Origin of the sequence: Sphingopyxis sp. MG (genome assembly GCF_002953155.1) — a bacterium.
Taxonomy (GTDB): domain Bacteria; phylum Pseudomonadota; class Alphaproteobacteria; order Sphingomonadales; family Sphingomonadaceae; genus Sphingopyxis; species Sphingopyxis granuli.
This window is the reverse complement of the sequence record NZ_CP026381.1, coordinates 112,425-168,237: the sequence shown is the minus strand read 5'-3', so window position 1 is coordinate 168,237 and position 55,813 is coordinate 112,425. Positions and strand designations below refer to the sequence as shown.

Sequence of the window (55,813 nt, the reverse complement as noted above, 5' to 3'; positions counted from 1 at the left end):
CTCGATACCTTCATGGGAGAGGGCGGCGCGCGCCTGTCGGGCGGCCAGCGCCAGCGCGTCGCGATTGCGCGCGCGCTGCTTCGCCGCGCGCCGCTGCTGCTGCTCGACGAAGCCACCTCGGCGCTCGACGCCGAGTCCGAACGGCTCGTGCAGGACGCGCTCGAGGCGCTGATGCACGACCGGACGACAATCGTCATCGCGCACCGCCTCGCGACGGTGCGCGCTGCCGACCGGATCGTCGTAATGGACGAGGGGCGCATCGTCGAGGAAGGGCGCCATGACGATCTCGTCGCCGCCGACGGGCTCTATGCCCGCCTCGCGCGCCTGCAATTTCAGGACAATATGGCCGCGGTCTGACCCCGCGATCCCCTCCAGCGCTCGAAGGATGCCCGTCATGCTGTACGATCTCACCGTCCCCGCCTACGCCAACGGACTGCGCGCCCTCTCGGCCCAGCTCGAAAAGGCGCTCGCCTGGGGTGCCGCGAACAATGTCGGCGAGTTACAGTTCATCGCGGCACGGCTGGCGCCCGACATGTTCCCGCTCGCGGCGCAGGTCCGCTTCACCTGCCTTCAGGCGGTCCAGCCGCTTGCGCGCCTCGGCGCCGCGAGCGCGCCCGCGCTTGCGGAAGACGCCGCCGATTTCGCCGGGCTTCAGGAGCAGATCGCGGCGACCCTCGCCTGGCTCGACACCGTCGATGCCGCGACGGTTGACGCCGACCCTGCGCGGCCGGTCAGCTTCGACCTGCCCAACGGCATGGCCTTCGACATGGACGCGAAAAGCTACATCCGCGACTGGGCGCAGCCGCAATATTATTTCCACCTCGTCGCCGCCTATGCGGTGATGCGCCACATGGGCGTCCCGCTCGGCAAGGCCGACTATGTCGGCTACATGATGCAATATCTGCGTCCCGGCACCGCCCCGACCACCTGACCGCCCGGCGGAACCGGGCATTCAGCGTGCAGCAACACGATGCCTGAGGCCATGAAATTCGCGCAGAGGCGCAGAGATCGCAGAGACTTCCACTTCACGCGATGGTGTGGAGTCATGGGATCGTCAGAACCCTTCGATCTCGCAGACTTCACCCTCCCGGGAAGAAGGGTGGCCCATCCGCGGTGAATACTATTCCGCTTGCCGGGTAAACTCGGAACGGCGCCCGATAAATTCGAGCCACCGTCTCTTCCGCTCGCGCTGAGCTTGTCGAAGCGCCGCTTTTCCTTGAGCCGTGCAGAGGCGATTAATTCTCGCAAATGCCTCGCGGATCCTCGGGATGGATTCCGACACGCTCAAAGCAAGCAACAGCGATTCGAGCGCACCGCTCCCAGGTTTCCGTTCCGCGCCCCTGTGCAAAGCTCCCGGTCCGAGCATAAAGTGCCGCCACCAGCCCAAAAAGAAAGGGCGGCACCTTTCGATGCCGCCCTTCGCTTTTCGTCCGAGCCCTTTCGGGCTGGAAATCGATCTTACATGCCCGAACCCGGACCGTAGGTGATTTCCACGCGACGGTTCTGGTCGTTGCGGACCCCGTCGGCGGTCGCAACCGCCGGGCGGGTTTCGCCGAACGCCTGCGTCGTGATCGAGCCGTCCGAGACGCCACGCGCGGTCAGATACGCCTTGACCGCGTCGGCACGGCGCTGCGACAGGCCGACGTTGTACTTGGCCGAACCCGAACGGTCGGCGTGACCGGCGAGCATGACCTGCTGACCGCTGCAGCCCTGGTTGTAGGCGCTGATCGCGTTGTCCAGCGTCGAAGCCGCTTCGGGCGTGATCGCCGACTGATCCCAGTCGAAGTACACGATATACGGTCCCGGTGCGCACACGACCGGCGGAGGCGGCGGAGGCGGCGGCGGGGGAGGCGGCGGCGGGGGAGGCGGCGGCGGCGGGGGAGGCGGCGGCGGGGGCGCCTCGGCTCCACCGAAGTTGTAGGTCAGCGTCCCGAGCAGCGAGTGCGAACGGAAACGGCCCGACACGTCGCGGCCGAGCTGGTCGACCAGGTCGAGACCATCGGCGTTGAAGAAGCGATACTTCAGGCCGACATCCCAGTTGTTGCTGATCGGCGCGCGGACGCCCGCGATCGCCTGCCAGGCGAAACCGGTATCCGAATCGTCAAGCCAGGCACCCGCGAAGACGGGTTGGACCGAAACGCGAGCGACACCCGCGCCACCGCCGATGAAGCCCTGGATGCCGTCATCGTCACCGAAGTCGAACATACCGTTGACCATGAAGCTCAGCGCATTGCTGTCGCCGTTCATGGGGTAGTTGCCGGTCACGAGAGGACCACCGTTGGCCAAGGCGGGAACGCCCGGCGCATTGACGGATGCGTTGCGGATATCGGCTTCGCGATAGCCCACTTCCACTTCCGCGCGGAAGCCGCCGAAGTCGTAGCCGACGACGCCTTCAAAATCATATCCCTTGCGGTGATCCAGACTGACAGCATTGGCTGCGGTGCCGATATCGAGGTCGATGTCCTCGACGATCGTGACACCACCACCGACACCAACATACCAAGAGTTGTCGCGCGCCACGGCGGGCGACGCGAGGGCAGTGGAGGCCAACGCCACGGCGACGGCTAGCTTCCTCATAACAGATTCCCCTTTCAATTGAGATATACGTCTCGACAGACGTCCTACTCGCGGCTTTGGTTCCACGCAAGATAACAAATCGCTAATCTGTTGCCAAAAAGTCGCAGTTGAGCCCCGAATGCAACGAAAAAACCCCTCTAAATCAGCATGCCATGCGCTTTGAGCGCGGTCATCAGCGCCTCGATCGCCGCCCGCGCCTCGGAATCGACCGTCGCTCCACCCACCGGCTGGGCGACCGCGCCAGGTTCGACCCACGCGCCGTCCGCGAATCGCAGCCACGCCCCGTCCCGCGACCGCACGACCCGCATCCCGGGCCGAGGCTCGGCGAAGCGCCAGCCGCCGGCCGTCCATACCGCCAGCGCCGCCTCGCGCCCCGCCCACGCGCCGCTCGCCGGAGCACCGACGATCCAGCATTGTCCCGCATCCGGCGCCGCCGGCGGCGCGGCGAGCGGCCCATCCTCGACGCTCGCCTGCAGCAGCGCGTCGATCAGTACGAGCGCCTCGTTATGCGTGATCTCCTTCTGCGCCTGCGCCTGCACGAGCAGGGGCAGCGCGAACCGCGCGGTGACGGGCAGGTCGGTCATGCCGAATATCCTTTCTATTTAAGAGTTAGAAGAAGCGGTGCCGACGACAGAGCATCGCCGATCTGACGGATCGCGATCAGGCTGCCGGGTGCCAGCGCGGCCGCATCCGCCGCCGTCAGGCGCAGCGTCGGAACCTCCAGGTCCCACGGCCCGATCCCAGCCACCGCCGGCTCGATTGAAGCGCGATACAACTCGCGAGTCTCGCCGAGCGGCAGGTCGACATGGTCGCGCCAGCCGCCATCGGCCCGGCTCCGCCGCGCCCAGCCGATGACCAGTCCGCCTTCCCCATCGGGCCGGACCCGGCCATGCACTGGCGCAAGCGGGCGCAGTGCGCGCAGGCCCGCCGGGACGGGCAGGTCGGAAAGGCTCGTGTCGTTCCACGCCGCCCATTGCAGGCGCGCGCCGCCGCCCGCCACCCACTCGCCATGGTCGGCCGGGATCGGCAGCAGCGCGGGATCGTCGAGCAGCAGGAAGGGCGTTCCCGCCGCATGCGCCACCGCGCTTTCGGTGCCCGCGCGGCCGCGCAGCATCCGCGTCAGCCGCCATCGCCCCGGCGCCAGCAACTCGGCACCGCCGAACTGCACCAACTCGTCGCCGATCATCGCGCGATTCGCCCCGCCGAGCATCAGCGCGTCGCTCACCGCCTCCAGTTCCATCGCCGGATCGATCAGCGCGACGATCGCCGCGCCCGCATCGTCGAACAGCAGCGCGCCGCCCGGCGCCAGCGGCTCCGCCAGCACGCCCAGCGCTGCCGCCGGGCGCAGCGTGCCCAGCGGCATCGGCGCGGCATCGGGCATCGGCACGAACCAGGTGTCGGCACCGCGCCACCCCGCATTGCTTCCTGCGCCCGCGATCACGACCTGCGGCGCGGTCGCCGCCGCCGGGCCCAGATTCGGCAGGTCGAAGGCGCGGACCAGCGCCGTCGCTTCCGGCCAGTCGGGTGCGCGCACCGGCGCGCCGGAATCGGCGGGCAGCATGTCGAGGTCGAGCGGCTGGTGCCGCCGCAGTTCGACTTCGACCTGCGTATCGCGAACCGTCCGCGCGGCAATCCGCCATCGGCTGCCGTCGCCCGCGATCGCCACCGCCCCCACCGGCAGCGCGAGCGCCGCCAGGTCCATCCGCCAGACACAGCTTTCGCGCCCGTCCGCCGCCGCGGCAGCCAGCCGCTGCGCCAGCGCCCGTGCCGCCGCGGCGGACAGGACGGCGGGCAGATCGATCCGCTGCTCCGCCGCGCCGCCGCCCGCCACCGGACCGGTCTGCTGGCCGAGCTGATAGTCGCGCTCGCGATCATAATGGCGCAGGCGGATGCTTCCCGGCACATCGGCCAGCGGCGCGCGGCGGCGCTCGACCCGGTCGCGTGCCGCCTCTTCGCGGCGCGCTTCGCGGAAATCGGCCAGCGGCACCGGCGCGCGCGCGCCGTCCGCGGGCGCCAGCCGCCAGCCGCCGGGGTCGCTGGCCAGCCGCACCGCATCGGCATCGAACAAGGGCGCCAGCGCCTCGCGCAACCGGTCGCCGGACGCCGCATAGCCCACGAAGCGCGTCCCGCCCAGGCAGCGCCCCGCTTCGCCGAACAGCGTATCGCCGACCAGCCCGGCGTCGATGGCCCCGACATCGGCCTCGACCTCGAAGGTCAGCGACGGGATGCGATTGCCGAAGGCGCCGAGTTCCAGCTCCTCGAACACGGCATAGGCGATGCCGCGAAAGCCGCTGACCGAAGCCGGACCGAGCGCCGAGGCGATCAGCGGATCGGCGGGCTGGTCCTCGCCGCCGTCATACCAGCGAAAGGTGCAGCGCTGCTGAAAGCCGCCGCTCGCCCCGCGCAGCAGATTACCGTCGGCCCAGATGCGCCGGATGGCGCGGATCGGCCGCGACGACAGCGCCACCGCCAGCGACACGGCATAGCTATATTCGGTGACCGACGCCCGCCCCTTGCCGCCGCCGCGCTTGCTGCGCCGCTCGATCAGGTCGGTCGCCCAGATCACGCTGCCCGCGACGCGCATCGTCCCGAACAGCTGCGGTATCTGCTGGCCATAGGTCGATGCCTGCACCTTCAGGTCGGCGAGGCGTGGCCCCTCGCGGCCCTTGGGGCGAAAGATCGCCGCGTCGGCCTGCTGCCCGATCGCCGCGCCGATCGCGGCGCCGACCGGGCCGCCCACGATCCCGCCGACCACCGTCAGCACCAGCGTTGCCATGTCCGTCCCTCCTCAATCCAGCCGCCATCGCGACGCCGTCCGCGCCGCATCGTCCAGCGGCGTCTCGACCACACGCCGCAGCCCGGCATGCGCGTGAACCATCGTTTCGCCGCCCAGCAGCCCCAGATGAAATTGCTGCGCGGGCAGCGCGATCACCGCGACATCGCCCATCGCGACGCGGCCTTCATCGCGCGCGAACCCCGCCGCCCGCAGCGCCGCGACGATCCGCGCATCGCTCCACCCGCGCAGCGGATAGGCGCGCGGCCGCGGCAGCCGCCGCCCCGCCGCGGCATAGGCCGCCCATACCAGCCCGACGCAGTCGAGCCCGGTCGCGGGGTCGCACCCCTGCGGCCGGAACCGCGCGCCGATCATCCCCCGCGCCGCCGCAAGGGCGCGCGCGCCGATCTCATCCACCGGGGTATCGCGTCATCAGGTCGTTGCCCGGCAGATGCGCCTCGCCGCGAAAGTTGACTGCATTGGCAAAGCGGTCGCGGCAGGTCGAAAGCTGCTTGTCGCACCCTTCGGTCAGCCGCACCCGCACCGGCAGGTCCAGAGGCACGCCCGGCGTTTCCGCCAGCATCAGCACCGCGCCGTCGGCCGCGATCACCGGGCTCGCCAGCCCGCAGGCCGCCCCTTCCATCCAGACGAGTTCGCCAAAGGCCATCGCCCCGCCCCCCACCGCCGCATCGAGCGTCACCGACCGCCCGGCGACAGCGACGACGCGGCGCCGGTGCGTCCGCGGCGCCAAATCGACCCGGCACGCCCGGTCGCCGAGCGACGCGCGGCACGAAGGAGAGGTCGCGGGGCACGCCGGCCGGTCGAGCAGCCGGGTCACCCCCTGCAACTCGGCCGAAAAGGCGGCGCCGCGCCGCTCGATCGCACCCAGCATCCCGCGCGCCACCGTCACCGGCGCCACCTCGGGATGCTCCCAGTCGGTCACGAACAGCCCCAACGCCGCGCCGTCCCAGCGCCCGGTGTCGAGGTCGTCCGCCGCGATCGCGTCGCTCGCCACCGCGCCTTGCAGGTCGAGCGTCTCGGCATCGAGGCTGTCGCGCGTCTCGATCGCTGACGGTTTCATTCCCGGCGCGGCCCGATAGAGCAGCCCGCCGACGAACAGGTCGCGGTCGTGCGAGGTCAGCCCGATCGTCACCCCGTCGCGTCGCGACAGGCGCCAGCACCAGGCGAGCGTCGCGACTTCGGCGCGCAGCCACGCGGGCGCCCCCGTCATCGCGCCGAAATCATCGTCCGCGCTCACCATCGCACTCACCATGGCGCACGCACCTCGATCAGCGGCACGCTCGCCACTTCACCCGCAAGGAAAGTCGCGCGGCTGACCTCCAGCCGATCCTCGGCAAAGCGCACCGGCACGTCGAACAGAAAGCCCGCGCGCACCGCCGCGCCATCCGCCGGCGCGACATCGAACGCGACCTCGCCATCGCCCGTCAAGGTAAAGGCTGCCGTCTCGACCCCGCCCACCGACGCGCGGACGCTGCCCGCGACCGGCAGCCGGATCGCGCGCGCTTGCGCCGCCTCGCCACTGCCATAGCGCTTGACGAGCGCGAACTGCCGCCGCGCCCCGTCGCCGATGCCCAGCCATTGGTCGGCAAAGCCCGGCGGCCCGCCGTCCGCCGCCGAGCTGTGATCGAACGGATCGCGGAAACGAAAGCCGCGCGCCGCGCCGCGCCGGGCGCGGAAGAAATCGGCGAGCCGCCGCACATCCGCCTCCGACCGGATTCCCGGCCCCGCGTCGTAGCGCATCCGCGCATCGGCCCATTCGCTCGCGCGCTGCTCGTGCCCGGAGGGCGAAGCGACGATCTGGGTGGAGAATTCGGTCGCGACCATCGCCTCGCGCCCGATCGCGAGCGGAAAATCCACCGCGTCGAAAGCCTGCATCTCTTCCTCCCCGTCAAAGGCCACGAAACCGTCGCGCGCGGCCTGCGGCAGCGCCCAGACGAAGGCGCGCGTCACCCCGGCGCGGCGCGCCCGCGCCGCCGCCTCGGCGATCGCGCGCCATTGCCCGCGATCCTCGCCGCGCAGCACGAAGCCCGCGAAATAATGCTGATCCGCGACGGGATAGCCGAGCCGCGCGACCATCGCGGCGCGCGCCGCATCGGTCTCGGCCCCGCGCCCGCCCGTCACCCAGTCGTAATCCTCGAGTTGCAGCACGTCGAACGCCGGCGCCGCCCAGCCCATGGGTACATTGGCGCGCCGCAATTCGGGCGCCGCCGGGTCGAGTACCGTCGGCAGATAGACGAGCAGATGGCTCGTGAAGGGCGCCGCCCCCGCCTCGTCGCGCGCCGCCGCGACGAGCGCGGCGGTCGATCCCGCCAATATCGCGCCCAGCGCGTCGAGCATCGCGCGCTGCCCGCTGTCCAGCGCGCCGCGCACATCGGGAATCGCGACGCTCGCCGCGCCCAGCATCGCCGTCGTCGCGGCATCATAGGCGCAGAGCCGCCCGTCCGCCGCGACCCACCACCACGGCTCGCCGACCTGGAACTTCACCGGCAGGCCCGCGTCGCGCCCGATCGCCGCGAACGCCCGCGCGACGAGTTGCAGCCACCCCATCGCCTCGGTATGCGCGGGCGACAGCAGGGTCGACGGCGGCTCCCACCCGGTCAGCGCCGGCGCGCCGTCGGCGTCGCGCTGCTTCCAGCCCTCGGGGCAATAGGCGTCGAACAATTCGTAGGAGAGCGACCAGACCAGCCCCAGCCCCGCGCCCGCACAGGCGCTCGCCAGCGCCCGGTGCCACGCCGCGGCGGGCGCGTTCAGCACCCCGCCCGCCGCCTGCACGCGATAGCCGCCGCCCTCGGCCGCCAGCCGCATATAATGGCTCATCCCGACATAATGGACGACGTCGCCGCGATAGCCGAGCTGCTCCACCTGCCGCACCACCCGCGCCGGGGTCAGGTGATAGCAGTCGTCATAGCCGTTCGCGATCCCCAGCCGCTGTTCGGGCAGCACCGCGTCGCCGATCGCCAGCACCGACCCCGATCCCGAACAGGCGATGTCGCTCACCTCGACCCAGCCCTGCGCCGGCGCCGCAAGCGCGCCCGCGCCGCCGTCATAGCCCGGCGCGACCAGCGAGACGAACAATCGGTCGACGTCGCCCGCCCACACCGGGTCGCTTTCCCCCGGCAACAGAAAGCCGCCGGTCAGCGCGTCGAAATCGAGCGTCACCACCGCATCCTCGGCGCTGCCCTCGGCATAGTTCCACAGCCGCACATACCAGGCGCGCGGGTTGCCCGCCGCGTCACGCCCCTCGATCGTCAGCGTCGGCCCGTGCAGCGCGTCGAGCGGCTTCACCCCACCCGATCGCCAGCGGAACCGCAGCCGCACGTGCCGGAAATCGCGCCGCGTCTCATAGGCGAGCAGCGGGTGGTCCCAGCGGTCTTCCGCCTCCCAGATCAGCCCGGCCAGGTCCGCCTTGTCGTAAAAGACCGCCTCGACGCGCAGCGCCGTCGGCGCGGTCGTCACCACGCTCGCCATCATCGGCCGCGCGAAATCGACGGTCCAGAATCGCGGGTCGAAACGCTTGATCCAGCCCCTGCGGTGATGCGGCTCGGCCGCGACGAGCGCCCAGCCCATCAGCCTTCGCCTTCCGCCACCGCGCGCCGCACCGCGCGCGCCAGCTGCCGCCCGGTCTGCGCTAGCCGCCCCGGCTCGCTCCCCGCCGCTCCGCGCACGTTCACCGTGATCGCGATATTGCGCACCGCCGCGCCCGCCGCGGGCTCGATGCGCCCGCTCGCGCCCGGCACGAACAGCTCCGGCCCACGCTCGCCGACGCGATAGGCACGCCCCGCGCTCACCGGTCCGCCGGTCGCGCGGCCCGGCGCGCCGAGCAGCCCGAGCGCCAGGCTCTGCCCGACCGCGAGCAGCCCCCCGCCGCCGCGCGCCGCGCCCAGCACCGTGCCGACCCCGCCCGACACCGCCGCGCGCGCGATGTCGGCCATCACCGATAGCGCCAGCCGCTTCAGATCCTCGAACCCCAGCTTGCCCGACACCACCGCCCGGCCCAGCGCGCGCTCGATCCCGCGCGCGCCCGCATCGGCGGCATCGGCCAGCGGCGCGCCCAGTTCGGCGCGCAGCGCCGCCATGTCGCGGCGAAAGGCGCCGGTGTCGGCGCGCACCGCGACGACCATCTCATCGATCTCGTCATCCATCGGGATATTGCTCCATCATCGCCGCCAGCGCCGCGCGATCGACGCCGTCCGCGCCATCGTCTGTCGCCCAGCCCGCCAGCACCGCCGCCACATCGGCCGGCGTCGCCGCCCAGAACTCCCCCGGCCGCCACCCGCTCAGCCGCGCCATCACACCCGACAATCGCATCGCGCCCTCACCGAAACGCCCCTCCCGCTCGCGGGAGGGGCAGCGAGGCTTGGCGGCTTGCCGGCCAGCCGTAGCGGGGTGGGCAGCCTTCTCCGTCACCGATCACCGCCCCTGCAAGATCTGCCCCAGCAGCATCCGCAGCGCGGGCGTCACCGCCGCCAGCCCCTGCGCGACCACCGCTTCGCCGACCGTCTCGCGCGTCAGCTCCGCCGGCCGGTCGCGCACGCAATGCCAGAACAGCCCGGCCAGCTCGCCCAGCGCCAGCCGCCCGTCGGCGGCGCGCTCGACCAGCGCGAACAGCGGCCCCAGCTCGGCCTCCGCCGCAACCAGCGCGCCGAAGCTCGGGCGCAGCACATGCGCGGTGCCGCCGATCCGCAGCACCGCCTCGCCGCGCAGCGGGTTCGCGACCGCGCTCACAGGCTGACCACCGCGCCGCTCGACTCGAGCGCCAGCACATATTGGCGCTCGCCATTGTAATCGCCGGCATAATCGAGCCGCGTCACCAGGAAGCGCCCGCGCAGCCGCTCGCCGCTTTCGAAGCTCAGCTCATAATCGTCGATCGTGCCCGCCAGCGCATGGCCGCGCAGCCGCACCTCGGCCGCCGACCCGGTGAACAGGCCCGCCGCGCTCACCGAAACCGACCGTACCCCCGCGCCCGACAGCAACTCGCGCCAGCCGCCCGAATCCTTGGTCGTGACGTTCACCGCCTCGCCGTTCACCGACAATTGCGTCGTGCGCAGCCCGGCGACGGTGCCGAAGGCGGGCGGCGTCGCGCCATCGCCGACCTTCAGCAGAAAAGCGCTCCCATTTTCGATCCCCATGGTTTAATTCTCCTTCGCAAATCATCTGCAAACGGGGAGTCGCAGGATGTTGATCACAAGCTTGCTCCTGGCCTTGGCGGCACCATCGCCCACCGCCGCGGTCGACACGTCGCGCGCCGCCTTCACCAAATGCCTGCGCGACCACCTCAAGAAGTCGCTCGAGGGCAAGATGGGCGACGCCGAATATGAAATGGCGATCAAGGGTGCCTGCACCGCGGAGCGCACCGCCTTTCGTCAGGCGGTGATCGCGCTCGACCGCGCGAGCGGCGATTCGGAGGCCGACGCCACCGAGAATGCCGACATGCAGATCGACGATTATCACGTGAACTTCATCGAGAAGTTCAAGGATTATTCCTCGACCAACACCCTCCCCGGCGATTCCTGATCGCCCCTGTCCCGGTCGTCCCTGAGCGAAGCGTTCCCGTGTCCCCGCAAAGGCGGGGACCCAGAGCGGCATGACGCCGAAGCGGGTCACGCCTCCTCCCGCACCCCCGCCAGGCACCGGCACCGCACGACCAGATCGTGCCGCCAGCCGCCCTCGCGCCGGAACGCCAGCCGGCTGCGCAGCGCCCTGACCGCGACGACCGTCCAGCCGCCCGCCGGGCCGCGCAGCGCGCCCGCCGCCGCCTCCATCCGCGCCGCCGCCCCGCCCGCGTCGGCCGGCAACCCGGCACCGGTCAGGCTCAGCGTCAGCCGCACCTCGCACCCGGGCCGGTCCTTCGTCCCCCAGTCTCGGCCCTCGGCAGCGCCGACCGAGACATAGGGCGCGCTCGCGCGCGGCGGCACGCCGTCGAACACGCCGTGCACCAGCCCGGCCAGCGCGTCGTCCGCGCCCAGCACCGTCAGCGCCTTCGCGCGCACCGCCTGTTCCGCGCCCGTCATCATGCGCCTCCCAGCGTGCGCCGCCGCCACGGCTGCCACAGCGCCGCGATCATCGCCGGCGGCGTCTCGTCCGCACCGTCGCGCGCGGCGTGGAGGTGCTGGATCATGCGCAGCAGGCCCTGGCGGATCGCCTCGGGCACCGCATTGGGGCCCGCGGCCATGCCGGCGCGGAACGCAATGCGCGCATATCCGGCATCGCCGGCGGCGTGGATCGCCACCCGTGCCGACCCGTCGCGCGCGATCGTCACGCGGTAGCGGTCGGCGCCCAGCACCGTTTCCGCGCCATCGGGCCGCAGCAGCGTCACCGCATCGACAGCGACGACCGGCCGCGCGGCAAGCCGCAGGGCGCCGCCGCGCAGGACAAGGCTTTCCTCGCCCGCGCGCACGATCAGCCACTGGCCGACAAAGGCCTCGCAGATGCTCGCCGCGGCACGGACCAGCCCGGCGACGACCGCATCGTCGATCGTCGCCCCCATCCGCAGCCAGCCGCGCGCCTCGTCCAGGCTCACCGGGACCTCGCCCGGCAACAGGCTCTCCACCATCATCGTTCCTCCACCCGCACCGCCATCGACCGCTCCTCGACCTGGCCATCGGTCATCGTCACCCGGTTGGTGACGCGATAGACGCGCCCGGCGATCCCGCCCGCCAGCGTCACGGTCGCGCGCGCCAGGCCGTGCGTCATCGCCGCCACCGCGACCCCCTCGGACTCGTCGGGCCACACCGTCCAGTCGCTCGCCGCCACCGCCTGCCCGGCGGGACAGGCCGCCGCCCAGTCGAATTCGAAGTCGATCCGCGTCCCCGGATCCTTCACCATCATCGCCATCGTCGATCCTTTCCGGTCAGCGTCCGGCCACCGCGATCCGGCGCGCCGGATCGGGCGCCAGGCGAACGCGCGCGCGCGGCGGCGCCGCCCGGTCGGGACCGCGCCACTCGATCGCGAGGACGCGGCCGCTGGCGTCGCCGATCGCACGCGAACCCAGCGCCGCGCCGCCGGTCATGCCGCCGCCTCCAGCGCCGCGAGCCGCGCCTCCTGCGCCGCGATCAGGAACAGCGCGAGCTGGTCGGGGCGGATGCCGAACCGCTCGCCCGCCGCGCGGACGATCCGTCCCTCGGCGTCGCGCTCCTCCGCCCAGCGGTCCCAGCACAGAAAGGCATGGCGGCTGGTCGGATCGGCCCCGATGCCGACCGGATCGGCCAGCCCTTCGTCGGCCATGATCGCCCACACCGCCTGCGCCCGCACCCCGAAATGCAGCCGCGCGCCGTCCTCGCCCTTTTCGGCGACCGCGTCGTTCCATTGATAAAATCCGAGTTCGGCCGCGATGCGCTTCGCCGCCGCCATCTCGGCCGGGGACGGCGCGCCGCGCCAGGTCTTGTCCCGCGCATCCGACGTGTTGATGGCGCCGGTCCCGGCATAGACGACGGACCAGCGGTGGGCAGCAGCCCCCAGCGGTTGGCCATTGTCCGCGCCGGGGGACACGATGCCGCTCTGAAGGACGCGGAGATGCACATTGCCCCCGGTGACGATCCACGCGCCGCCATGGCCCGCCAGGATAGCGTGGGGGTTGCTCTCGCTGGCGGGTTTTGCCCATTTCAGGCCATAGACAGGGACTCTCACGCCGTCGATGGTCGCCGGATAGAACTCCGAATATCCCAGCAGGGCGCCCGCTGTATCGGTTGACATGGGGAGCAATATGTTGCCGTTTGCAATCGTCAATTTTTCGGCTGGCGCGTCCGTTCCGATACCGAGGCTACCTGCGGCGGTCAGCCGCATCCTTTCGCTCGTGTCCGTGATGAAGCGGATGCTCCCGCCCCACCCGGGCGAACGTCCGACCGAGATGTTCAGCTCGCCCGTCGATCCGCGAGCGGTGAACGACGCATCGTGCGCGCCGTTGGTGACGATCTCGATCCCGCCCATCTGCTCCGAAGCGGCGGGCGCGATCCGCATCCTCGGCGATCCGCCGGCCAGTTCCAGCAGTTGTGCCGGACTGGCGGCGCCGATGCCGACACGGCCGTCCGCGCCGCGCCGGACGAGCGCGGCGAGCGGCAGGTTCACCCACCCCGCGCCGCGCCGCACGGTCAGCAGGTCGTCATCCGCGCCGGTCGCCGCCGCGGGGTGCGCCGTCGACAGCGGCTGCTTCGCGGCGATCGCGGCGGCCAGGGCGTCGTCGGCCGCATCCAGCGCCGCGACCGCCGTGTCGTGCGCCGCGAACCAGCCGGCGCCGACGGTCAGCGCCAATGTCTTCAGTCCCGGCGCGAAATCGACGCGGCCGCCCCCGTCCGAAGAAGCGGCGACCGCCTCGCGCACCAGCCGGCCGGCGGTGTCGAGGCGGCCGGTGCCGACCTCCCACTCGCCGGACTGCGCGATGCCCGCGATGGCATAGTGGAACTCGGTATCGGCGGGCACCGCGTCCGCGAAGCGGCGGTGTCCGGGCACCGCGCCGGTCGGCGTCAGCGGGCCGGTGCCGCCCTCGTGGCACAGCTCGCGCACCAGGTCGGCGAAAAAGGGGGTCGGCATGGCAGCGCCATCCTTTCCATTCTGGGAAGATGTCAGGTTGCGCCCGGCCCCGCCCCGAAAGGGTTGGAGGGCAGGAACCGGGCGCCCCTCGCGCGCGCGCCGATCAGCTCGCGGCGAATTTCATCAGCTTGATGGCGTTCGAATCGATGATCGCGCCGCCGACCCGCTTGGTTGCATAGAAATGCACGAAGGGCTTGTTGCTGAAGGGATCGCGCAGGATATGCGTCTCGCCACGGTCGGCGATCAGATAGCCGGCGCGGAAATTGCCGAAGGCGATCGACAGGCTGTTCGCCGCGACGTCGGGCATGTCCTCGGCCTCGACGACCGGATAGCCGAGCAGGCTCGCCGCCTGGCCCTCGACCAGCCCCGGCTGCCACAGGAAGGCGCCGTCGGTGGTCTTGAACTTGCGGATGCGCGCCAGCGTGTCCGAATTCATCACCCAGCAGGCGCCGCCGCGATAGGGCGCGCGCAGGCTGTGGACCAGTTCGACCAGCTTGTCCTGCGGGTTCGACGCCGCAAAGCCGCCCGCCGCGCCGGAGGCGACGAACTGCAGCGTCCCGAACGCCCGCGCGCTGTCCGCCTCGTTCGTCGCCGCGTAGGACAGGAAGCCCTTGGGCCGGTTCGTCCCGTTGCCGGACACGAAGGCCGCACCCTCGGCGACCGCGAACTCACGCGCGATCTCGTCGGCCAGCCAGTCCTCGACATTGAACATCGCATCGTCGAGCATCGCCTGGCTCGCCGCCGGATTGGCGTAAAGCTCGCCCGACGGCGGCGCGATCTCGGCGAAGCTGCGCGTCCCGGTCCCGGGCCGCGCGTCGGTTTCGCCGACCCATCCCGCGCCGGTCGATCCGGTCGCGATCAGCTTGCGATAGCCGCTCGTCCCCGTCTGCACGACCGTCGCGATGCCGCGGATCGGCGACAGCGATTTCAGCGTCGCCGCGATCGCCCCGTCGATCTCGCGCGGCACGGCATAGCCGCCCTCGCCGCCCGACGCCCCCGACAGGCTCTTCATCCCGGTCCCCGCGTCGATCCCGCGCCGCAGATAGCGGTCGACGAAGGCGTCGCGCGCCGGATCGGCCGCCTTCGCCCCGTCGAGCGGCAGCCGCGCCGCCGCGACCGCCTGCGCGTCGACCTGCGCCTTGAGCGCCGCGACCGACGCCTTCAACTCGTCGACCGCTTCCGCCGCCAGCACCGCATCGAACGCTCCCTCGAGCGCGTCCGCCTTCATCTCCATCTCGTCCATGCGTTTCACTCCTTCCATGAATCCACCGCGATCACCCGCGCCAGCGGCTGCATCGGCTGCGCGACGAGGCTGATCTCGGCCAGGTCGAGCGCCAGCAGTTCGCGCGGGTTCGCGCCCCGCGCGCCGCGCACCCGATATCCGAACGACAGCCCGGTCAGCGCCCCGCGCGCGACCAGCGCCGCCGCGGTCGGGTGCGTCACCCTCGCGACGACGCGCAGCCCGCGCGCATCCTCCGCCAGCATCTCGATCGTGCCGACGAGCGCGCCCGGCCGGTGCTGCCACAGTAGCGGCACCGCGCGCCCCGCGCGCAGGCTCGCCGCGAAGGCCCCGGCGCGCACCACGTCACCGCCGCGGTCGACGCGGTCGAACACCGACGCATAGCCCGCGAACCGTATCCCCCCCTCCCGCAGGCGGGAGGCGGCCGGGGGGTGGGCCTGTCGAACGATCGCACCCCTCACCGCAGCAGCCCCGGCAGCCCCAGCTTCATCGCCAGCCCCACCAGCAGCAGCGCCAGCAGGCCGCGCGCCGCCCAGTCGACCGCCGCCTTCCACGCACTCGTCTTGGCGTCGCGCCACGCGCCGAGCAGCTGGCGCAGGTCGCCGATGTCGTCGCGCGCCGCCGCGTCGGCGAGCCCCAGCCGCGCCAGCGCCCGCCGCGCGCCCAGTTCGCTCGCCTCCTCGACCACCGCGCGCAGCAGCGCCGCGTCGGGCGCGCGCGTCCCAGCCAGCGCGATCAGCCGCGCCAGCGCCTCTTCCTCGTCCATGTCGTATCTCCGGCTAGTCGACGCCCAACAGCGCCTTCTTCTCGGCCGCGGTCAGCCAGTCGGCCCCCGACACCTCGCGCCACAGCGCCATGCGGTCGGCGGCCAGCGCCGGCACCCGGTCCATGTCGACGCGCAGCTCGGCGCCGCCGAACCAGCCCGCCAGCCCCTGCGACACCGCGCCCAATATCTTCGCGCACAGCGGCAGCACGGTCAGCCGCCACAGCGCGCGATTGGCCTCGCGATAATTGGCATAGGTCGCATCGCCGGGCAGCCCGAGCAGCATCGGCGGCACCCCGAACGCCATCGCGATCTCGCGCGCCGCGCTGTGCTTCAGCTCCAGGAAATCCATGTCGGCGGGCGACAGCGACAGCGCCTGCCACTTCAGCCCGCCCTCGAGCAACAGCGGCCGCCCGGCGTTCGTCCCGCCGGCAAAGCTTTCGGCCAGCTCCTCGCGCAGCCGGTCGACCTGCTCGGCCGACAGCGGCATCCCCTTGTCGCCCGGATCGTGGATCAGCGCCCCCGACGGCCGCGCCGCATTGCCCAGCAGCGCCGCATTCCATTTCGCCGCCGCATTATGCGCCGCGATCGCCCCCTGCGCCGCTGCCAGGCAGCCCGCGCCATAATGATCGTCGAGCGGGTGCAGCGCCTTGACATGCACCACCGCCGGCCGCCCCGCGCCGTCCTCGGCGGGCAGCACCGCGGCGCATCCGCCCGCCTTGTAGCGATAGGCGACCGGCCAGCCGCGCCCGTCGGCCTCGACCGTCACCCGGTCGGGGCGCAGCGCGAACAGCTCGGCGGGCGCGCCCGCGCCGTCGGTCAATATCTGCACATAGCCGTTGCCGTGGAGCAGTAGCTGCGACGCCAGCGTCTCGACCAGCCCCTGCCCGCCCGATGTCGCGGTGACCAGCGCCAGCAGCGCCGGGTCGCCCGCCGCGATCGGCGCCGCCCCCGCCGCCTCGGCGACCAGCCGCACCGACCGCTGGACGATCGCATTGCCCAGATAGCCTTCGCGCACCTGCGCCTCCCACGACAGCGGCGCCGGCGCGCTCCACGTCCCATACACACGCGACAAGGCGGGCCGCACCGTCGACGATGCGGCCTTGCGGCCAAACCAGTTCATGCTTGTCTCCTCGATGGGCCAGCCGCCACACCGCAAGCCCCACTCTCTCCCCTTCAGGGGAGAGATACGCAGGCTTGCGAGCTTGCTCGCTAGCCGAAGTTGAGAGGGGCCGGCGTGCGTGACTCCCCCTCTCCCAACCCTCTCCCCTGAAGAGGAGAGGGCTTTGATCAAACCCTGCGCACCCCCGGCGCGCGCCCTTTCCTCATCCGTTCCAGCAGTTCCGCCAGCGCCCACACGCACGCATCGGCCCGGTCCGGCGAACCGCCCGGCCCGGCGTAGCCGCCACCGGTCTGGAACCCGCAAAGCTGGTCCTCCAGCGCCGGGAACGCCCCCGCATGCACCACCTGCCCGCGCTCATAGGCGAGCGCGACCGGCTCCGCGCGGCGCGCCTTGCCGATGCTCGCGTGGACCGTGGCGACCGGCAGCGCGACATCGGCCTGCGCCAGCGTCGCCGCGACCATCTCGCCGCCCATATTGCTTTCCGCGACCACCCGGTCGGCGCCCCAGCGCGCCGCCACGGCGGCCACCGCCTGCGCCCAGACATGCGGCGGCGGGGTCTCGACGCTCGCATCCTCGACCACCGCCAGCCGCCCGTCGCGCAGCAGCGCCGCGACGACGATCCCGCACGCATCGCCGGTCGACGTCGCGGGCGGATCGACGCCGATCACGACGCGCCGCGGCTTGCCCAGTCCATCCGGATCGACGCGGCAGCGTTCGATCAGCGCGCGCGTCCACAGCGCGCCCTCGACATCCTCGACCAGCTCGCCGTCCAGTTCCTGCCGCCCCAGCCGCGTTCCGCCATAGACCGCCTGCATCGCCTCGACGAAATTCGACGGCAGATAGGCGTTCTGGTGCGTGCCGCCGACCGTTTCGGCGAACCCCGGCAGCGCACGGATCGTCCGCATCAGCGCGGTCGGGCGCGGCGTCGTGGTGATCAGGATGCGCGGCCGGTCGCCCAGCCGCATCCCCAGCACCAGATTGTCCCACGCGGTCGCGCCCCGGTGCCATTTCGCCAGCTCGTCGCACCACGCGACATGATGCTCGGGCCCGCGCAGATTCTCCGGCGCCGCCGCCGAATAGAGCGTCGCGACCGCGCCGTTGCCGAAATGCAGCTCGCGAACCCCGTCGCGCCAGTCGGGGCTTTCATGCCCGCGCGCGACCGCCAGCAGCCCGCTCGCCCCCTCGATCATCACGCGCCGTCCGTCGATCTCGTTCGCCGCGACCAGCGCGATGCGCGCGCCCGGCATCGTGCGCGCGCACTCGCTGATCCATTCCGCCCCGGCGCGCGTCTTGCCGAAGCCGCGCCCGGCGCGGATCATCCAGATGCGCCAGTCGCCCGGCGGCTCGCATTGCCCCTCCTGCGCCCAGCCGTGCCAGCGCTCGAGCAGTTCGCGGCGCTGGCCCCAGGTCAATCCCCGCATCACGAAGCGCAGGTCGCGCGGCGACAGCGCGGACAATTTCTCGAGCACGTCGCCGACGACGTCGCGATGCGCCTGCCCCATCCGCCGATCCTCCCTCACCGCTCCCCGACAGGGAAAGAAATGACCCGCCATGAAACGCGATCCCCTCCCGCCAACGAGAGGAGAAACCGGGCGGCAAGACGCCTGCCCGTTCCGTTCTGCCCCGACAGAAGGGAGATCATGGCGATTGCAAACAGGCGCCGGCCTTGGGTCGAAGCCCCCTGCTTCCGCACTTCGTCATGCTGGAACGCGTTGGCAATCATCCCTTTCCGGCAACGAACCGTTCCCCGGCGGAAGCCGGGGCCCACGCGGGGCAGCATCCAGCCATCCGGACCCCGGCGTCCGCCGGGGACCAGGCCCCTATCCCTCCGGCGCCAGCCCGCGCTGTCGGCGCAGGATGGCGAGCCGCTTCAGGATCGCGGCGTCGGTTTCCTCGGACGTCGGCATCCGCTTGTCGGGCCGCAGCGTCCGCGCCCGGCCGCCGCGGACCGACGCCTGGTGCCGGCCGAGCAGGCTGATCGCCTGGTCGACCGTCATCGGCGCGATCACGCGCCCTTCGTCCCCGCCTTTCGCGGTGTCCGGTTCCGTCGCGGCGCCCTCCTTCGCCGCGCGCGCCGCCCTTGCGCCTTTTTCGTCCGCGCTGCCCCGACCGGGCTCGCCGCCTTCGCGGCTCCCGGCAACGGCCGCGCCCGGCCTGCCCTCGACAAGCGCCAGCGCCGCCTGCACCAGCCCCATTTCCAGACGCTGATATCCGGCCGTCAACGCCTCCTGCCACGCCGCGGCGAACGCCTCGTCGCGCGCGCGCAGCCGATAGACCGTCGAACAGACCAGCCCCGCCTGCGCGGCCGACCATGTCACGTTGCAGCTTTCCGCCAGATGGGAAAGGAACGTCTCGCACTGGCGCGTCGAAAGGGCCGTGCGCGGCGCCTTCGCCCGCATCAGCCGGCGACGATTGCCGGCCCGCACCACCTGTTCCATTCGGTCGCTCCCCAAAAGGATCGGGCCGGATCGCCCGAAGGCGCCGGCCCGAATCGCAATTCTCGATGATGAGATGCTTGTGCCATATCAGCGTTACGATGTCAATAGAAAATAACCTATATGGTTTTATACTACTTCCCCTGCACGCGCGGCCCCGCCGCCGCCATCGGCGACGCAGCCCGGTTCCGGAAAGCGCTTTCCCCTCCCCGTCACCCCGGACTTGATCGGCAATCTTCCCTCTTCGACAAGTCACTGTTCCCCGGCGAAAGCCGGGGTCCATGCGAGGCAGCGCCGTGCCATCTGGACCCCGGCTTTCGCCGGGGAACAGCGCCTGACTTGCCTGAGGGGAATATATACCGACTCGATCCGGGGTCCCGCTTGTCCGGCGTGACAAGGCAGGCGAAACCGCACGCCGTTTTCAAACGATGCGCACCCGCTCCGCCACCCGCTTGACCGCCCCGGTCGAAAGGTTCAGACCGCTGCGATTCAAAGGGAAACAGGGGTCGAAAATCCATGCGCAAACTCGTCATCCTCGGCGTCAGCCTCTTCGCGTTCCAGGCTTCGCTCGCCGCCGCGCAGGATCAGCCGGCGGCGCCGGAGCCCGAACCCGCCGCGATGACGGCGTCCGCGAGCGGCAGCGCGCGCACCGCGCCCGAACGGCATTTCACCGGCGCCGACATCTTCGACCTCGCGATCGCCGCCGATCCGCAGATCAGTCCCGACGGGCGCCGCATCGCCTATGTCCGGCGACAGAATGACATCATGACCGACCGCGCGATCGGCAGCATCTGGCTGATCGACACCGCGACCGGGCAGGAAACCCCCGTCACCGGCGGCAACGGCGGCGGCAGCGCCTTCACGCCGCGCTGGTCGCCCGACGGCAAGCGCCTCGCCTATGCCTCGACCGAGGGCGGCGGCGCGCAGCTGTGGGTGCGCTGGATCGACGGCGGAGAGGCGGTGCGGCTGACCGGCCTGCCGACCAGCCCGTCGAGCATCGCCTGGTCGCCCGACGGGCGCTCGATCGCCTATACGATGCTGGTCAAGGACGCGGCACCGACCTTCGGCTCGGCCCCCGCCAACAAGCCCGAAGGCGCCAAATGGGCCGAACCGCTGGAGGTTCACGACCTCCTCACCTATCGCGCCGACGGCGCGGGCTATATCGAGCCGGGGTTCGAGAAGATCTTTCTCGTCCCCGCGACCGGCGGCGCGCCGCGCCAGCTCACCTTCGGCCCCTATCACGACGGCGGACCGCTCAGCTGGTCGCGCGACGGGCGCACCCTCTATTTCGGCGCCAACCGCAAGCCCGACTGGGAAAACGACGCGCGCGAGAGCGAGATTTTCGCGCTCGATGTCGCGAGCGGCCGCATCACCCAGCTCACCGACCGCGACGGCCCCGACGCCAATCCCGTCGTCTCGCCCGACGGCCGGCTGATCGCCTATGTCGGTTTCGACGACAAGCTGCGCGCCTATGAGAATAGCGAGCTTTACGTGATGAACCCCGACGGTTCGGGCCGCCGCAGCCTGACCGCCGGCTGGGATTACAGCGTCGACGACGTCGCCTGGGCCGCCGACGGGCGCAGCCTCTATGTCCAGTACGACGACCATGGCGAGACGAAGGTCGCGCGCATCGGGCTCGACGGCTCGGCGCGCACCGTCGTCACCGGCCTGTCGGGCGGCGGGCTCGACCGGCCCTACACCGGCGGCAGCTTCTCGGTCGCCGACACCGGCGCGATCGCCTTCACCGGCGGCACCCCGACGCGCCCGGCGGAGGTTCAGCTCGCCGCGGGCGGCAAGACGCGGATGCTGACCGACCTCAACCGCAGCCTGCGCGAGACCAAGGCGCTGGGCGAGGTGCGCAAAATCACCGTCGCCTCCAGCCTCGACGGGCTGGAGATCGAGGGCTGGCTGACCCTGCCCCCCGGCTATGTCGAGGGCCGGCGGGTACCGCTGATCCTCGAGATTCACGGCGGCCCCTTCTCGGCCTATGGCCCGCATTTCGCGACCGACAACCAGCTCTACGCCGCCGCGGGCTACGCGGTGCTGTCGTCGAACCCGCGCGGTTCGACGAGCTATGGCGAGGCGTTCGCGAACACGATCGACAAGGCCTATCCGGGCAATGATTATTTCGACCTGATCAGCATCGTCGACCGCGCGATCGAACTCGGCATCGCCGATCCCGACGCGCTGTTCGTCACCGGCGGCTCGGGCGGCGGCGTGCTGACCAGCTGGATCGTCGGCAACACCGACCGCTTCAAGGCGGCGGTGACGCAAAAGCCGGTGATCAACTGGACGTCGCAGGCGCTGACCGCCGACGGCCCCGCCTTCTTCGGCCGCTACTGGCTCGGCGCGATGCCGTGGGAGAATCCCGAGACCTTCTGGAAGCACTCGCCGCTTTCGCTCGTCGGCCAGGTGAAGACCCCGACGATGGTCGTCGTCGGCAGCGAGGATTACCGCACCCCGGTCAGCGAGTCGGAGCAATATTATACCGCGCTGCGGCTGCGCGGCGTCCCGACCGCGCTCGTCAAGGTGCCCGGCGCCAGCCACGGCGGCATCGCCGCGCGGCCGTCGCAGTCGGCGGCCAAGGCCTCGGCGATCCTCGCCTGGTTCGCCAAATACCGCCACGGCTGGGCCCCGCCGGCTGCGGCGGCACCCTGATCTAGGGCGCCAGCGGCGGCAGCCCGTCCATGATTGCGGTCAGCGCCAGCGCATTCTCGCGCTCCATCGCGCTGTGCCCGGCGTTGGTGACGACATAGGTCGCGGGCTCCGCCCCGGCGCCGCGCAGCGCCGCGACCAGCCGCGACGCCTGCGTCAGCGGGCACACCTCGTCGAACCGCCCATGGACGATATGCACCGGAATCGCCGCCAGCGTGTCGATATGCCGAAAGAAATGCCCCGGCTCCAGAAACAGGTCATGGGCAAAATAATGCGCCTCGATCTGGGCAAAGCACAAAGCAAACCCCGCCTCCCCGAACTTTCCGGTATCGCCCGCCTCGGGGATCAGGTTCGAAATCGTTCCTTCCCATAGGGACCATGTCACCGCCGCGGCGAGTTGGCGTTCCTTCTCCTCGGCGGTCGCGGGCACCATGTCGAAGATCGCCTTGTACGACCGCATCACGTCGCGCCGTTCCTCGACGCTCAGCACTTCCAGCAGCGCGCGCCATTCGTCGGGATAGTGGATATAGGCGCCCGGCGCGGTCAGCCCGAACGGGTCTTCGTGCCACGTCGCGGCATTGCCCTGATACAGGTAGAGCAGATCCTCCGCCGCGCCCAGGAAGATGCCGCGCAGGATCAGGTTCGCGCAATGATCGGGATGCGCGATCGCATAGGCCATCGATAGCGTGCTGCCCCAGCTTCCACCGAAGACATGCATCCGCCCCGCGATGCCCAGATGATCGCGCAGCTTCTCGATATCGCCGATCAGGTCGGCGGTGGTGTTGCGCGCGAGCGCCGTCGCTGGTCCCGCCGTGGCGACGTTGGGCTCGCTCTTGCCGCATCCGCGCTGGTCGAACAGGATGATGCGATAGCGGTCCGGGTCGAAATAGCGCGCCATCGCAGGCGAACAGGCGCCGCCGGGGCCGCCGTGCAGCACCATCACCGGTTCGCCCGCCGAATTGCCGTACTCCTCCCAATACAGGCGATGCTCGGGGTCGCTGTCGACCGTCAGCCACCCGCTGCGCCGCGCCTCCGCCTCGGGATAGACCCAGTCGTCGCCGATCTTGCTCGATGTCTGCAGCCGCGAGAAATCCATCCTGTCTTCCTTTCGTTGCGCGCGCCGCCGCTCGGGGGGTGGCCGCGCGCCACGCCCCCATGCTAGGGCGACTCCGATGCCATGTCTGAATCGTCCTTGCGGCGAAAGCCGCAGCGACGCAATTGCGGTGGCATCGCCAGTCCCAGAAGGCGACCGGCCCCGGCCCGGTCGCGCCGCATCGATCGGAAATGACCGCCCTATGACCTTGCGCCTTGCCGCTTCCACCGCCGCCCTGCTGCTTGCCGTTCCGGCGCTTGCCCAGACCGCGGCGCCCGCGATCGACCCCGCGAACATCACCGAAACCGTCCGCACCATGGCCTCCGACCAGTTTCAGGGCCGTGCGCCGGGAACCGTCGGCGAGGAACGCACCGTCGGCTATCTGATCGGTCGGCTGCAGGCGCTCGGGCTCGAACCCGCCGGATCGGACGGCGGCTGGACGCAGCGCGTGCCGCTGCTCCACACCCGGCTCGGCACCCCCGAAACGCTCGCCTTCGACCGCGGCGGCACGACCACCCCGCTCGCCTTCGGCACCGACATCTATCTATCGACGCTTCAGCCGAACGACCGCGCCGTGGTCGCCAGCGCGCCGATGGTGTTCGTCGGCTATGGCGTCGACGCACCCGAACGCGGCTGGGACGATTTCAAGGGCGTCGACCTCAAGGGCAAGGTCGCGGTCTTCCTGATCAACGACCCCGATTTCGCCGCAAAGAAGGGCGAGCCCGCCTTCGGCAAGTTCAAGGGCCGGACGATGACTTACTATGGCCGCTGGACCTACAAGTTCGAGGAAGCGGCGCGCCGGGGCGCGGTCGCGGCGCTGATCGTCCACGATACAGAGGGCGTGGGTTACGGCTGGAACGTCGTCAACAGCCCCGGCGGCGAGAATTACGGCCTCGTCGTCCCGCCCGAAAAGATGACCAGCCTCGCGCTGCAGGGCTGGATTTCGGGAGACACCGCGACGAAGCTGTTCGCCGCCGCCGGTCAGGACCTCGCGAAGCTGCGCGTCGCCGCGCGCCGCGCCGATTTCCGCCCCGTCGACCTCGGCACGAATTTCGACGCCGCCATTCCCTCGGCGCACGAAGAGGTGCAGAGCCAGAACGTCCTCGCGAAGATCACCGGCACGCAGCGCCCCGACGAGGTGGTGATTATCGGCGCGCACTGGGATGCCTATGGCGAGGGTGAACCCGATGCGCAGGGCCGCATCTATCGCGCCGGCGCCAACGACGACGCGCTCGGCGTCGCCGGCATGTTCGAGATGGCGCGCCTGTTCAAGGCCGCGCCGCCGCCCGAGCGCAGCATCGTCTTCGCCTTCTGGACCGCGGAGGAACGCGGTCTGCTCGGCTCCGAACATTATGCCGCCAATCCGCTCTTCCCGGTCGAGAAGACCGTCGCCAACCTCGGCCTCGACATCCTCCAGACCGCGGGCCGCGCGAAGGACGTGATCCTCGTCGGCAAGGGCCAGAGCACGCTGGAAGACGACCTTGCCCGCTTCGCGGCGGCGCAGGGGCGCAGCGTCAGCGAGGAAAGCCTGCCAGAGCGCGGACTCTTCTTCCGCGCCGACCATTTCAGCCTCGCCAAGCGCGGCGTTCCCGTTCTGCTGATGATGGGCATCGCGGGCGCCTCCGACCTCATCGAAGGCGGCAAGGCCGCCGGGCAGGCATGGGTCGATGCCTATACCGGCCAATGCTATCATCAGGCGTGCGACGCCTGGGACCCCAGCTGGAACCTCGACGGCGCGGTTCAGGATATTCAGATTTTTTACCAGATCGGTGATGAACTCGCTCGCTCGACCCGCTGGCCCGGCTGGCAGCCGACGAGCGAGTTCGGCGCCATCCGCGCCGAAAGCTCGGCTGCGCGGCAATAGCGCGAAGGGGAAGGCGCGGCCAAGCCACCGCCAAAGGCATGGGTCCCTCCCCGCCCGGGGGAAGGACTTGATGCATCTAGAACTTCCCGCGCACCGAAAAGGCGAAGACCGGTCCGATCAGCCGGTCGCGCTGCTCGACGAAGGCGATCGGGCTTTCGCCGCGCACGCCGGTGTAGACGGTCCGGTCGCGGCGCGAACGGGCGTTGAACATATTGGCGACCTGCGCCCGCACCGTCATCCCGAACACATCCTTGTTCTCGACGAAGAGGCTGGCGAACACCGGCCCCTCCCACGTCCGGTCGACCTGGTTGCGCCGATAGTTGGGCTGAATGTGGCTGTGGTTGGCGTTGAAGCCCCATGCCCAGTCGCTGCCGGGGATATCGTGCCGCAGGTCGATCTCGATCTGCCGGTCGGTGAAGCCGCTCCACTGGCGCGTCTCGCCGGTGAAGGGATCGCGGATTGACGAGGTCTGGAGCAGCAGGCGCGTGTCGACCTTGACGCCCTTCAGCCCCGCCGGGTCGAGGTTGATCGTCGTCGTCCAGTCGATCGCCGCGGCCCAGCTTCGGTCGATATTGCCGACCGCCTCGCCGCTCGCGCCGACCGGGATGACGTCGACGCGATCCTCGACATCGCGGTAGATGAGGTTCAGCTTCGTCGACCCCCAGACGCCGAGCGTCTTGTTCGCCTCGAACTCGAAACTCCAGTCCTGCTGCGGCCTCAGGTCGTTGTTGACCTCGTTCTGATTGTCGTCGTTCAGGAACGCCCGCGCGAGGAAGTCATAGAAGGACAGCTGCAGCACGCGCCGCCGGATCTTCAACGACATGTCGAGATCGGCCGACGGTGCCCAGGCGAGCGTCAGCGATCCCTTGGGACGAAAGAAGCTGCGCTCCTGTCCGCCGATGCCCGTCTGGGTGATCTTCGAATGCTCGGCACCCGCGACGAGCTGGAACGACAGCGTGTCCGTCAGCTTGCGTCCGAAGCTGAGCAGTCCTTCGTAACGATCCTCGCTGACGCCGCCGATCCCGCCCGGAAACGGCTGATCGACGAAGACGCCGGCGGCGGGGTCGAGCACCGCGATCGACGCGACATTGTCGAGCGTATTGAACGCCGCCTCGCCCGACAATTCCCAGTCGCCGCCCAGCATCTTCCACTGATATTCGCCGCGCGCGATCGTCTCGCCCAGATTGCCGCGCTGCGCGAACCGGTCGCCCTCGGGCGGCGTCGCGTCGGCGAAGCGGGTGACGATCTCCTGCGAATAGGGTTCGTGACTGAACCGCCGCAGGCCGATCAGCTTCAGCTTTCCGGGGCCGAGGCCGAACTGGTAATCGCCGCTCAGCTCGTAATTCCAGCTGTCGTTCTTCTCGCGCACGGTGCGGAAGCGGTCGGGGTCGCCGACGCTCGTCCGCAGCCCGTCCTCGACATAGCGGTCGTATTTGCGCTGATAATGGGCGCCGAGATGCGCGATCGGATCTCCGGGGCCGTCCCATGTCAGATGCCCCGACAGCTTGGGCGTGTCATAGGGACTGCGCCAGACGTCGTGCCGCTGCTCGACGATGCGCCCCGCGCCGTCGAGGATCAGCGTCGGGCCGCCGGCGGCACTGCGCGCGCCCTCGTTGTTGTAGAGGCCGAGTTCATATTCGATCGCGCCGGTCCGCCCGCGCACCGAGATATCGCCGCGGGTGTAGAGCGGATGCGCATAATGCGCGCGGAACTCGGGCTTCCAGGCGAACTGCCCCGAAAAATCGTCGGCGCGATAGACGATGTTCGCGACCTGCCCCGACAACCCCGGAATATCGAGCGAAGCGCCGTCGACGATCTCGATCCGCTCGACATTGCCCGCCGGGATACGCGACAGCAGCGTCGCCATGTCGTCGGACTTGGTCGACGGGCGCACGCCGTTGAACAGCACATTGCCCGTCGCCTGCCCCAGCCCGCGCCGCTCCTCATTGTCGCGGATCGAAAAGCCGGGGACCTGCGCCAGCATGTCATAGGCGTTCTTGGGCGCATAGCGCGCGAAGTCGGCAGGGGCATAGACCTGCCGCGCCGCGTCGGACGGCGCGGGAGCGGGAGCGATCGCCGGAACGGCAGGCGCCTCCTGTGCCTGCACCGCGCCCGCGCCCAGCGCCGCGGTCAGCGCGGCAATGCTCGTCCAGCGGCTCATTTCGCCGCCCTCGCGGCCGCATTCATCGACCGCGCATAGTCGGGCGTCACCCCCAGCGCTTTCAGGCTCACCACCTCGTCGGACGACAGCGAGGCATAGCCCGCCGCGGCGAGCCCGCGCACATAGGCGCCGTCGACCCCCAGTGCCTTGCACGCGATCGCGTCGTCGATCGCCGTCAGCCGCAGCGCGCCCGACTGGAGTTCGTGGACATAGGCGCCCGTGACCCCAAGCGCCGCGGCGGCGATCAGGTCGCTGCCGTCCTTCGGCCGCACGCCCTCTCCGATCAGCCCGTCGGCAAGGGCGGTGGTGGCATCGACCATCAGCATAGCGAGCTGCTGGTCGCGCGACGGCGTTCCGATTCCGCGATCGGACAGCGCCCGCGCAAATCCCGCATCGGGCTGGAACTGGCAATGGCCCGCGCCGTCGAACGCGGCATTCAGGCGGCCACTGCAATCGAGCCGCCCCGCCTCGTGCACGACGCTGAACGACACCGGCCCCGCCGCACCGCCCAGCGCAGACCGCGCCGCGCCGAACTCGGCGCGGCGCCCATCGAGTTGCAGGTCGCTGGTCGACTTGCGCTGGCTGAGCCGCAGGCGCGGCGCGTGGGCTCCGCTATCCTGCACCGACACCTCCCAGCGGATGGCGTCGCTCGCGGGCGCGGCGGCCTGGCTCTGCTGCGCCGGCGCCGTGCACGCGATGACCGGCAAGACCGCGGCGCCCGCGGCGACGAACAGGGCGTTGATTCTGGCTTTCATGGGGATACTCCTCCTCCCTGCGCCGGCCGAGCGTCTCCGCTCGCCGCCGCAACGGCGTTTCCAAACTTCGGTTCGATGATCGGCGGTGTCGCTTCGGCCAGTGGCCGGGCGTCAGTCCTTCGGTACTACGGGCGGCCTTGGCGGTCCCGGCGGGCTCGGCGCCGCGACCCGCACCACAGCTCCGTCGGCGCTGCGCACTTCGACGCTGCCGCTGGCTTCGGCCCGAACGGTCGCCCCCAACCGCGACCGGACGACGCTGTGCCGCCCGCTGTCCCAGCTTCCGACCGTCCGCGCCTCGATCGCATCGTCGGGATCGGACAGCGACTGGCCGGCGCGGCGCATCCGCGCGACGTAATCGGGCGTCACCCCCACCGCCCGCATCGCGGTCAGATCGTCGAGATCGACGTCGGGGAACTGCGCCTGCATCGCACGGGCGTAATCGGGCGAGACGCCCAATGCTCTGGCGCCGATCAGGTCGTCGAGCGCCGCGTGCGGAAACAGACGGCGCATCGCGGCGATATAGTCGGGATCGACCCCGCTCGCCTTCGCGGCGATGATGTCGTCCGAATCGACCGACCCATGACGGCGCATCGCGCGCACATCCTCGGGCGTCACCCCCACCGCGCGCATCCCCACCAGTTCGTCGACGGTCAATGGACCGGCCTGCGGCTTCGCGACCGGGGCGGCTGGCGTCGCGGCCTCCGGGGCGCCGCCCGCGACCGCGGCGGACTGCGGTGCCGCGGTCGGGGCGGGGGCGGCGACGGCGTGGACTGCCGCCGCCGCCCTTTGCCCGGTGGTGGCCGAAAAGGCGGCGAGCGGCGCGGTGATCCCGGCGAGCAGCACCAGGCTCATCAGCATCCAGCTCGCGCTCGCCGGACCGCGCTTCAGGCTCGCGTCGAGGACGCGCGTGATCCGGCGCTTGAGGCTGCCCTTGCCCGGCGCGACGCCGTGCGCGGCAAGCAGCGCGCCCTGATTGTCGTGCCGCGCCGCGCCTACGAGCAGCGTCGCATAATCGGGTCCGTCGATGTCGGCCATCAGCACGGCGTCGTCGGCAGCTTCCTCGCGCAGCTGGTGGCTTTCGCGCGCCAGCATCCAGACCAGCGGATTGAACCAGAAAAGCGCGCAGGCCAGCCGGGCGGCGAGCAGCTTCGCCCAGTCGAGCCGCGCGACATGCGCCAGTTCGTGCGCGATGATCGCCTCGGCCTCGCCGACCGCGCCGACCGCCTTGGGGCTGAGCACGATCGTCGGGCGCAGCACGCCCCAGCTGATCGGCGAGCGCAATTCCTCGCTCACCAGCAGCGCGGTGCCGTGCTTGAAGCCCATGCGCCGCTGCGCCTCGGCCAGGGCCGACAGCCACGACGCCTCGACCAGCACGTCGGCGCGCGCGCGCATCGCGAACAGCCGCACCACCGCCAGCGCCATCAGCGCGAACAGCAGCAGCAGCGGCAGCGCATAGACACCGAGCGCCATGTCGGAGAGCGACGGCCAGTTCCACGTCGCCGCCGCCACGGGCGCCGCATCGCGCAGCGCCTCCGCCGGCATCGCCGCGACTTCCGTCACTGGCAGCGCCGCCGCCTGCCGCACCGACCAGGCGGCCGGCAGCGGCGTCCATTGCGGCAGCAGCAATGCCGCGACCGGGAGCGCCAGCAGCGCAACCAGTCCGGCGTGCGCGACCAGCGACCGCTCGGCCGCCGAACGCGACCGCACGAGGCGCAGGATCGCCAGCGTCAGCCCGGCGATCAGCAGCGATTTCAGGCCGAGCTCCAGCAGGCTCGCGGCGGTGATCGTCATTTCGCCCTCCCTTCGCGCGCATCGGCGATCAGCTTTTGCAGTTCGTCGAGTTCGCTCGCGCTCATCTCATCCTGCATGCCGAGCAGCGCCGCGGCCGCGCTCGTCGCCGACCCGTTGAAGAAGACGCGCACGACCTGGCTCAGCGCCGACTTGCGCGCCGCCTTGTCCGACACGCGGGGCGCATAGAGGAAGCCGCGCTCCGACGCCGTGCGGTCGACGAAGCCCTTGGCCTCGAGCCGCTTGAGCATCGCGCGGATCGCCGACCCCGACAGTGCGTCGCTCAGCGCCTCGCCGATCTCGGCGACGGTCGAAGCGCCCCTTTCATAGAGGATATCGACGATTTCGCGTTCGCGGGGGGGCAAGCTGGACAGCATGGCGAATCACCTCATGCGCTACATTTGTAGCTTAGCTACATTTGTAGCGCCCTCATGGCAAGCGATTTATTCGCATAAGACACACCGCCGGTCCGGATCGCCACCCGATCGTGATTGCGAGGAGCGCGGGCGACGAAGCAATTTCCAGCCATCGGCCTTGCGCAAGGCCGATGGCCGAAGATTGCTTCCCCCGGCTTTCTCCGAGGTCAATGACGAACCGGGCGAGCGCCCTGCTCCCCACTCCCGCCGTCCGCCCTCGCCTCGCGCTTGTCGAACGGCGCCGCATCCGTCACAGACGATGGCGTATATGTCCTGCGAACACGCAGGGACTTGTCCCCCGGCGAAAGCCGGGGTCCATACGCGGCAGCGCAACGCCGTCCGGACCCCGGCTTTCGCCGGGGAATGATTACCCGTCGAAAGGGGATAATTGCCGATGCCGATCATGGCCGCCCGCCTCTATCACGACGGCAAGCTCGTCCGCGATCTCGGCCCCGACGAGACGATCCCCGACGAAAGCGACCCGGGCGATTTCTTCTGGCTCGGCCTCTACGAGCCCACGCCCGGCGAACTCGAAGGCATCGCGGCGCGCTTCGGCCTCCATCCGCTCGCGGTCGAGGACGCGCTCAAGGCGAACCAGCTTCCCAAGGTCGAGGTCTATGGCGACCAGCTGTTCGTCATCGCGCGCACCGCCAACCTCGACGGCGACGCGATCCAGCCGGGCGAGACCGCCTTCTTCGTCGACCGCCATTTCATCGTCAGCGTCCGCCACGGCTCGGCGCGCGGCCATGCCGAGGTGCGGGCGCAGCTCGAATCGAGCCCGGCGCTGCTCGGCCACGGCCCCGACTATGTGCTCCACGCGGTTCTGGATTTCATCGTCGACGGCTATTTTCCGGTCATCGACGCGATCGAGGACCGCCTGCTGCTGCTCGAGGACAGCGTGATGGACACGCCGCTCGACGCCGCCGAGATTCGCCACCTCTACGCGCAGCGGCACCATGTCATCCGGTTCCAGCGGCTCACCGGCCTGATGAAGGACGCCGCGCAAAAGCTCGCGACCGCGCCGCTGCCGTGTATCGACGATCCCGTGCGCCCCTTCTTCCGCGACGTGTGGGATCATGTCCAGCGCGCCGAATTTCGCCTGACCGGCCTGCGCGACGTCGCCGCCTCGGTCGTCGACACCAATTCGCTGCTCGAACAGCAGCGCCAAGGCGCGATCACCCGCCAGCTCGCCGCCTGGGCCGCGATCCTCGCGGTGCCGACCGCCATCGCGGGCATCTACGGCATGAATTTCGAGTATATGCCCGAACTCGACTGGACCTTCGGCTACCCTCTCGCGCTCGCGCTGATGGGCGGCATCTGCGGCCTCCTCTACTGGCGCTTCAAGCACATCGGCTGGCTGTGACCCTTGCCCGCCGGACGCCGCGACCCTAGATAGGGGCCTCACCCCCCAAACGGAGTCGATGGAATCATGGATCGCAACTGAACGCAGCGTCCCCCGCCTTGCCTTCAGGAAAGCCTTGTCCATGCCCGCCATCACCCTCGCCCATCTCGGCTGGTCCACGCCCGACGGCCGCGCCGTCCTTTCGGACCTCGACCTTCAATTCCATCCCGAACGCACCGGCATCGTCGGACGCAACGGTGTCGGCAAATCGACGCTGCTGCGACTGCTGACCGGCGAGATCGCGCCGACATCGGGCCGCATCGCCGTCGACGGCAGCCTCGCGATGCTGCGCCAGACGGTGCAGGTCGATCCCGACGCCCAGGTCGCCGACCTGTTCGGCGCGCGCGCCGCGGTCGCGCTGCTCCGCAAGGCCGAGGCGGGCCGCGCCACCGCCGACGAGCTTGCCGAGGCCGACTGGACGCTCGAAGCGCGGATCGACGAAAGCCTGGCGAGGCTCGGCCTGCCGGTGCCGCCCGACACCCTGCTCGCCCGGCTGTCGGGCGGCCAGCGCACACGCGCCGCGCTGGCGGGGGCGATCTTTGCCGAACCCGATTTCCTGCTGCTCGACGAACCGACCAACAATCTCGACCGCGAAGGGCGCGACGCGGTGCGCGACCTGCTGCGCGGCTGGCGCGGCGGCGCGATCGTCGTCAGCCATGACCGCGAACTGCTCGAAGAGATGGACGCGATCGTCGAGCTGACCGGGCTCGGCGCCGCACGCTACGGCGGCGGCTGGAGCGCCTATGCCGAGCGCAAGGCCATCGAACAGGCCGCCGCCGAAGCCGGGCTCGGGGTCGCCGAAAAGCGGCTCGACGCGGTCCGGCGGCAGGCACAGGTCACCGCCGAGCGCCAGGCGCGCCGCGATGCCGGGGGCCGGCGCAAGGCGGCGCGCGGCGACGAGCCCGCCATTCTGCTCGGCACGCTCAAGAGTCGCGCCGAGGCCAGCGGCGGCGCGAACCGGCGGCTGGCCGACCGCCAGCAGGCCGAGGCCGAACGCGCGCTGTCGGACGCGCGCGGCCGGATCGAGGTCGTCGACCCGCTCGCGGTGGCGCTGCCCGCAACCCGCCTGCCGGCCTCGCGCCGGGTGCTCGAACTCGATCATGTGTCGGCGGGCTATGGCGAGGATGCGCCTGTGATCCGCGACCTGTCGCTGACGATCACCGGCCCGGAACGCGTCGCGCTCGCCGGTCCCAACGGTTCGGGCAAGTCGACGCTGCTCGCGCTCGTCGCGGGAACGCTGACGCCGCAGCGGGGGCGGGTCCGCGTCGGCGTGCCCTTCGCCCTGTTCGACCAGCGTCTTTCGCTGCTCGATCCCACGCTGTCGATCGCCGACAATTTCGCCCGGCTCAACCGGGGGACGACGAACAACCAGTGCCGCGCCGCGCTCGCGCGCTTCCGCTTTCGCGCCGATGCCGCCGACCGTGTCGTCAGCACGCTCAGCGGCGGCCAGATGCTGCGCGCCGGCCTCGCCTGCACGCTCGGCGCGCCGACGCCGCCGCAGCTGCTGATCCTCGACGAGCCCACCAACCACCTCGACCTCGATTCGCTGACCGCGGTCGAGACCGGCCTTGCCGCCTATGACGGCGCGTTGCTCGTCGTCAGCCACGACCGCCCGTTCCTCGAGGCGATCGGCATCACGCGCACGGTGACGCTGGGCGAATGAGGGGGAAGCGCCCCCTCACCCCTTCTTCAGATGCCGCCGCCCGAGCAGTTCGGCGATCTGCACCGCGTTCAGCGCCGCGCCCTTGCGGAGGTTGTCGCTGACGCACCAGAAGGCAAGGCCGTTGTCGACCGTGCTGTCGTCGCGCACGCGGCTGACGAAGGTCGCATAGTCGCCGACGCATTCGACCGGGGTGACGTATCCGCCGTCCTCGCGCTTGTCGACGAGCATCACGCCGGGCGCCTCGCGCAGGATGTCCTGCGCCTGCTCGGCCGACAATTCCCGTTCCAGCTCGACATTCACCGATTCCGAATGGCCGACGAAGACCGGGACGCGCACGCAGGTCGCGACCACCTTCACCTTGGGGTCGAGGATTTTCTTGGTCTCGACCACCATCTTCCATTCCTCCTTGGTCGACCCGTCGTCGAGGAACTTGTCGATGTGCGGAATGACGTTGAAGGCGATCTGCTTGGTGAACTTCTGCACGTCCTTCTCGTCGCCGACGAAGATCTGGCGCGTCTGGTTCCACAGCTCGTCCATCCCCGCCTTGCCCGCGCCCGAGACCGACTGATAGGTCGATACGATCACGCGCTTGACGCCCGCGGCATCGTGCAGCGGCTTCAGCGCGACGACCATCTGCGCGGTCGAGCAGTTGGGGTTGGCGATGATGTTCTTCGCGGTATAGCCGTCGATCGCATCGGGGTTCACCTCCGGCACGATCAGCGGCACGTCGGGGTCCATGCGATAGAGCGAGCTGTTGTCGATCACGACGCAGCCCGCCGCCGCCGCCTTGGGCGCGTGGATCGCGGTCGCGTCGGACCCGATGGCAAAGATCGCCATGTCCCAGCCGGCCCAGTCGAAATTCTCGATATTCTGGCATTTGACGGTCTTGCCGGTATCGCCGATCTCGACCATCTCGCCCTGGCTGCGCGACGAGGCGACCGCGGCCAGTTCGGCGATCGGGAACTCGCGCTCGGCGAGGATGGCGAGGACTTCGCGGCCGACATTGCCCGTCGCGCCCGCGACGACGATCCGATAACCCATGAACTTGTCCTTTGATGCTGGTGCTTGAAACGAAAAACGACCGGTTTCGCGCTGGGGCGGAACCGGTCGTCTTGGAAAGCTGTTTCGGCTTTGTGGGGAGAAAGCTCTCCTTAGCCTTCGCCGGCTTCCGACCGGTATTCGCGGCGCTCCGCAATACGCGCCGATTTACCGGTGCGGCCCCGCAGATAGTAGAGCTTCGCACGACGGACGGCGCCCTTGCGGACGACGGTAATGCTGTCGATGTTGGGCGAATAGAGCGGGAAGACGCGCTCGACACCTTCGCCGAACGACATCTTGCGCACGGTGAAGTTGGAGCCCATGCCCTTGTTCGAGCGCGCGATGCACACGCCCTCGAAATTCTGGACGCGGGTGCGTTCGCCTTCGACCACCTTCACGCCGACGCGCAGCGTGTCGCCGGGGCGGAACGTCGGGATATCCTTGGCAGCCTTGGCGATTTCCTCGGCTTCGATCGTCTGGATGAGGTTCATGGCCTCTCGTCCTTCTCTTTTCGCCGCGCGCCAGAGGCAGGTCGGTCCCGAGCGTCGACATGACGCTCCCAAAGGTCCGGCCTGCGTAACCGTGTGTCCTCTTCCGCCCTTTGTTTCCGCCAGGCGGCGATCTTCGCATGATCCCCCGATCGCAGCACTTCGGGGATCGTGCGCCCTTCCCATGTGACAGGTCGGGTATAGTGCGGATATTCGATCAGACCGTTCTCGAACGATTCGTCGTCCCCGCTGGAAGCCGCGCCCATTACGCCGGGAAGCAGCCGAATGCAAGCGTCGAGAAGCAGCAGCGCCGCCATCTCGCCGCCCGACAGGACGATATCGGCCATCGACACCTCTTCGATCGCCCGCGCGTCGAAGATGCGCTCGTCGAACCCCTCGAAGCGGCCGCACAGGATGATCGCCCCCGGCCCCGCCGCCAAGTCGCGCACGCGGGCCTGCGTGATCGGCTTGCCGCGCGGGGTCATCGCCAGAATCGGCAAACCGGGATGCTCCGCCGCCGCATGATCGACCGCCGCCGCCAGCACGTCGGCCTTCAGCACCATCCCCGCCCCGCCGCCCGCCGGGGTGTCGTCGACGGTGCGATGCCTGTCCGCCGCGAAATCGCGGATCTGCACCGGCGCGCACGACCACAGGCCGCTCTCGAGCGCTCGCCCCGCCATGCTGTGCCCCAGCGGACCGGGGAACATGTCGGGATAAAGGGTCAGGGGAACGGCGGCGAAGCTCATGGCAGCGGCTCCCATAGCGCCTCGGGCAGCAGCGGACGATCCTTTTCCATCTCTTCGTGCAGCCATTCGCGGAAGCGTTCGATCTTGCGCACGCGGCTGCGGCCTTCGCGATAGACGAGCCAGTTGGCGCCGCCGGGCTGGTAGAGGGTGTCGAACGGCTGGACCATCCGCCCGCTGTCGAGTTCGGCGCGCCACAGCAGCGGCGTCATCAGCGCGACGCCATAGCCCCCCTGCACCGCGCTCGCCTCCTGAAGCTGGCTGTCGAGTTCGACCCCGCGGCGCGGCGGCGGCGCGACGTCGACTCCCGCTTCGGCGAGCCATCCCGCCCACCAGCCGTCGTTCGGCGCGAGCCGCTCGACGCGCAGCAGGTCGACCGGCGCCGCGATCCGGTTCGCGTCGCGAAAGGCCGGCGAGCAAATCGGCGTCACATGGCTGCGGAACAGGAAATCGGCGCGCAGCCCCGGCCAGCCCCCCGGACCGATGCGGATCGCGACGTCGACGTTCGACGCGTCGAAATCGACATAGTCGTTCGACATCGACAGCCGCACCGCCAGATCGGGATAGCGCAGCTGAAAGCGCCCGATGCGCGCGCTGAGCCAGGTGCCGCCAAAGGTGACCGCGGCGCTGATCGTCAATATGTCCGCCTCGTCATCGCCGATCGCGGCGAAGGCGTCGCCCATCGACGCGAAGGCGGCACGGACCGCCGGAAGCAGCCGCTGCCCCGTCTCGGACAGGCGCACCCGCCCTTTCTCGCGGACGAACAGCGCCCGGCCGAGGCGATCCTCCAATTGACGTATCTGATAGCTGACCGCCGCCTGCGTCATCCCGAGCTCTTCGGCGGCGCGCGAGAAATTCTCCCGCCTGCCGGCGGCTTCGAAGGCGCGAATCGCGGCGAGAGAGGGCAGGTTGGGCATCGCCGATCTATAAGTCATCCTTATATCATGCCGCAAAGCTTTTGTTGGCGATATGCGGACGCAAGGCGCATCTGGCTCGCATCCATCCCGCAGGAGAAGAATGATGATCGACGAAATGTGGATGCGCGGCTGGGCCGAGAATCACGGCCGTTTCAGCGCCGACCTCGACCGCGGCTTCGCGTCGCTGGCCACCGCCATCGCCCGGCTACGCCGCCCGCGAGACGCACGCAGCCCCGACCCCCGCCGCCGCAGCGGCATAAGCGGCATTTGCTGAGCAGGCCGGGCGCTACCGCGTCCAGTTCTCGACGCGGAGCCCCGGAACATCGGCAAAATCATCTTCATTGTTGGTGATGATGATCGCTCCGATGCTGAGGGCATGCGCCGCAAGCAGGCGGTCGAAGCGGGCGCGCTTGAACGGCAGCTTCGTATAGGCCCGCGCCGCCGCCTCGTCGAACGGGACAAGCGGTATGGCTTCGATGAACGCTTCGAGGATTTCGGGCGGCGGCGGCTTACCGACGTAAGTGCCATAGGCGACTTCGGCATAGCTGATGACAGACATCGCGATTTCGCCCGGTGCATGGTCGGCGACGCGCGCGGTCAGCAATTCATGTCCGTCGTCCATCGCATAGACAGCGGCGTCGGCGTCTATCAGGTAGCGGATCACGCTTTCTTTGCCGCTTCCTCGGCTGCCTTGCGCGCTGCAATCGCGCTCGGGCGTTCATCGAAGTCCTCGCGCGGCGCCAGCTTGATGCCCGGCGCCTTGCCCGCGAAGCCGCTGACGTCGATCTTCGCCTTGGGCTTGTCGGCCGGTTCGAAACGGAACTGGCCATGCTCTTCGCGCAAGATCATCTCGGTGCCTGCTTCCAGCCCGAGCGCCTTCGGCAACCGCAACGCGACCGAATTGCCCGACTTGAAAACCTTGGCCCGATATTCCTTCGTCATTGCCGTCTCCGTATATACATTATGTATATACTATTCGACGAAAGCGGCGTCAACGACGATGCCGTCGTCGCTCCACTCCGGCACCGCCTGCGCATTCATCGGGACCATGAAGCGCTTGCCGTTCGGTTTTTCGATTTCGATTATGTCGCCCGCGCCGAAATTCTCGATGCCGGCGACATAGCCCAGCGCGGTTCCATCTGTGGACACGCACGGCAGGCCGATCAGGTCGTGGTGATAATATTCGCCCTCACCCAGCGGCGGCAGCGCCGAGCGGGGAACGGTCAGCAATGTGCCGCGTAAGGCCTCCGCCGCGCCGCGGTCGGTGATTTCGGTGAAGCTGGCGACGGCGCCCTGATTGGCGGTGCGCACCGATTTCAGCGTCAGCTTGCGCCCGCCCGCTTCGAAAACGGAAAAGGCGCGGAGAGCATCCGCGCCTTCGCCGAACAGCTTCAGCCGCACCTCGCCCCGCACCCCGTGCGCGCCGGCGATGGCGGCGAGGGTGACGGGACGGTCCATATCGTTCCCCTCCCGCTTGCGGGAGGGGTTAGGGGTGGGGCGAGCCGAAGGCGAGCGCTCTGACTTGGCGGTCACAGGCCCACCCCCGACCCCTCCCGCAAGCGGGAGGGGAGAAGAATCAACCTTCGGTCTTTTCTTCGGCTTCCGGGACCGGGCCGCCTTCGGCGACTTCCTCGGCGATCGCGGCCGCATCTTCGGCGGTCGCTTCGGCCGGAACCTCGTCGGCCACCGCATCGGCAACGGCTTCGGCCGTCGCTTCGCTCTTCACCGATCCGGTCGCATCCGATTCGGCGGCTTCCGGAGCCGCGGGCGATTCGACGGCTTCGGGAGCCGCAGGTGCTTCGGCGGCCTCGGGCGCAGCCGCTTCCTCGGCGGGCGCCTCGGGAGCCGGAGCCGCGGCGGCTTCCTTCGCGGCTTCCTCGGCCTCGGCCAGCTTCGCGGCCTTCTCCTCGGCGCGCTCCTTGGCCTTCTCGCCCGGCTCGCCCTTCTGCGGGTTGCTGCGCGCGGCGCGTTCCTTGACGCCCAGGACGTCGAGGAAGCGGGCGACGCGGTCGGTCGGCTGCGCGCCGACCGAGACCCAATGCTTCGCACGCTCGACGTCGAGCTTCACGCGATCGGGATTATCCTTGCCGAGCAGCGGGTTGTAGCTGCCGATGCGCTCGATGAAGCGGCCGTCGCGAGGGGACCGCGAATCGGCGACGACGATCTTGTAATAGGGGCGCTTTTTCGAACCGCCGCGCGACAGGCGAATGGAGGTAGCCATGATATTGTCCTTCTTTGTCTGAAAATCGGGAATATTCGGATTATTTCTTCTTGTTGATCAGATTGGCGAGGTCGGGCGGCAGGCCGCCGCTGCCCAGCCCGGGCAGACCGCCGCCCATTCCGCCGCCGCCAAGGCCGGGCATGCCGCCGCCGCGCCCGAACAGCGCACCGAGGCCCTTCAGCCCGCCCATCTTGCGGATCTTCTTCATCGCAGTGGACATTTCCTGGTGCATCTTGAGCACCTTGTTCACCTGCTGCACCGTCGTGCCCGATCCGTTGGCGATGCGGATCTTGCGCTTGGCGTTGATGATCTCCGGCTTCGCGCGCTCCCTGGGGGTCATCGATCCCATGATCGCGTCGAAATGCACGAGCATCTTGTCGTCGGTGCCGCTCTGCGCCATCGCCGCCTGCGCCTTCTTGAGGCCGGGGATCATGCCGGCGAGCGCGCCGAGCCCGCCCATGCGGCGCATCTGGTTGAGCTGCGTGCGAAGGTCGTTCAGGTCGAACTGCCCCTTCGCCATCTTCTTCGCCATCGCCTCGGCCTCGTCGGCCTGGATGGTCTCGGCGGCACGCTCGACAAGGCTGACGACGTCGCCCATGCCGAGGATGCGGTTGGCGATGCGCGCGGGGTGAAAGGTCTCCAGCCCGTCGAGCTTCTCGCCCGTGCCCGCGAACTTGATCGGCTTGCCGGTGACGGCGCGCATCGACAGCGCGGCGCCGCCGCGCGCGTCGCCGTCCATGCGGGTCAGCACGACGCCGGTCAGCGGCACCTGTTCGGTGAAGCGCTGCGCGACCTGCACCGCATCCTGGCCGGTCAGGCTGTCGACGACCAGCAGGGTCTCGGCCGGCTCGGCGGTGCGCGCCACCGCCTGCATCTCGTCCATCAGCTGCTGGTCGACGTGAAGGCGGCCCGCGGTGTCGAGCAGCAGCACGTCGAAGCCTTGCAGCTTCGCCGCCTGCAGGGCGCGCTGCGCGATCTGGGTCGGCTGCTGGCCCGCGACGATCGGCAGCGTCGCGACGTCGATCTGCTCGCCGAGCACGGCCAGCTGTTCCTGCGCGGCGGGGCGATTGACGTCGAGCGACGCCATCAGCACCTTCTTGCGCTCCTTTTCCTTCAGCCGCTTCGCGATCTTCGCGGTCGTCGTGGTCTTGCCGGAGCCTTGCAGGCCGACCATCATGATGACGGCCGGCGGGGTGACGGCGAGGTCGAGCTCGGCCGCCTCGGCGCCGAGCATCTCGGTCAGCGCGTCGCTGACGATCTTGACCACCTGCTGGCCCGGGGTGACCGAGCGCAGGACATTCTGGCCGATCGCCAGTTCGGTGACCTGGTCGACGAAGCTGCGCACGACGGGCAGCGCGACATCGGCCTCGAGCAGCGCGATTCGCACCTCTCGCATCGCGGCGCGCACGTCGGCCTCGGTCAGCGCGCCGCGGCCGCGCAGCTTTCCGAAAACGTCGCCAAGCCGATTGCTCAGACTGTCAAACATGCGCCTTTACAATCCCTTACCTACACCGCAACGCAAAAGACGCCGGTGAGCGAAACCTCGCCAACCAGCGGCTATCCGTGGACAGAATTTCCGTCGCGGATGTCGATCCGTCCATCCGCATCATGCGGACGCACGCCGCGCCTTTAGGCAAAAGGGCGGCAAAAGGCAAGTCGCGGCAGCGCAGAAGATCGAAGCGACCGCGCCGTTCCGCCGCCCCCGGATCACTTAACGCAAATTTCACCGCTTCGCGGGCAGTATCGCGTCGATGGTGGGGACTATTCAGACAATGGCGGCGCCCAGGCGGCGCGATCGCAGCGAGGATGCGCGGCGCGATATCGTTGCCGGCGGCATCGTCGTTGCGGCGATCCTGCTTTTCGTGGGCACCGGCAGCAACGTGATGCAGGCGGTGGTCCAGACGCTGATCGGCCTGGGCGGCGGTCCCGACAAGGTGCTGTCGGTCGCGCTGGTCCTCAACATCGCGCTGATCCTGTTCGGCTGGCGCCGCTACGAGGATCTCAACCGCGAGATCCGCGAGCGGACCGAGGCCGAGCAGCGCGCGCGCTACCTCGCCGACACCGACCCGCTGACCGGTTTCCTCAACCGCCGCGCGCTGCTGGCGCGGGGACAGGAGCTGATCGCGCGCGCCGCGGCGCAGCAGCGGCAGGTCGCGCTCTTCCTGCTCGACCTCGATCATTTCAAGACCGTCAACGACATCCACGGCCACGCCGCGGGCGACCGCGTGCTGAAGGTCGCGGCCGACCGGATCAGCACAGTCCTGCCGCCGAACGCGGCCAAGGCGCGACTCGGCGGCGACGAATTCGTCGCGATGCTGGTCTTCGAGCCCGCCGCGCGGTCCCAGATCGACGCGCTCGCGGCGCAGCTCGTCGCCGCGCTCGAGGATTCGGTCGCGCACGACGCGCAGCATATCCGCATCGGCGCCTCGCTGGGGATCGCGCTCGCCGACGACGCGAGCACGACGATGGAAACGATGGTCCGCCAGGCCGACATCGCCATGTACCACGGCAAGGACAAGGGCCGGAACCGCCACATCTGGTTCGAACCGGGGATGGAGATGGCGGTCCAGGTCCGCAACCAGATCGAGACCGGAATCCGCGGCGGCATGCCGCGCGGCGAGTTCGTTCCCCATTTCGAGCCGCAGGTCGACATCGCGAGCGGCCGCCTCGTCGGTTTCGAGATGCTGATGCGCTGGGATTCGCCCGAATATGGGATGATCCCGCCCGAACGCTTCATCCCGATCGCGGAGGAAAGCGGGCTGATCGGCGAACTGTCGCTGCAGGTCATCCGCCAGGCGATGGAGGCGGCCAAGGCCTGGGACCCCTCGATCATGCTCGCGGTCAACATCTCGCCGCAGCAGCTGAAGGACCCCTGGTTCAGCCAGAAGCTGACCAAGCTGCTCGTCGAAACGGGCTTTCCGGCAAGCCAGCTCGAGGTCGAGATCACCGAAAGCTCGCTGTTCGAGAATCTGCCCCTCGTCCGCTCGATCGTCACCAGCCTCAAGAATCAAGGCGTGTCGCTTTCGCTCGACGATTTCGGCACCGGCTATTCGTCGCTGTCGCACCTGCGCGCGCTGCCGTTCGACCGGATCAAGATCGACAAGAGCTTCATCGCGGCGATGCGCGGCAGTTCCGATGCGCGGGCGATCGTCGTCGCGATCATCCGGCTCGGCGAAAGCCTCGCCATGCCGATCACCGCCGAGGGGGTCGAGGACGAAGCGAGCGCGATCGAACTGATGCGGCTCGGCTGCCTCAAGGGGCAGGGCTGGCATTATGGGCGCGCGATGTCCGCCGACGACACGGCGCGGATGCTCGCCGACCGCGGCCTGCTGCGGATGCCGGCGTTGCCCGACGCACCGGCGGGCGAGGAAGACGAATTGCGCAAGCAGGCGTGAAACGCCCTCTCCGCAAGGAAAGCGAGAGTCGGGCGGACTCGGACGCCTCGCTAGACTTCCCCGCCCCGCATCCCTAAATGCGCCCGCTATGGCGGATCGTTTCACCAAGATGCACGGCCTCGGCAACGACTTCGTCGTCATCGACGCGCGCGAGCATGCGGTCGCGATGACGCCGGCGCGCGCGCATGCGATCGCCGACCGCCGCCACGGCATCGGGTGCGACCAGCTCATCCTGCTCGAACCGTCCGACAAGGCCGATGTCCGGATGCGCATCTTCAACGCCGACGGCGGCGAGGTCGAGGCGTGCGGCAATGCGACGCGCTGCGTCGCGACGCTGCTCGGCAAGCCCGCGGTGATCGAGACGCTGGGCGGGATGCTGCGCGTCACGCCGGCCGACGGCGGCGCCGAAGTGACGCTCGGCGAGCCGGCGTTCGACTGGGAGCGGATTCCGCTCGCGATGCCGATGGACACGCGCGACATGCCCGTCGCCTGGGACGAGCTCGAACATGGCGCGGCGGTCAATGTCGGCAACCCGCATATCATCTTCTTCGTCCCCGAGGCCGACGCCGTGCCGCTCGCCGATCTGGGGCCGCGGATCGAGAGCGATCCGCTGTTTCCCGAGCGCGTCAACGTCAACGTCGCCAGCCTCGACGGCGAGGACCAGCTTCAGCTGCGCGTCTGGGAACGCGGCGTCGGGCTGACGCACGCGTGCGGCACCGGCGCCTGCGCGACCGCGGTCGCCGCGATCCGCGCCGGGCTGGTTCGCTCGCCCGTCACCGTGTCGCTGCCCGGCGGCGACCTCGTCATCCGCTGGGCCGAGGGCGAGCCGATCGTGATGAGCGGCGCCGCGACGCGCGTGTTCGAAGGCGAGACCGACTGGGCCCGCTTCGGATGAGCGCCGGCCCCCGCGTCGAGGTCGTCAATTTCGGCTGCCGGCTCAACCTCGCCGAGGGCGAAGCGGTCCGCACGGCGGCGCTGCGCGCGGGCGCGACCGACACGATCGTGTTCAACAGCTGCGCCGTGACCGACGAGGCGGTGCGGCAGGCGCGGCAGGCAGTGCGACGCGCGCTGCGCGAACGGCCGGGCGCCAATGTCGTGGTGACCGGATGCGCGGCGGAACTGGAAGCGCAGCGCTTCGCGGACATGGGCGCGCGGGTGGTAGCCAACGATGCCAAGGGGCTCGCCGAAAGCTACCGCCAAAATCCCGGCGCGAAACCGCGCCGGCAATATGCTCCGTCCTACCCCCCCGCCCTCTCCGGCGCCGACCACGCCCGCGCCTTCCTGGGCGTCCAGACTGGCTGCTCGCACGATTGCACCTTCTGCGCCACGGTGCTTGCGCGCGGGACGGCACGGTCGGCGAGCATCGAATCCGTCATCGCCGCCGCACGCACCGCGCTCGACCGCGGCCAGCGCGAGATCGTGCTCACCGGCGTCGACCTCGCCAGCTATGGCGACGACAGCGGCACCAGCCTCGCTGCGCTGGCCGAGGCGTTGCTCGCCCTCCCCGGCCTCGACCGCCTCCGCCTCTCGTCGCTCGACCCCGACCGCATCGACGACGCGCTGTTCGCGCTGCTGACGCAGGAGGCGCGCGTGATGCCGCATGTCCACCTGTCGCTCCAGGCGGGCGACGACATGGTGCTGCGGCGGATGAAGCGGCGCCACCGCCGCGCCGACGCGGTGCGGCTCGTCGAACGGCTCAAGGCCGCGCGCCCCGGCATCGCGATCGGCGCCGACCTGATCGCCGGCTTTCCGACCGAGGATGCCGGCATGTTCGCGAACACGCTGGCGCTGGTCGACGATTGCGACATCGTCTTCGGCCATATCTTCCCCTACAGCCCGCGCGCCGGCACCCCGGCGGCGCGCATGCCGCAGGTCGGCCGCGCCGTCGCCCGCGAGCGCGCGGCACGCCTGCGCGAGGCCAATGCGCGCCGCCGCCACACCTGGATGGACGCGCGGCGCGGACGCATCGCCGCGATGCTCGTCGAGCGCGACGGCGTGAGCGGCCATGGCGAGGATTTCACCGCCCTGACGCTCGCGGCGCCTGCGGCGCCCGGCAGCATCGTGCCGGTGCGCATCGGCGCGCGCGACGGCGAGCGGATGGCGGCAACCCGCATCGACAAGGATGGAACGGCATGAGCACGAGTTGGAGCGAACGGCTGTTCGGCGGCCTGCGCCGCACGTCGGAACGGCTGGGCGAGAATCTGTCGGGGCTGACCGGCAAGGGGCGGCTCGACGACGACGACCTCGACCGGATCGAGGAGGCGCTGATCACCGCCGACCTCGGCCCCGCGATGGCGGCGCGCATCCGCGAGCGGCTCGCGGCGCGGCGCGACGCGGTCGCGGCCGGCACCGAGGAACTGCGCAAGGTCGTGGCCGAAGAGATCGCGGCGGTGCTGCGCCCGGTCGCCGAACCGCTCGAGATCGACGCCTTCCCGCGCCCGCAGGTGATCCTGGTGATCGGTGTCAACGGGTCGGGCAAGACGACCACCATCGCCAAGCTCGCGCACCTGTTCCAGGAACAGGATTATGGCGTGATGCTCGTCGCCGGCGACACCTTCCGCGCCGCCGCGATCGGACAGCTCAAGGTCTGGGCCGAGCGGCTCGGTGTGCCAATCATGGCGGGGCCGGAGGGCGGCGACGCCGCGGGCATCGTGTTCGACGCGGTCAAGCAGGCGACCGCGACCGGCATCGACGTGCTGATCGTCGACACCGCGGGCCGCCTGCAGAACAAGCGCGAGCTGATGGACGAACTCGCCAAGATCAAGCGCGTGCTCGGCCGCCTGAACCCCGCCGCGCCGCACGACGTCGTGCTGGTGCTCGACGCGACGACGGGGCAGAATGCGCTGTCGCAGATCGACGTGTTCCGCGAGGTCGCGGGCGTCACCGGCCTCGTCATGACCAAGCTCGACGGCACCGCGCGCGGCGGCGTCCTCGTCGCCGCGGCCGAGCGCCACGGGCTTCCCATTCACGCGATCGGCATCGGCGAGACGATCGACGATCTCCGCCCCTTCGACGCCGACGAGATCGCGGGCATCATTGCAGGAAATATCCGATGAGCGACCAGCTTCCCGGCGGCCCCGAGCCGATCCCCGCGCCGCCGCCCGCGAAACATGGCTGGCTGAACTTCGCGATCGATTTCGGGCCGCTGCTCGTCTTCTTCCTCGTCTACAAGTTCAGCTCGGGCGGCAGCGGCGCCTTTGCGGCGACCGCCGGGGCGATCAAGGGCACGCTCGCCTTCATGGCCGCGATCGTCGTCGCGATGGCGGTGTCGAAATGGAAGCTCGGCAGGATTTCGCCGATGCTGTGGATGTCGGGCGTCCTCGTCATCGGCTTCGGCGCGCTGACCGTCTGGTTCCACGACGAACGCTTCATCGTGATGAAGCCGACGATCATCTACGCGGCCTTCGCCATCCTGCTGCTCGGCGGCTGGGCGCTGGGCAAGCCGATGCTCAAATATCTGCTGCAGTCGGCGCTCGAAGGCATGACCGAGCGCGGCTGGCTGCTGCTCTCGCGCAACTGGGGCCTGTTCTTCGCCGTCCTCGGCATCGCCAACCATGTCATGTACGAGCTGATCGAGGCGCAGCGGATGAGCTTCGACCTGTGGCTGACGATCAAGGTGTGGGGCGTGACCGCGCTCTCCTTCCTCTTCACGCTGACGCAGGTGCCGGTGATGCTGAAGAACGGTCTGGCAGTGCCGGAGGAAGCCGAAGGCTGAGGGCCGACATCGCCAAATCCCCCATCGTCATTGCGACCCCGGATCGGGTCCGGGGGAAGCAATCTCCAGCCATCGGCCCGAATGAACGCACGCTTGGAGATCGCTCGCAATGGCTATCCTGTGCAGCTCGATAGCCGCGTGCCATAAACCTGCACCGCCTCTTATCCGTTCGTGTCGAGCGAAGTCGAGACACCCATCAGCCTGGCGCAAGGCCGATGAGTGTCTCGACTTCGCTCGACACGAACGGGACGATGGGTCAGATTAAGGCTCGATGCTCTATAGCAGCGTGCACGAAATCGGCATCACTCCGATTCCAGCGGGGCGGATTCAACGCACGATACTTTGGAACGGGACGACATCGAATGGAATCGTCATTGCGAGCGGCGAAGCCGCGCGGCAATCCAGAGTGTGCGGTAACCGCTCTGGATAGCTTCCCCCGGATCAGGTCCGGGGTCGCAATGACGAAGTAGGTCAATCCAAAGTCATCAGAGTCTAAGTCCCCTCCACCGCCGCCTTGTGCATGCGGCCGTTGAGCACATAATGGGCGACGCCTGCCTGCATCCCGGCCGCCTGCGCGTCGTCGATGTCGCGCACGCGCCGCGCCGGCGCGCCGGCCCACAGCTCGCGCGGCGGAATCTCCTTGTGCTCGGTCAGCAGCGCCCCCGCCGCCAGCATCGCGTCGCTGCCGATGCGGCAGCCGTTCATGACCGTCGCCTTCAGCCCGACGAACGCCCGGTCGGCGAGCGTGCAGCCGTGCACCATCGCCAGATGGCCGATCAGCACGTCTTCGCCGATGATCGTCGGATAGCCGTCGGGACGGAGCGGGGTCGGACCGTCGCAATGGATCACGCTGCCGTCCTGGACGTTCGACCGCGCGCCGATGCGGATATGGCTGACGTCGGCGCGCAGCACGCAATTGTACCAGATGCTGACATCGGGCCCGATCTCGACGTCGCCGATGATCCGGCACCCCGGCGCGATGAAGGCGCTGGGGTCGATGCGCGGCGTCTTGCCGTTCACGCTGATGATGCTGATATCGCTGTGGGTCATTCGCTGCGTCCGAAGAAGATGTGGTTCCAATAGAGGATCGGCAGGGTCGACGCATAATCGTCGGTCCAGCGATCGAAATGCGGGCGGCCGGCAAGCGCGATCCACGCGCCGTCCTCATGCGCCTTGTCGGCGGACTTGAGGGGTCCCGTCAACTGCGCGAGCCGCTGCGGCGTCGCGGCGAGCGCGACCCAGCTCGACCGCGTCAGCATGTCGGGATCGTCGCCGCGGCCCGCCGGGTCGTTGCGGATCGCCGCGGCCCAGCCGCGCGCCTTCGCCTCAGCATCGAGCACGGGTTCGAGGTTGAAGAAGCGGTTCGAGATGTGGATGAGCAGCAGCCCGTCGGGCTTGAGCGCGCGCGCATAGATGCCGATCGCCTCGCGCGTCAGCAGGTGCAGCGGGATCGCATCCGACGAAAAGGCGTCGATGACGAGGATGTCGAAGCGCCCCGCGGGCTGGCCCGCGATCTGCAGCCGCGCGTCGCCGATCACCACCGGCGCATGTGGCGCGCAGCGCGACAGGAAGGTGAATTTCGTCGGGTCGCGCGCGATGTCGACCATCACCGGGTCGATCTCGAAGATCGTCCAGTGCTGGCCCGGCCGGCGATAGCAGCTGAGCGTCCCGGCGCCGAGCCCGACGATTCCGACCGAAGCCCCCGGCCCGGCGAGCGCCTCGATCCGGTCGAGCGCGAGACCGACCCCCGATTGCGGGCCATAATAGGTCGTGGGGTCGAGCTCATGCCCCGCGTCGGTGCGCTGCAGGCCGTGCAGCGTCGTTCCGTGCGCGAGCCGGCGCTGGTGGCGCCAGGGATCGTCGGTGACGGTATAGACGCCGAAATAGCTGCGCACGCGCATGTCCGAGAGGCTGTCGTGCAGCGTGCTCCAGCCGCCGAGCCCGACCATCAGCAGCGCCAGCACCGTCGCATAGGCCCAGCGCCAGCGCGTCACCAGCAGCCCGATCGCGAAGATGAAGCCGCCCCACAGCAGCGCCGGCCCCGCGAATTCGCCGGTCCATGTCCGGACGAGATGAAAGCTGGCGAACAGCGCGATCAGGACGAACAGCGCCACCATGATGCGCGTCGCGCCGGCCGACAGATGCGTCCATTTCTCCCACGCCAGCAGCGGCGGCAGCGGCAGCAGCAGCGCCGCGGCGAGGACGAGCAGCGGATGCTCGTAGACCCAGTCGAACAGCAGCGGCGCGGCCAGCGCGGCGAACAGGCCGCCGAGCACCCCGCCCGCCGACATGACGAGATAGAAAAGCGTCAGATAGCGCGGCGCGGGGCGCAGGTCGTAGAGATGCGCATGGAGCGCCGTCGCGACGACGAACAGCATCCCCAGGCTGGCGATCGCGATCAGCATCGCGGCGCCCCCCGTGCTGAGCAGCGCGAGCCCGCCGACCCCCAGCAGCACCGCCGGCGCGATGACGATGGCGATGCGCGCCGGCGCGCGCGCGGCCGCGAAGGCGATGACGAAGCTCAGCAGATAGAGGCCCAGCGGCAGCACCCACAGCAGCGGCATCGCGACGATATCGGTGGTCAGGTGCGTCGTCGTCGATAGCATCAGCCCCGACGGCACCGCGGCGATCAGCAGCCAGCGAAGCTGGTGGCGCACGGTCGGCCGCGCTTCGGCGCCGCCGCCGTCCCCGGCCATGTCCGCCCCGCCGCGCCACCGCGCCGCGGCGCTCGCCGCGACGAGCAGCACCAGCAGCGCATAGCCCGCGCTCCACCCCCAGCTCTGCACGGCGAGCGGCAGCGCCGGCTCGACGAGCGCGGGATAGCTGATCAGCCCGGCGAAGCTGCCCAGGTTCGATGCCGCATAGAGCATGTAGGGATCGCCCGCCCGCGGATCGGCGGCGAACCAGCGCTGCATCAGCGGCGCCTGCGCGGCGACCGCGAAGAAGACCGGGCCGATCGACGCCGCGAGCAGCAGCGGCACCCACAGCGCCTCCTGACCCGGCGCGGGCGGCGGAAGCTGCGCGATGCCGATCGGCAGCCACAGCGCGGCCGCGAGCAGCAGCGCGATGTGGATGGCCGCCTGCCGCCGCACCGCGAAGCGGCCGAGCCAGTGCGCATAGGCATAGCCGCCGAGCAGCAGCGCCTGATAGACGAGCATCGCGCTGTTCCACACTGCGGGCGCCCCGCCGAGCCGCGGCAGCACCATCCGCGCGACCATCGGCTGGACGAGGAAGAGCAGGAAACTGCCGACGAGGATCGTCAGCACGAACAGCCAGCGGCGCGGCGAGGCGACCGCGGTCATGCGCGGCACCGTATCAGGCGCCCAGCAGCCGCGCCGCGTGGAGCGCGTGATAGGTGAGCACGCCCGACGCGCCGGCGCGGCGGAAAGCGAGCAGCGTTTCGAGGACCAGCGCATCGCGCTCGCCCGCCCCGGCCGCCGCCGCGGCCTCGATCATCGCATATTCGCCCGACACCTGATAGGCGTAGACGGGCACGGCGAAGGCATCCTTCACCGCGCGCACCACGTCGAGATAGGGCAGGCCCGGCTTGACCATCACGCTGTCGGCGCCTTCGGCCAGATCCTGCTCCACCTCGCGCAGCGCCTCTTCGACATTGGCGGGGTCCATCTGATAGGTCTTCTTGTCGCCCTTCAGCAGCCCGCGCGATCCGACCGCGTCGCGGAACGGGCCATAGAAGGCCGACGCATATTTGGCCGAATAGGCCATGATCTGGACATGGCCGAACCCTTCGATCTCCAGCGCCTCGCGGATCGCGCCGACGCGGCCGTCCATCATGTCGCTGGGCGCGATGATGTCGGCGCCGGCGCGCGCCTGACACAGCGCCTGCCCGACCAGCACTTCGACCGTCTCGTCGTTGAGGACATAGCCCGCCTCGTCGATCAGCCCGTCCTGCCCGTGGCTGGTATAGGGATCGAGCGCGACGTCGGTGAGCACGCCGATGGCGTCGCCGAGCGCATCCTTGACCGCCGCGGTCGCGCGGCACATCAGATTGTCGGGGTTGAGCGCCTCGGCGCCGTCCCCGCTGCGCCGCTCGGGCTGGGTGTAGGGAAAGAGCGCGAGGCAGGGGATGCCGGCGGCGACCGCATCCTTCGCACGGTCGACGAGCCGGTCGACCGACCAGCGCGACACGCCCGGCAGGCTCGCGATCGGTTCCTCGGTCCCCTCGCCTTGGCAGACGAACAGCGGCCAGATCAGGTTCGACGGGGTCAGGCGATGCTCGCGCACCATCGCGCGGCTCCAGGCGGTGCGGCGGGTGCGGCGGAGGCGCAGGTCGGGAAAGGCAGCGTGAGTCATGCGGGCGTCCATAGCGGCGCTTGGCCGCGCCGCAAAGCGCCGGATGACCCGTGCGGCCGGGAGGAAGAGGATTTTCCGCGGCGCACGGTTCAGGCGGCGACGACGATCTCGGGCTCGGCCTCGACCGGGAAATTCACCGATCGCGCGATGAAGCACATGGCGTGCGCCTTGCGGTGCAGATCGCGCGCGAGCGCCGCGTCCGACGCGGCGTCGATCACGACGCGCGGCCGCAGCACGACGGCGGTGAACTGCCCCGCGCCGCCGGGCTCCTCGATCATGGCGCCGCGTGCATCGTCCTCATAGGACAGGACATTGACGCCCGATTGCGAGCAAAGGCCCAGATACCAGAGCTTGTGGCACGCCGACAGCGACGCCACGAGCAGTTCCTCCGGATTCCACCGCGCGGGGTCGCCGCGAAAGGCGGGATCGGAAGACCCGGCGATCGGCGCCTTTCCCGGGGCCGCGATCTGATGATCGCGCCGGTAGCCGCGATAGGTCCGGGTCCCCGTCCCGTCGTTTCCGGTCCAGACGACGCGCACCTCATATCCATGCGTCTTCCCGCTCATCGCAGCCTCCCGGTCGATACACCTCGTCTATAGGCGCCGCCGCGCTACAGCGACAGATACATCCGCATCAGGTTCGGGATTTCGGAGCGCTTGGAACATCCGGTCTTGGACAGGATGGACTTGATCTGGCTGTTGACCGTTTCCACCGAAACGCCCCGCACCTCGGCGATGCGGGAGGAGGACGCGCCTTCGATCAGCAGTTCGGCGATGCTGGTCTCGGCTTCGGTGAGCGCGAAGGTCCGTCCCACCGCCCGGCGGTCGAGCATCGGCCGGTCGTCGTCGCGGATCATCAGCAAGGCCAGCGGTTCGAGAAAGCGGTTGTGATCGCCTTCGGGGACCGGCACGCATGCGATGCGGATGCGCCGGTCGCAGGGGCGCTGCACCATCACGCTGCCCGATTCGGGCGCGAACCGCCGCGCCGCCGCCGCGATTCGCATATCCAGTTCGGCCTGCGCCTCGCGGCACGACAGGCGCAGCCGCCCGTCGCGCGCGCCGACGACATCGCCCCGCGACAGCATCGCCTCGGCCTTGCGGCCGGCGGCGACGATCTTTCCGTCGGCCTGGCACAGGATCGTCGCCGGGCCGGCCTGCTCGATCGCGTTCGTGCTCAGCGATGCGGCGCGTCCTTCCAGCTGGATCGACAGGTCGACGGCCTTGGCGAAATGCGGCAGCAACCGCGCCATCAGGCCCGATTCGTTCGGCCCCAGCCCCTGCTGCCGGCGATGGTGGAAAAGGTTGAGGTTGCGCAGCCTGCCTCCTTCGCGGAACAGGACGCCGCTGCTGACGAAATGGCCGTCATATTTCGCGAAGAACTCGTTGTAGAGGGGATCGCGGCGGCGGTCGTGGTCCGACAGATATTCGCTGTCCGTCACCACATGCCCGGCATCCGCGCGCAGCATGGCGGCAAGGCCATGATTCGTCGCCGGGTCCATGCCGCCGATGGCCAGGAAATCCATCACATCGGCCTCGCCGACGCCCGGCGCCACCATCGGATTGAAGCGGGTCGGCCCGAACGAAAGCAGCTGGGCGCTGGTCGCGTGGCACAGCGACGCGAGCGACGTCAGCGCATCGGCCCAGCGCGCCGGCTCGAACGGTGCCTGGATCAGGGCCTCGCGCGTTTCCAGATACCCCCTCGCATCCATCTGCACAGATTAGGAAAATGGCGCGCGCTGTCAAATTTTCGGTGCGTTTGGATGTCGCCCGAATGGCGCAGAATTCCCCATTAGTGGTGATGCCCCCCGCCATCCCCCCCGCTACGGCGCTTCGATGAGCAGAAGCCGCACGCGCGGCGCCAAAAACGAACAACGGGGACAGGGCATGATTCTTTCACTGAAGCAACGGTTTCTCATTTCTTCGGCCTTCCTGGTCCCGGCCGCCGCGGCGCAGGCCCAGACCGTCGGCATCGCCAACGATCAGGCCGCGCGCCTGTCGATCGACGTCGGGCCGGCGCAGACCGTCTGCGGCGACCGGATCGGCATCCTGGCGAACAATGGTCCCGTCGACGTGACCAACGCCGGGGCGATCTGCGGCAACGGCACCAGCGGCAGCAACGACAGCCCCGACGGCGGCATCGTCCTTCGCGCCGGTTCGTCGCACATCGTCAACAGCGGCACGATCGACGGAACGATGTTCGGCATCGCCACCGATGTCTATTACGACGCCGGAACCGACAGCTTCGAATCGAACGCCCCGCGGACCCGCGTCGAGAACAGCGGACAGATCACCGGCAGCCAGAACGACGGCATCCGCCTGTTCGGCGGCGGCAGCGTCATCAACAGCGGATCGATCCGGGGCCTGTCGGGATCGCTGACCGACGGCGTCTCGATGCTGGCGTCGGCCCTGACGCCGGGCGAAGCGGTCACCCTCGACAATGCGGCGGGCGGCACGATCGCGGGGGCGCGGTTCGGCGCGATCCTGACCGGCCCGTCCACCATCGACAATGCCGGCGCGATCAGCGGCGGCGAGGCGGCGATCGCGGTGCAGAGCGATCCGATCCTCGGCGGAACGGCAGCGATCCGCAACGGCGGCACGCTGACCGGCGGCGACGGCGTCACCTTCGGCGGCATCCTCGAACAGGCATCGCTCGACAATAGCGGCACCATCGCCGGTACGGCGCGCCATGGCATCGTCAACGACCAGCCGGGCGTGCTCGTCGTCGACAATCGCGACGGGGGCCAGATCACGGGCGCCCGGTCCGCGATTGTCGCGCGCTTTGGCGGCGTCACCGTCAACAACGACGGCGTCATTCGCGGCAACGGCGCCGATGCGGGCAATACCACGCCCGACGGCGGCGTCGTCCTGCTGGCAGGGACATCGTCGATCGTCAACAGCGGCACGATAAGCGGAGCGACCTTCGGCATCGTGACCGACGCCTATTACAACCCGGAAACCGACAGCTTCGAATCGAACGCCGGGGCCACGTCGATCCGCAACAGCGGCACCATCATCGGCGAAAACAACGACGGCATCCGGCTGATGGGGGGCGGCACCGTCGTCAACAGCGGCACGATCCGGGGGATGTCGGGATCGCTGACCGACGGCGTCTCGATGCTCGCTTCGGCCCTGCGGCCGGGCGAGATCGTCAGCCTCGACAATGCGGCCAGCGGCCTGATCACCGGCGACCGTTTCGGCGCCATCCTCTCCGGACCGTCCGCCATCGCCAACGCCGGCACGATCCGCGGTGGGTTGGCGGCCATCGCCGTCCAGAGCGACCCGATCCTCGGCGGATCGGCCGCGATCCGCAACAGCGGCACGCTGACCGGCGCCGACGGCGCCACCTTCGGCGGCATCCTCGAACAGGCGTCGCTTGAAAACAGCGGCGCCATCACCGGAACGGCAGGCTCCGGCATCGCCAACAACCAGTCGGGCGCGCTGACGATCGACAACCGGGCCGGGGGCACGATCGCCGGCGCGACGTCGGGCGTGCTGGCGCGGCTGGGGGCTGTCGATATCGCCAACGCCGGCACGATCCGCGGCAACGGCGCCGCGGCGTCCGACGCCGGCGTCTTCGTCTCGGCCGGCGAATCGCGCATCGTCAACGCGGGCGTCATTTCGGGCGCGGGCGGCGGCATCGTCGCGGGCGATTTCCGCGAGCCGGGCACGAACAACCTCATCACTTTCGCGGCGGCGACCGAGGTCTCGAACAGCGGCACCATAGCGGGCGAAAGCAACGACGGGCTTCGCCTGATGGGCGGCGGCCGCGTCACCAACAGCGGTACGATCAGCGGCACCGGCGCCAGCCTCGCCGACGGCATCTCGATCTTCCGCCACGATGCGCAGGCGCAGGCCGATTATGTCGCACAGGTCTCCAATGCCGCCGCCGGCACGATCATCGGCGAGCGGTTCGGCATCATCCTGTCGGGCGGCGGCACGATCGCCAACGCCGGCACCATCGACGGCACGGTCGGCGGCGTGCTGGTGCAGGGCGATGCGGGCGGGCCCGACGGCTTCACCGCGAGCATCGTCAACAGCGGCACGATCGCCAGCGCCGACGGCGCGGCGCTGACCAGCTACGTCCGGGCGACCGTCGAGAATAGCGGCACGCTGCGCGGCGGCGCAGGCGTCGCCATCGAACTCGGCGACTATGACGACGTGGTGACATTGCGCACGGGCAGCACGATCACCGGCGCGATCGAAGCGGGGGCGGGCACCGACACGCTCGCTCTCGAAGGCGACATATTGGAACTCACGACCGCGCAGATGCTCGGCGCGGCGCATGATTTCGAGATATTGAACGTCGACGCGGGCTATTGGTCGACCTCGGGGGCGGTCGGCGCCTTCGATACCGTGTCGATCGGCGCGGGCGCAGCGCTGCACATCAACGAAGCCGCCGGGGCGAACCCGATCGGTACCGCGTCGGTGGCGAACGCCGGGCGGCTCGTGCTCGATTTCGACGACGATGCCGCGCTGTCCGGCTTCGCGGACATCGCCATGACGGGAACGGGCGCGGTCGAGCTCGTCGGCGACGCCGTGCTCACGCTCGACACCGCCAACATGGCCCACAGCGGCGGTACGACGATCGCGAACGGCGGGCTCGTCCTGACCGGGCAGCTCGCCGGCGACGTCCGGACACAGGGCGACGGGGTCTTCACGCTCGGTGCGGGCGGCACCGAAGGAAGCTTTGCGGGCGGAATCGTCAACGACGGCCGCTTCGTCTTCGACCGCTCCGACAGCTATGATTTCCTCGGCGCCTTTTCGGGCAGCGGCATCCTCGACAAGCGCGGCGCCGGCACGCTGGCCTTCCTCGGCGATTACAGCTTTCAGGGCGTCACCAACATCTTCGGCGGTGCGGTCCGCATCGGCGGCGTCATCGCGCCGGAAACGCAGTTCGACCTCGGCGCCGGGGGGACGCTCGACATCACCGGCACGGATCAGGTGATCGGCGGCCTGTCGGGCGAGGATAATTCGCAGGTCGTCGTCGGCGCCAACCGGTTGACCGTCGATCAGGACGACAACAGCGCGTTCGGCGGGACGATTTCGGGGACCGGCGGCCTCGTCAAGACCGGCGCCGGGACGCTGAACCTGACCGGCGACAATGTCTACACCGGGCCGACGACGATCAACGGCGGCACGCTCGCGGTCAACGGTTCGATCGCCTCGCCGGTGACGATCAATGCGGGCGGCGTGCTCGGCGGCAACGGCACGGTCGGCTCGACCACCGCGGCCGCGGGGGGCATCATCGCGCCCGGCAACTCGATCGGGCGCCTGACGGTCGCCGGCGACCTCGCGTTCGCGGCCGGGTCGACCTATGAGGTCGAGGCCAATGCCGCGGGCGAGGCCGACCGGATCGACGCGACGGGCCGGGTCACGATCAGCGCCACGGCGAAGGTCGCGGTGCTGGCGGAGAGCGGCGATTACCGGCCGCGCACCGACTATGTCATCCTGACCGGCGCGGGCGGCGTCGAGGGACGCTTCGGATCGGTGACGTCGAACCTCGCCTTCCTCGATCCGCTGCTGCGCTACGGCCCCGACCGCGTGACCCTGTCGCTCTATCGCAACGACATCGGTTTCGCCGACGTCGCGCTGGGGTTCAACCAGACGGGCGTCGCCACGGCCATCGAATCGCTCGGTTTCGACAATCCGCTGTTCGAGGCGGTGCTCGTGCAGAGCGCGGCGACCGCCCAGGCGGCCTATACCGAGCTGTCGGGCGAGCTGCTTTCGG

Annotated in this window: 53 protein-coding genes and 1 pseudogene (2 of these 54 only partly in view); 14 read left to right on the top strand and 40 right to left on the bottom strand. The window is 69.8% G+C overall.

What is annotated here, in order from left to right; genetic code table 11:
• Positions 1–357: the end of an ABC transporter transmembrane domain-containing protein gene (locus C3E99_RS00800; protein ID WP_076073780.1), read on the top strand. Its footprint begins 1,455 nt before the window's first position; 357 of the gene's 1,812 nt are visible here — the last part of the coding sequence; its start codon lies beyond the left edge, outside the window; the stop codon is at positions 355–357.
• Between the two features lie 37 nt (positions 358–394).
• Positions 395–931 (top strand): DUF1993 domain-containing protein, encoded by a 537-nt coding sequence (locus C3E99_RS00795; RefSeq protein ID WP_104960274.1) that lies wholly within the window; start codon positions 395–397, stop codon positions 929–931.
• 527 nt (positions 932–1,458) lie between these two features.
• On the opposite strand, the gene C3E99_RS00790 is transcribed toward C3E99_RS00795, so the two are convergent.
• The 10 genes from C3E99_RS00790 to C3E99_RS00745 form a co-directional block, all read right to left on the bottom strand.
• Positions 1,459–2,577 carry an OmpA family protein gene (locus C3E99_RS00790; RefSeq protein WP_067111084.1) on the bottom strand — a complete coding sequence of 373 codons (1,119 nt, stop codon included), beginning with the start codon at positions 2,575–2,577 and terminating at the stop codon, positions 1,459–1,461.
• Between the two features lie 137 nt (positions 2,578–2,714).
• Positions 2,715–3,161 (bottom strand): DUF2793 domain-containing protein, encoded by a 447-nt coding sequence (locus C3E99_RS00785; protein WP_104959300.1) that lies wholly within the window; start codon positions 3,159–3,161, stop codon positions 2,715–2,717.
• Positions 3,162–3,175: 14 nt separating this feature from the next.
• The gene (locus tag C3E99_RS00780; protein WP_076073774.1) at positions 3,176–5,353 is read right to left on the bottom strand and encodes a phage tail protein; all 2,178 of its coding nucleotides are present in this window, start codon (positions 5,351–5,353) and stop codon (positions 3,176–3,178) included.
• Between the two features lie 12 nt (positions 5,354–5,365).
• A complete protein-coding gene (locus C3E99_RS00775; RefSeq protein ID WP_234002549.1) occupies positions 5,366–5,767 on the bottom strand; it encodes an NlpC/P60 family protein in 402 nt (133 codons plus the stop codon).
• Positions 5,760–6,623: a DUF2163 domain-containing protein gene (locus C3E99_RS00770; RefSeq protein ID WP_234002548.1), complete on the bottom strand. Its 864-nt coding sequence runs from the start codon at positions 6,621–6,623 to the stop codon at positions 5,760–5,762. Before C3E99_RS00770 ends, C3E99_RS00775 begins: the two co-directional genes overlap by 8 nt.
• On the bottom strand, positions 6,617–8,938 hold the full coding sequence (locus C3E99_RS00765) for a DUF2460 domain-containing protein (protein ID WP_076073773.1): 2,322 nt from the start codon (positions 8,936–8,938) through the stop codon (positions 6,617–6,619). Before C3E99_RS00765 ends, C3E99_RS00770 begins: the two co-directional genes overlap by 7 nt.
• A complete protein-coding gene (locus C3E99_RS00760; protein WP_076073771.1) occupies positions 8,938–9,513 on the bottom strand; it encodes a tail tape measure protein in 576 nt (191 codons plus the stop codon). The genes C3E99_RS00765 and C3E99_RS00760 overlap by 1 nt, the downstream gene beginning before the upstream one ends.
• Positions 9,506–9,679: a phage tail assembly chaperone gene (locus C3E99_RS00755; protein ID WP_104959299.1), complete on the bottom strand. Its 174-nt coding sequence runs from the start codon at positions 9,677–9,679 to the stop codon at positions 9,506–9,508. The genes C3E99_RS00760 and C3E99_RS00755 overlap by 8 nt, the downstream gene beginning before the upstream one ends.
• Before the next feature lie 102 nt (positions 9,680–9,781).
• The gene (locus C3E99_RS00750) at positions 9,782–10,096 is read right to left on the bottom strand and encodes a gene transfer agent family protein (RefSeq protein WP_076073770.1); all 315 of its coding nucleotides are present in this window, start codon (positions 10,094–10,096) and stop codon (positions 9,782–9,784) included.
• The gene (locus C3E99_RS00745; RefSeq protein ID WP_067112902.1) at positions 10,093–10,500 is read right to left on the bottom strand and encodes a phage tail tube protein; all 408 of its coding nucleotides are present in this window, start codon (positions 10,498–10,500) and stop codon (positions 10,093–10,095) included. Before C3E99_RS00745 ends, C3E99_RS00750 begins: the two co-directional genes overlap by 4 nt.
• Positions 10,501–10,546: 46 nt before the next feature.
• On the opposite strand from C3E99_RS00745, the gene C3E99_RS00740 reads away from it, so the two are divergent.
• Complete coding sequence (locus C3E99_RS00740; protein WP_067112904.1) at positions 10,547–10,885, top strand: hypothetical protein; 339 nt, start codon at positions 10,547–10,549, stop codon at positions 10,883–10,885.
• Between the two features lie 86 nt (positions 10,886–10,971).
• On the opposite strand, the gene gp17 is transcribed toward C3E99_RS00740, so the two are convergent.
• From gp17 to C3E99_RS00685, 11 genes are all read right to left on the bottom strand, one after another.
• Positions 10,972–11,385: a tail completion protein gp17 gene (gp17, locus tag C3E99_RS00735; RefSeq protein WP_067112916.1), complete on the bottom strand. Its 414-nt coding sequence runs from the start codon at positions 11,383–11,385 to the stop codon at positions 10,972–10,974.
• Positions 11,382–11,927 carry a head-tail connector protein gene (locus C3E99_RS00730; RefSeq protein WP_076073767.1) on the bottom strand — a complete coding sequence of 182 codons (546 nt, stop codon included), beginning with the start codon at positions 11,925–11,927 and terminating at the stop codon, positions 11,382–11,384. Before C3E99_RS00730 ends, gp17 begins: the two co-directional genes overlap by 4 nt.
• Positions 11,924–12,205, bottom strand: coding sequence for a phage fiber-tail adaptor protein (locus C3E99_RS00725; RefSeq protein ID WP_076073764.1), 282 nt, complete (start codon positions 12,203–12,205; stop codon positions 11,924–11,926). The genes C3E99_RS00730 and C3E99_RS00725 overlap by 4 nt, the downstream gene beginning before the upstream one ends.
• A 16-nt stretch (positions 12,206–12,221) precedes the next feature.
• A complete protein-coding gene (locus tag C3E99_RS19580) occupies positions 12,222–12,380 on the bottom strand; it encodes a hypothetical protein (protein ID WP_156483119.1) in 159 nt (52 codons plus the stop codon).
• Positions 12,377–13,897 (bottom strand): tail fiber domain-containing protein, encoded by a 1,521-nt coding sequence (locus C3E99_RS00720; protein WP_104959298.1) that lies wholly within the window; start codon positions 13,895–13,897, stop codon positions 12,377–12,379. Before C3E99_RS00720 ends, C3E99_RS19580 begins: the two co-directional genes overlap by 4 nt.
• Positions 13,898–14,000: 103 nt before the next feature.
• Positions 14,001–15,140 (bottom strand): phage major capsid protein, encoded by a 1,140-nt coding sequence (locus C3E99_RS00715; RefSeq protein ID WP_083674967.1) that lies wholly within the window; start codon positions 15,138–15,140, stop codon positions 14,001–14,003.
• A gap of 5 nt (positions 15,141–15,145) precedes the next feature.
• Positions 15,146–15,535 carry an HK97 family phage prohead protease gene (locus C3E99_RS00710; protein ID WP_076077496.1) on the bottom strand — a complete coding sequence of 130 codons (390 nt, stop codon included), beginning with the start codon at positions 15,533–15,535 and terminating at the stop codon, positions 15,146–15,148.
• Positions 15,536–15,594: 59 nt separating this feature from the next.
• Positions 15,595–15,903, bottom strand: coding sequence for a DUF6127 family protein (locus C3E99_RS00705; RefSeq protein ID WP_104959297.1), 309 nt, complete (start codon positions 15,901–15,903; stop codon positions 15,595–15,597).
• A gap of 13 nt (positions 15,904–15,916) precedes the next feature.
• Complete coding sequence (locus tag C3E99_RS00700; RefSeq protein ID WP_076073759.1) at positions 15,917–17,023, bottom strand: phage portal protein; 1,107 nt, start codon at positions 17,021–17,023, stop codon at positions 15,917–15,919.
• Between the two features lie 167 nt (positions 17,024–17,190).
• The gene (locus C3E99_RS00695) at positions 17,191–18,444 is read right to left on the bottom strand and encodes a DNA-packaging protein (RefSeq protein WP_234002697.1); all 1,254 of its coding nucleotides are present in this window, start codon (positions 18,442–18,444) and stop codon (positions 17,191–17,193) included.
• Positions 18,445–18,843: 399 nt separating this feature from the next.
• Entirely contained in the window at positions 18,844–19,461 is a 618-nt protein-coding gene (locus tag C3E99_RS00685; protein WP_076073754.1) for a hypothetical protein, read from the bottom strand.
• Between the two features lie 513 nt (positions 19,462–19,974).
• Between C3E99_RS00685 and C3E99_RS00680 the strand changes: the two genes are divergently transcribed.
• Positions 19,975–22,116, top strand: coding sequence for a S9 family peptidase (locus C3E99_RS00680; RefSeq protein WP_104959295.1), 2,142 nt, complete (start codon positions 19,975–19,977; stop codon positions 22,114–22,116).
• A 1-nt stretch (position 22,117) separates the two neighbouring features.
• Here C3E99_RS00680 and pip read toward each other — a convergent pair whose 3' ends face one another.
• Positions 22,118–23,209, bottom strand: coding sequence for a prolyl aminopeptidase (gene pip / locus C3E99_RS00675; RefSeq protein ID WP_104959294.1), 1,092 nt, complete (start codon positions 23,207–23,209; stop codon positions 22,118–22,120).
• Positions 23,210–23,408: 199 nt separating this feature from the next.
• Between pip and C3E99_RS00670 the strand changes: the two genes are divergently transcribed.
• Positions 23,409–25,070 (top strand): M28 family metallopeptidase, encoded by a 1,662-nt coding sequence (locus C3E99_RS00670; protein WP_076073751.1) that lies wholly within the window; start codon positions 23,409–23,411, stop codon positions 25,068–25,070.
• Positions 25,071–25,146: 76 nt separating this feature from the next.
• Here C3E99_RS00670 and C3E99_RS00665 read toward each other — a convergent pair whose 3' ends face one another.
• The 4 genes from C3E99_RS00665 to C3E99_RS00650 form a co-directional block, all read right to left on the bottom strand.
• Entirely contained in the window at positions 25,147–27,231 is a 2,085-nt protein-coding gene (locus C3E99_RS00665) for a TonB-dependent receptor plug domain-containing protein (protein WP_076073749.1), read from the bottom strand.
• On the bottom strand, positions 27,228–27,986 hold the full coding sequence (locus C3E99_RS00660; RefSeq protein ID WP_076073746.1) for a hypothetical protein: 759 nt from the start codon (positions 27,984–27,986) through the stop codon (positions 27,228–27,230). The genes C3E99_RS00665 and C3E99_RS00660 overlap by 4 nt, the downstream gene beginning before the upstream one ends.
• Positions 27,987–28,097: 111 nt before the next feature.
• Positions 28,098–29,777 (bottom strand): M56 family metallopeptidase, encoded by a 1,680-nt coding sequence (locus C3E99_RS00655; protein ID WP_076073743.1) that lies wholly within the window; start codon positions 29,775–29,777, stop codon positions 28,098–28,100.
• The gene (locus tag C3E99_RS00650) at positions 29,774–30,151 is read right to left on the bottom strand and encodes a BlaI/MecI/CopY family transcriptional regulator (RefSeq protein WP_067110709.1); all 378 of its coding nucleotides are present in this window, start codon (positions 30,149–30,151) and stop codon (positions 29,774–29,776) included. The genes C3E99_RS00655 and C3E99_RS00650 overlap by 4 nt, the downstream gene beginning before the upstream one ends.
• Before the next feature lie 433 nt (positions 30,152–30,584).
• On the opposite strand from C3E99_RS00650, the gene C3E99_RS00645 reads away from it, so the two are divergent.
• Together C3E99_RS00645 and C3E99_RS00640 are read left to right on the top strand one after the other, a co-directional pair.
• Positions 30,585–31,553: a magnesium and cobalt transport protein CorA gene (locus C3E99_RS00645; RefSeq protein WP_076077488.1), complete on the top strand. Its 969-nt coding sequence runs from the start codon at positions 30,585–30,587 to the stop codon at positions 31,551–31,553.
• A gap of 121 nt (positions 31,554–31,674) precedes the next feature.
• The gene (locus C3E99_RS00640; RefSeq protein ID WP_076073741.1) at positions 31,675–33,255 is read left to right on the top strand and encodes an ABC-F family ATP-binding cassette domain-containing protein; all 1,581 of its coding nucleotides are present in this window, start codon (positions 31,675–31,677) and stop codon (positions 33,253–33,255) included.
• A 15-nt stretch (positions 33,256–33,270) separates the two neighbouring features.
• Here the strand turns inward: C3E99_RS00640 and C3E99_RS00635 are convergent, their stop codons facing one another.
• The 4 genes from C3E99_RS00635 to C3E99_RS00620 form a co-directional block, all read right to left on the bottom strand.
• Entirely contained in the window at positions 33,271–34,296 is a 1,026-nt protein-coding gene (locus C3E99_RS00635) for an aspartate-semialdehyde dehydrogenase (RefSeq protein ID WP_076073738.1), read from the bottom strand.
• Positions 34,297–34,406: 110 nt separating this feature from the next.
• Positions 34,407–34,784 carry a 50S ribosomal protein L19 gene (rplS, locus tag C3E99_RS00630; protein ID WP_067110698.1) on the bottom strand — a complete coding sequence of 126 codons (378 nt, stop codon included), beginning with the start codon at positions 34,782–34,784 and terminating at the stop codon, positions 34,407–34,409.
• A complete protein-coding gene (gene trmD / locus C3E99_RS00625; protein ID WP_104960273.1) occupies positions 34,781–35,527 on the bottom strand; it encodes a tRNA (guanosine(37)-N1)-methyltransferase TrmD in 747 nt (248 codons plus the stop codon). The genes rplS and trmD overlap by 4 nt, the downstream gene beginning before the upstream one ends.
• Positions 35,524–36,459 (bottom strand): LysR substrate-binding domain-containing protein, encoded by a 936-nt coding sequence (locus C3E99_RS00620; protein WP_234002546.1) that lies wholly within the window; start codon positions 36,457–36,459, stop codon positions 35,524–35,526. Before C3E99_RS00620 ends, trmD begins: the two co-directional genes overlap by 4 nt.
• A gap of 82 nt (positions 36,460–36,541) precedes the next feature.
• Here C3E99_RS00620 and C3E99_RS19575 point away from each other — a divergent pair, with 82 nt between their 5' ends.
• Positions 36,542–36,715 (top strand): hypothetical protein, encoded by a 174-nt coding sequence (locus C3E99_RS19575; RefSeq protein ID WP_158682038.1) that lies wholly within the window; start codon positions 36,542–36,544, stop codon positions 36,713–36,715.
• A 12-nt stretch (positions 36,716–36,727) separates the two neighbouring features.
• On the opposite strand, the gene C3E99_RS00615 is transcribed toward C3E99_RS19575, so the two are convergent.
• The 5 genes and pseudogenes from C3E99_RS00615 to ffh form a co-directional block, all read right to left on the bottom strand.
• Positions 36,728–37,105, bottom strand: coding sequence for a type II toxin-antitoxin system VapC family toxin (locus C3E99_RS00615; protein ID WP_076073733.1), 378 nt, complete (start codon positions 37,103–37,105; stop codon positions 36,728–36,730).
• Positions 37,102–37,383, bottom strand: a complete 282-nt coding sequence (locus C3E99_RS00610) for an AbrB/MazE/SpoVT family DNA-binding domain-containing protein (RefSeq protein ID WP_076073730.1) — start codon at positions 37,381–37,383, stop codon at positions 37,102–37,104. The genes C3E99_RS00615 and C3E99_RS00610 overlap by 4 nt, the downstream gene beginning before the upstream one ends.
• 30 nt (positions 37,384–37,413) lie before the next feature.
• Positions 37,414–37,899, bottom strand: a complete 486-nt coding sequence (gene rimM / locus C3E99_RS00605; RefSeq protein WP_104959293.1) for a ribosome maturation factor RimM — start codon at positions 37,897–37,899, stop codon at positions 37,414–37,416.
• A 283-nt stretch (positions 37,900–38,182) separates the two neighbouring features.
• Positions 38,183–38,662, bottom strand: a pseudogene (gene rpsP / locus C3E99_RS00600) (30S ribosomal protein S16); the annotation flags it as partial.
• Between the two features lie 40 nt (positions 38,663–38,702).
• On the bottom strand, positions 38,703–40,148 hold the full coding sequence (gene ffh, locus C3E99_RS00595; RefSeq protein WP_104959291.1) for a signal recognition particle protein: 1,446 nt from the start codon (positions 40,146–40,148) through the stop codon (positions 38,703–38,705).
• A 286-nt stretch (positions 40,149–40,434) separates the two neighbouring features.
• On the opposite strand from ffh, the gene C3E99_RS00590 reads away from it, so the two are divergent.
• The 5 genes from C3E99_RS00590 to C3E99_RS00570 all read left to right on the top strand — a co-directional run bounded on the left by C3E99_RS00590 (position 40,435) and on the right by C3E99_RS00570 (position 45,772).
• Positions 40,435–42,057 carry a putative bifunctional diguanylate cyclase/phosphodiesterase gene (locus C3E99_RS00590; RefSeq protein WP_076073720.1) on the top strand — a complete coding sequence of 541 codons (1,623 nt, stop codon included), beginning with the start codon at positions 40,435–40,437 and terminating at the stop codon, positions 42,055–42,057.
• An 88-nt stretch (positions 42,058–42,145) separates the two neighbouring features.
• Positions 42,146–42,952: a diaminopimelate epimerase gene (dapF, locus tag C3E99_RS00585; RefSeq protein ID WP_067110680.1), complete on the top strand. Its 807-nt coding sequence runs from the start codon at positions 42,146–42,148 to the stop codon at positions 42,950–42,952.
• The gene (locus tag C3E99_RS00580; protein ID WP_104959290.1) at positions 42,949–44,193 is read left to right on the top strand and encodes a MiaB/RimO family radical SAM methylthiotransferase; all 1,245 of its coding nucleotides are present in this window, start codon (positions 42,949–42,951) and stop codon (positions 44,191–44,193) included. Before dapF ends, C3E99_RS00580 begins: the two co-directional genes overlap by 4 nt.
• Positions 44,190–45,113, top strand: a complete 924-nt coding sequence (gene ftsY / locus C3E99_RS00575; RefSeq protein ID WP_076073717.1) for a signal recognition particle-docking protein FtsY — start codon at positions 44,190–44,192, stop codon at positions 45,111–45,113. The genes C3E99_RS00580 and ftsY overlap by 4 nt, the downstream gene beginning before the upstream one ends.
• Positions 45,110–45,772, top strand: a complete 663-nt coding sequence (locus tag C3E99_RS00570) for an inner membrane-spanning protein YciB (protein WP_104959289.1) — start codon at positions 45,110–45,112, stop codon at positions 45,770–45,772. The genes ftsY and C3E99_RS00570 overlap by 4 nt, the downstream gene beginning before the upstream one ends.
• Before the next feature lie 492 nt (positions 45,773–46,264).
• Here the strand turns inward: C3E99_RS00570 and C3E99_RS00565 are convergent, their stop codons facing one another.
• The 5 genes from C3E99_RS00565 to C3E99_RS00545 all read right to left on the bottom strand — a co-directional run bounded on the left by C3E99_RS00565 (position 46,265) and on the right by C3E99_RS00545 (position 51,794).
• On the bottom strand, positions 46,265–46,822 hold the full coding sequence (locus C3E99_RS00565) for a gamma carbonic anhydrase family protein (RefSeq protein ID WP_067105378.1): 558 nt from the start codon (positions 46,820–46,822) through the stop codon (positions 46,265–46,267).
• Positions 46,819–49,074, bottom strand: a complete 2,256-nt coding sequence (locus C3E99_RS00560) for a fused MFS/spermidine synthase (RefSeq protein ID WP_104959288.1) — start codon at positions 49,072–49,074, stop codon at positions 46,819–46,821. Before C3E99_RS00560 ends, C3E99_RS00565 begins: the two co-directional genes overlap by 4 nt.
• Positions 49,075–49,087: 13 nt before the next feature.
• The gene (gene hemB / locus C3E99_RS00555; protein WP_076077486.1) at positions 49,088–50,086 is read right to left on the bottom strand and encodes a porphobilinogen synthase; all 999 of its coding nucleotides are present in this window, start codon (positions 50,084–50,086) and stop codon (positions 49,088–49,090) included.
• Between the two features lie 89 nt (positions 50,087–50,175).
• Complete coding sequence (locus tag C3E99_RS00550) at positions 50,176–50,652, bottom strand: OsmC family protein (protein WP_076073709.1); 477 nt, start codon at positions 50,650–50,652, stop codon at positions 50,176–50,178.
• Between the two features lie 44 nt (positions 50,653–50,696).
• Complete coding sequence (locus C3E99_RS00545; protein WP_158682037.1) at positions 50,697–51,794, bottom strand: helix-turn-helix transcriptional regulator; 1,098 nt, start codon at positions 51,792–51,794, stop codon at positions 50,697–50,699.
• A 175-nt stretch (positions 51,795–51,969) separates the two neighbouring features.
• On the opposite strand from C3E99_RS00545, the gene C3E99_RS00540 reads away from it, so the two are divergent.
• Positions 51,970–55,813 carry the 5' portion of an autotransporter domain-containing protein gene (locus tag C3E99_RS00540; RefSeq protein WP_104959286.1) on the top strand. The gene runs 893 nt beyond the window's last position, so 3,844 of the gene's 4,737 nt are visible here — the first part of the coding sequence; it begins with the start codon at positions 51,970–51,972; its stop codon lies beyond the right edge, outside the window.

Bases quoted from the DNA above. Each gene is read 5' to 3' on its own strand.
- C3E99_RS00780 (WP_076073774.1), bottom strand. From the start codon at position 5,353: ATGGCAACGCTGGTGCTGACGGTGGTCGGCGGGATCGTGGGCGGCCCG.
- C3E99_RS00550 (WP_076073709.1), bottom strand. From the start codon at position 50,652: ATGAGCGGGAAGACGCATGGATATGAGGTGCGCGTCGTCTGGACCGGA.
- C3E99_RS00725 (WP_076073764.1), bottom strand. From the start codon at position 12,205: ATGGCGATGATGGTGAAGGATCCGGGGACGCGGATCGACTTCGAATTC.
- C3E99_RS00660 (WP_076073746.1), bottom strand. From the start codon at position 27,986: ATGAAAGCCAGAATCAACGCCCTGTTCGTCGCCGCGGGCGCCGCGGTC.
- C3E99_RS00755 (WP_104959299.1), bottom strand. From the start codon at position 9,679: ATGCGATTGTCGGGTGTGATGGCGCGGCTGAGCGGGTGGCGGCCGGGG.
- C3E99_RS00590 (WP_076073720.1), top strand. From the start codon at position 40,435: ATGGCGGCGCCCAGGCGGCGCGATCGCAGCGAGGATGCGCGGCGCGAT.
- C3E99_RS00790 (WP_067111084.1), bottom strand. From the start codon at position 2,577: ATGAGGAAGCTAGCCGTCGCCGTGGCGTTGGCCTCCACTGCCCTCGCG.
- C3E99_RS00645 (WP_076077488.1), top strand. From the start codon at position 30,585: ATGCCGATCATGGCCGCCCGCCTCTATCACGACGGCAAGCTCGTCCGC.
- pip (WP_104959294.1), bottom strand. From the start codon at position 23,209: ATGGATTTCTCGCGGCTGCAGACATCGAGCAAGATCGGCGACGACTGG.
- C3E99_RS00740 (WP_067112904.1), top strand. From the start codon at position 10,547: ATGTTGATCACAAGCTTGCTCCTGGCCTTGGCGGCACCATCGCCCACC.
- C3E99_RS00665 (WP_076073749.1), bottom strand. From the start codon at position 27,231: ATGAGCCGCTGGACGAGCATTGCCGCGCTGACCGCGGCGCTGGGCGCG.
- ffh (WP_104959291.1), bottom strand. From the start codon at position 40,148: ATGTTTGACAGTCTGAGCAATCGGCTTGGCGACGTTTTCGGAAAGCTG.
- C3E99_RS00560 (WP_104959288.1), bottom strand. From the start codon at position 49,074: ATGACCGCGGTCGCCTCGCCGCGCCGCTGGCTGTTCGTGCTGACGATC.
- C3E99_RS00765 (WP_076073773.1), bottom strand. From the start codon at position 8,938: ATGGGCTGGGCGCTCGTCGCGGCCGAGCCGCATCACCGCAGGGGCTGG.
- C3E99_RS00770 (WP_234002548.1), bottom strand. From the start codon at position 6,623: ATGGTGAGTGCGATGGTGAGCGCGGACGATGATTTCGGCGCGATGACG.
- rimM (WP_104959293.1), bottom strand. From the start codon at position 37,899: ATGGACCGTCCCGTCACCCTCGCCGCCATCGCCGGCGCGCACGGGGTG.
- C3E99_RS00650 (WP_067110709.1), bottom strand. From the start codon at position 30,151: ATGCTGTCCAGCTTGCCCCCCCGCGAACGCGAAATCGTCGATATCCTC.
- C3E99_RS00785 (WP_104959300.1), bottom strand. From the start codon at position 3,161: ATGACCGACCTGCCCGTCACCGCGCGGTTCGCGCTGCCCCTGCTCGTG.
- C3E99_RS00795 (WP_104960274.1), top strand. From the start codon at position 395: ATGCTGTACGATCTCACCGTCCCCGCCTACGCCAACGGACTGCGCGCC.
- C3E99_RS00565 (WP_067105378.1), bottom strand. From the start codon at position 46,822: ATGACCCACAGCGATATCAGCATCATCAGCGTGAACGGCAAGACGCCG.
- C3E99_RS00640 (WP_076073741.1), top strand. From the start codon at position 31,675: ATGCCCGCCATCACCCTCGCCCATCTCGGCTGGTCCACGCCCGACGGC.
- C3E99_RS19575 (WP_158682038.1), top strand. From the start codon at position 36,542: ATGATGATCGACGAAATGTGGATGCGCGGCTGGGCCGAGAATCACGGC.
- C3E99_RS00655 (WP_076073743.1), bottom strand. From the start codon at position 29,777: ATGACGATCACCGCCGCGAGCCTGCTGGAGCTCGGCCTGAAATCGCTG.
- C3E99_RS00580 (WP_104959290.1), top strand. From the start codon at position 42,949: ATGAGCGCCGGCCCCCGCGTCGAGGTCGTCAATTTCGGCTGCCGGCTC.
- C3E99_RS00610 (WP_076073730.1), bottom strand. From the start codon at position 37,383: ATGACGAAGGAATATCGGGCCAAGGTTTTCAAGTCGGGCAATTCGGTC.
- C3E99_RS00680 (WP_104959295.1), top strand. From the start codon at position 19,975: ATGCGCAAACTCGTCATCCTCGGCGTCAGCCTCTTCGCGTTCCAGGCT.
- C3E99_RS00760 (WP_076073771.1), bottom strand. From the start codon at position 9,513: ATGGATGACGAGATCGATGAGATGGTCGTCGCGGTGCGCGCCGACACC.
- hemB (WP_076077486.1), bottom strand. From the start codon at position 50,086: ATGACTCACGCTGCCTTTCCCGACCTGCGCCTCCGCCGCACCCGCCGC.
- C3E99_RS00715 (WP_083674967.1), bottom strand. From the start codon at position 15,140: ATGGACGAGATGGAGATGAAGGCGGACGCGCTCGAGGGAGCGTTCGAT.
- C3E99_RS00670 (WP_076073751.1), top strand. From the start codon at position 23,409: ATGACCTTGCGCCTTGCCGCTTCCACCGCCGCCCTGCTGCTTGCCGTT.
- C3E99_RS00730 (WP_076073767.1), bottom strand. From the start codon at position 11,927: ATGATGGTGGAGAGCCTGTTGCCGGGCGAGGTCCCGGTGAGCCTGGAC.
- C3E99_RS00745 (WP_067112902.1), bottom strand. From the start codon at position 10,500: ATGGGGATCGAAAATGGGAGCGCTTTTCTGCTGAAGGTCGGCGATGGC.
- gp17 (WP_067112916.1), bottom strand. From the start codon at position 11,385: ATGATGACGGGCGCGGAACAGGCGGTGCGCGCGAAGGCGCTGACGGTG.
- ftsY (WP_076073717.1), top strand. From the start codon at position 44,190: ATGAGCACGAGTTGGAGCGAACGGCTGTTCGGCGGCCTGCGCCGCACG.
- C3E99_RS00620 (WP_234002546.1), bottom strand. From the start codon at position 36,459: ATGACTTATAGATCGGCGATGCCCAACCTGCCCTCTCTCGCCGCGATT.
- C3E99_RS00635 (WP_076073738.1), bottom strand. From the start codon at position 34,296: ATGGGTTATCGGATCGTCGTCGCGGGCGCGACGGGCAATGTCGGCCGC.
- C3E99_RS00570 (WP_104959289.1), top strand. From the start codon at position 45,110: ATGAGCGACCAGCTTCCCGGCGGCCCCGAGCCGATCCCCGCGCCGCCG.
- C3E99_RS19580 (WP_156483119.1), bottom strand. From the start codon at position 12,380: ATGACCGGCGGCGCGGCGCTGGGTTCGCGTGCGATCGGCGACGCCAGC.
- C3E99_RS00705 (WP_104959297.1), bottom strand. From the start codon at position 15,903: ATGGACGAGGAAGAGGCGCTGGCGCGGCTGATCGCGCTGGCTGGGACG.
- trmD (WP_104960273.1), bottom strand. From the start codon at position 35,527: ATGAGCTTCGCCGCCGTTCCCCTGACCCTTTATCCCGACATGTTCCCC.
- C3E99_RS00720 (WP_104959298.1), bottom strand. From the start codon at position 13,897: ATGCCGACCCCCTTTTTCGCCGACCTGGTGCGCGAGCTGTGCCACGAG.
- C3E99_RS00695 (WP_234002697.1), bottom strand. From the start codon at position 18,444: ATGCGGGGATTGACCTGGGGCCAGCGCCGCGAACTGCTCGAGCGCTGG.
- C3E99_RS00700 (WP_076073759.1), bottom strand. From the start codon at position 17,023: ATGAACTGGTTTGGCCGCAAGGCCGCATCGTCGACGGTGCGGCCCGCC.
- dapF (WP_067110680.1), top strand. From the start codon at position 42,146: ATGGCGGATCGTTTCACCAAGATGCACGGCCTCGGCAACGACTTCGTC.
- C3E99_RS00545 (WP_158682037.1), bottom strand. From the start codon at position 51,794: ATGGATGCGAGGGGGTATCTGGAAACGCGCGAGGCCCTGATCCAGGCA.
- rplS (WP_067110698.1), bottom strand. From the start codon at position 34,784: ATGAACCTCATCCAGACGATCGAAGCCGAGGAAATCGCCAAGGCTGCC.
- C3E99_RS00685 (WP_076073754.1), bottom strand. From the start codon at position 19,461: ATGGAACAGGTGGTGCGGGCCGGCAATCGTCGCCGGCTGATGCGGGCG.